The 57,671-nt window shown below is 40.2% G+C and carries 56 protein-coding genes and 1 tRNA gene (1 of these 57 running past the window's edge); 26 read left to right on the forward strand and 31 right to left on the reverse strand.

Annotated elements, in window-relative coordinates:
- Nucleotides 1–184: 184 nt before the first annotated feature.
- From HC965_RS25420 to HC965_RS25435, 4 genes are all read right to left on the reverse strand, one after another.
- Nucleotides 185–1,447: a site-specific integrase gene (locus HC965_RS25420; protein WP_191034085.1), complete on the reverse strand. Its 1,263-nt coding sequence runs from the start codon at nucleotides 1,445–1,447 to the stop codon at nucleotides 185–187.
- The gene (locus tag HC965_RS25425) at nucleotides 1,444–2,007 is read right to left on the reverse strand and encodes a helix-turn-helix domain-containing protein (protein ID WP_191034086.1); all 564 of its coding nucleotides are present in this window, start codon (nucleotides 2,005–2,007) and stop codon (nucleotides 1,444–1,446) included. Before HC965_RS25425 ends, HC965_RS25420 begins: the two co-directional genes overlap by 4 nt.
- 213 nt (nucleotides 2,008–2,220) lie before the next feature.
- On the reverse strand, nucleotides 2,221–4,137 hold the full coding sequence (gene dnaK, locus HC965_RS25430; RefSeq protein WP_191034087.1) for a molecular chaperone DnaK: 1,917 nt from the start codon (nucleotides 4,135–4,137) through the stop codon (nucleotides 2,221–2,223).
- A 326-nt stretch (nucleotides 4,138–4,463) separates the two neighbouring features.
- Nucleotides 4,464–5,252, reverse strand: a complete 789-nt coding sequence (locus HC965_RS25435) for an META domain-containing protein (RefSeq protein WP_191034088.1) — start codon at nucleotides 5,250–5,252, stop codon at nucleotides 4,464–4,466.
- A gap of 144 nt (nucleotides 5,253–5,396) precedes the next feature.
- Here HC965_RS25435 and HC965_RS25440 point away from each other — a divergent pair, with 144 nt between their 5' ends.
- The 4 genes from HC965_RS25440 to recA all read left to right on the forward strand — a co-directional run bounded on the left by HC965_RS25440 (nucleotide 5,397) and on the right by recA (nucleotide 9,506).
- Nucleotides 5,397–6,680: a hypothetical protein gene (locus tag HC965_RS25440; protein WP_191034089.1), complete on the forward strand. Its 1,284-nt coding sequence runs from the start codon at nucleotides 5,397–5,399 to the stop codon at nucleotides 6,678–6,680.
- A gap of 97 nt (nucleotides 6,681–6,777) precedes the next feature.
- Nucleotides 6,778–7,971 (forward strand): saccharopine dehydrogenase family protein, encoded by a 1,194-nt coding sequence (locus HC965_RS25445; protein WP_191034090.1) that lies wholly within the window; start codon nucleotides 6,778–6,780, stop codon nucleotides 7,969–7,971.
- 21 nt (nucleotides 7,972–7,992) lie between these two features.
- On the forward strand, nucleotides 7,993–8,448 hold the full coding sequence (bcp, locus tag HC965_RS25450) for a thioredoxin-dependent thiol peroxidase (RefSeq protein WP_073348043.1): 456 nt from the start codon (nucleotides 7,993–7,995) through the stop codon (nucleotides 8,446–8,448).
- Nucleotides 8,449–8,471: 23 nt separating this feature from the next.
- Nucleotides 8,472–9,506 (forward strand): recombinase RecA, encoded by a 1,035-nt coding sequence (recA, locus tag HC965_RS25455; protein ID WP_191034091.1) that lies wholly within the window; start codon nucleotides 8,472–8,474, stop codon nucleotides 9,504–9,506.
- A gap of 166 nt (nucleotides 9,507–9,672) precedes the next feature.
- Here recA and HC965_RS25460 read toward each other — a convergent pair whose 3' ends face one another.
- The 11 genes from HC965_RS25460 to HC965_RS25510 form a co-directional block, all read right to left on the reverse strand.
- A complete protein-coding gene (locus tag HC965_RS25460) occupies nucleotides 9,673–10,668 on the reverse strand; it encodes a YeiH family protein (protein WP_191034092.1) in 996 nt (331 codons plus the stop codon).
- A gap of 145 nt (nucleotides 10,669–10,813) precedes the next feature.
- Nucleotides 10,814–11,188: a YccF domain-containing protein gene (locus HC965_RS25465; protein WP_191034093.1), complete on the reverse strand. Its 375-nt coding sequence runs from the start codon at nucleotides 11,186–11,188 to the stop codon at nucleotides 10,814–10,816.
- Nucleotides 11,189–11,208: 20 nt separating this feature from the next.
- On the reverse strand, nucleotides 11,209–11,625 hold the full coding sequence (locus HC965_RS25470) for a DUF1810 domain-containing protein (protein WP_191034094.1): 417 nt from the start codon (nucleotides 11,623–11,625) through the stop codon (nucleotides 11,209–11,211).
- A 358-nt stretch (nucleotides 11,626–11,983) separates the two neighbouring features.
- A complete protein-coding gene (locus tag HC965_RS25475) occupies nucleotides 11,984–12,958 on the reverse strand; it encodes a DUF4407 domain-containing protein (RefSeq protein ID WP_191034095.1) in 975 nt (324 codons plus the stop codon).
- Complete coding sequence (locus HC965_RS25480; RefSeq protein WP_223855029.1) at nucleotides 12,955–13,581, reverse strand: hypothetical protein; 627 nt, start codon at nucleotides 13,579–13,581, stop codon at nucleotides 12,955–12,957. The genes HC965_RS25475 and HC965_RS25480 overlap by 4 nt, the downstream gene beginning before the upstream one ends.
- Nucleotides 13,556–13,849: an HNH endonuclease gene (locus tag HC965_RS25485; protein ID WP_223855030.1), complete on the reverse strand. Its 294-nt coding sequence runs from the start codon at nucleotides 13,847–13,849 to the stop codon at nucleotides 13,556–13,558. The genes HC965_RS25480 and HC965_RS25485 overlap by 26 nt, the downstream gene beginning before the upstream one ends.
- Entirely contained in the window at nucleotides 13,846–14,328 is a 483-nt protein-coding gene (locus HC965_RS25490; protein ID WP_191034096.1) for a hypothetical protein, read from the reverse strand. Before HC965_RS25490 ends, HC965_RS25485 begins: the two co-directional genes overlap by 4 nt.
- 5 nt (nucleotides 14,329–14,333) lie before the next feature.
- On the reverse strand, nucleotides 14,334–16,112 hold the full coding sequence (locus tag HC965_RS25495) for an AAA family ATPase (protein WP_191034097.1): 1,779 nt from the start codon (nucleotides 16,110–16,112) through the stop codon (nucleotides 14,334–14,336).
- A gap of 11 nt (nucleotides 16,113–16,123) precedes the next feature.
- Entirely contained in the window at nucleotides 16,124–18,634 is a 2,511-nt protein-coding gene (locus tag HC965_RS25500; RefSeq protein ID WP_191034098.1) for an Hsp70 family protein, read from the reverse strand.
- 10 nt (nucleotides 18,635–18,644) lie between these two features.
- On the reverse strand, nucleotides 18,645–19,535 hold the full coding sequence (locus HC965_RS25505; protein WP_191034099.1) for a hypothetical protein: 891 nt from the start codon (nucleotides 19,533–19,535) through the stop codon (nucleotides 18,645–18,647).
- Between the two features lie 3 nt (nucleotides 19,536–19,538).
- Nucleotides 19,539–21,140: a hypothetical protein gene (locus tag HC965_RS25510; protein WP_191034100.1), complete on the reverse strand. Its 1,602-nt coding sequence runs from the start codon at nucleotides 21,138–21,140 to the stop codon at nucleotides 19,539–19,541.
- A gap of 943 nt (nucleotides 21,141–22,083) precedes the next feature.
- Here HC965_RS25510 and HC965_RS25515 point away from each other — a divergent pair.
- Nucleotides 22,084–22,728 carry an HU family DNA-binding protein gene (locus tag HC965_RS25515; protein WP_191034101.1) on the forward strand — a complete coding sequence of 215 codons (645 nt, stop codon included), beginning with the start codon at nucleotides 22,084–22,086 and terminating at the stop codon, nucleotides 22,726–22,728.
- Nucleotides 22,729–22,941: 213 nt separating this feature from the next.
- Here HC965_RS25515 and HC965_RS25520 read toward each other — a convergent pair whose 3' ends face one another.
- Both HC965_RS25520 and HC965_RS25525 read right to left on the reverse strand, forming a co-directional pair.
- On the reverse strand, nucleotides 22,942–23,838 hold the full coding sequence (locus tag HC965_RS25520; protein ID WP_191034102.1) for a LysR family transcriptional regulator: 897 nt from the start codon (nucleotides 23,836–23,838) through the stop codon (nucleotides 22,942–22,944).
- A 70-nt stretch (nucleotides 23,839–23,908) separates the two neighbouring features.
- Nucleotides 23,909–24,496: a DUF6621 family protein gene (locus HC965_RS25525; protein WP_191034103.1), complete on the reverse strand. Its 588-nt coding sequence runs from the start codon at nucleotides 24,494–24,496 to the stop codon at nucleotides 23,909–23,911.
- Between the two features lie 286 nt (nucleotides 24,497–24,782).
- On the opposite strand from HC965_RS25525, the gene clpB reads away from it, so the two are divergent.
- On the forward strand, nucleotides 24,783–27,371 hold the full coding sequence (clpB, locus tag HC965_RS25530) for an ATP-dependent chaperone ClpB (RefSeq protein ID WP_191034104.1): 2,589 nt from the start codon (nucleotides 24,783–24,785) through the stop codon (nucleotides 27,369–27,371).
- A gap of 63 nt (nucleotides 27,372–27,434) precedes the next feature.
- Here clpB and HC965_RS25535 read toward each other — a convergent pair whose 3' ends face one another.
- From HC965_RS25535 to nusB, 6 genes are all read right to left on the reverse strand, one after another.
- Nucleotides 27,435–27,677 (reverse strand): hypothetical protein, encoded by a 243-nt coding sequence (locus HC965_RS25535; protein WP_191034105.1) that lies wholly within the window; start codon nucleotides 27,675–27,677, stop codon nucleotides 27,435–27,437.
- A gap of 255 nt (nucleotides 27,678–27,932) precedes the next feature.
- On the reverse strand, nucleotides 27,933–28,361 hold the full coding sequence (locus HC965_RS25540; RefSeq protein ID WP_191034106.1) for a DUF5606 domain-containing protein: 429 nt from the start codon (nucleotides 28,359–28,361) through the stop codon (nucleotides 27,933–27,935).
- Between the two features lie 24 nt (nucleotides 28,362–28,385).
- Nucleotides 28,386–29,000, reverse strand: a complete 615-nt coding sequence (gene coaE / locus HC965_RS25545) for a dephospho-CoA kinase (protein WP_191034107.1) — start codon at nucleotides 28,998–29,000, stop codon at nucleotides 28,386–28,388.
- A complete protein-coding gene (locus HC965_RS25550; protein ID WP_191034108.1) occupies nucleotides 28,990–30,003 on the reverse strand; it encodes a CdaR family protein in 1,014 nt (337 codons plus the stop codon). The genes coaE and HC965_RS25550 overlap by 11 nt, the downstream gene beginning before the upstream one ends.
- Before the next feature lie 20 nt (nucleotides 30,004–30,023).
- The gene (gene yajC, locus HC965_RS25555; protein WP_191034109.1) at nucleotides 30,024–30,344 is read right to left on the reverse strand and encodes a preprotein translocase subunit YajC; all 321 of its coding nucleotides are present in this window, start codon (nucleotides 30,342–30,344) and stop codon (nucleotides 30,024–30,026) included.
- 39 nt (nucleotides 30,345–30,383) lie between these two features.
- Nucleotides 30,384–31,310 carry a transcription antitermination factor NusB gene (gene nusB, locus HC965_RS25560; protein ID WP_167963488.1) on the reverse strand — a complete coding sequence of 309 codons (927 nt, stop codon included), beginning with the start codon at nucleotides 31,308–31,310 and terminating at the stop codon, nucleotides 30,384–30,386.
- 168 nt (nucleotides 31,311–31,478) lie between these two features.
- Between nusB and HC965_RS25565 the strand changes: the two genes are divergently transcribed.
- From HC965_RS25565 to HC965_RS25580, 4 genes are all read left to right on the forward strand, one after another.
- On the forward strand, nucleotides 31,479–31,880 hold the full coding sequence (locus HC965_RS25565) for a PUR family DNA/RNA-binding protein (RefSeq protein WP_191034110.1): 402 nt from the start codon (nucleotides 31,479–31,481) through the stop codon (nucleotides 31,878–31,880).
- A gap of 137 nt (nucleotides 31,881–32,017) precedes the next feature.
- Nucleotides 32,018–32,608 (forward strand): 50S ribosomal protein L25/general stress protein Ctc, encoded by a 591-nt coding sequence (locus tag HC965_RS25570; protein ID WP_191034111.1) that lies wholly within the window; start codon nucleotides 32,018–32,020, stop codon nucleotides 32,606–32,608.
- Nucleotides 32,609–32,746: 138 nt separating this feature from the next.
- A complete protein-coding gene (pth, locus tag HC965_RS25575; protein WP_191034156.1) occupies nucleotides 32,747–33,313 on the forward strand; it encodes an aminoacyl-tRNA hydrolase in 567 nt (188 codons plus the stop codon).
- Between the two features lie 124 nt (nucleotides 33,314–33,437).
- Nucleotides 33,438–33,854: an RNA-binding S4 domain-containing protein gene (locus tag HC965_RS25580; protein ID WP_191034112.1), complete on the forward strand. Its 417-nt coding sequence runs from the start codon at nucleotides 33,438–33,440 to the stop codon at nucleotides 33,852–33,854.
- A gap of 156 nt (nucleotides 33,855–34,010) precedes the next feature.
- On the opposite strand, the gene HC965_RS25585 is transcribed toward HC965_RS25580, so the two are convergent.
- The 6 genes from HC965_RS25585 to HC965_RS25610 form a co-directional block, all read right to left on the reverse strand.
- Nucleotides 34,011–34,436, reverse strand: a complete 426-nt coding sequence (locus HC965_RS25585) for an HIT family protein (protein ID WP_022137359.1) — start codon at nucleotides 34,434–34,436, stop codon at nucleotides 34,011–34,013.
- A 52-nt stretch (nucleotides 34,437–34,488) separates the two neighbouring features.
- Entirely contained in the window at nucleotides 34,489–36,762 is a 2,274-nt protein-coding gene (locus HC965_RS25590; RefSeq protein WP_191034113.1) for a cation:proton antiporter, read from the reverse strand.
- Between the two features lie 152 nt (nucleotides 36,763–36,914).
- Nucleotides 36,915–38,000 carry a glycine cleavage system aminomethyltransferase GcvT gene (gene gcvT / locus HC965_RS25595; RefSeq protein WP_191034114.1) on the reverse strand — a complete coding sequence of 362 codons (1,086 nt, stop codon included), beginning with the start codon at nucleotides 37,998–38,000 and terminating at the stop codon, nucleotides 36,915–36,917.
- A 76-nt stretch (nucleotides 38,001–38,076) separates the two neighbouring features.
- Nucleotides 38,077–39,300 carry a peptidase T gene (gene pepT, locus HC965_RS25600; protein ID WP_191034115.1) on the reverse strand — a complete coding sequence of 408 codons (1,224 nt, stop codon included), beginning with the start codon at nucleotides 39,298–39,300 and terminating at the stop codon, nucleotides 38,077–38,079.
- Nucleotides 39,301–39,419: 119 nt separating this feature from the next.
- Entirely contained in the window at nucleotides 39,420–40,829 is a 1,410-nt protein-coding gene (locus HC965_RS25605; RefSeq protein WP_191034116.1) for an amidophosphoribosyltransferase, read from the reverse strand.
- A 163-nt stretch (nucleotides 40,830–40,992) separates the two neighbouring features.
- Entirely contained in the window at nucleotides 40,993–43,152 is a 2,160-nt protein-coding gene (locus HC965_RS25610) for a glycoside hydrolase family 97 protein (protein WP_191034117.1), read from the reverse strand.
- A 271-nt stretch (nucleotides 43,153–43,423) separates the two neighbouring features.
- Here HC965_RS25610 and HC965_RS25615 point away from each other — a divergent pair, with 271 nt between their 5' ends.
- The 9 genes from HC965_RS25615 to HC965_RS25655 all read left to right on the forward strand — a co-directional run bounded on the left by HC965_RS25615 (nucleotide 43,424) and on the right by HC965_RS25655 (nucleotide 50,545).
- Nucleotides 43,424–44,257, forward strand: coding sequence for a M23 family peptidase (locus tag HC965_RS25615; RefSeq protein WP_191034118.1), 834 nt, complete (start codon nucleotides 43,424–43,426; stop codon nucleotides 44,255–44,257).
- Nucleotides 44,258–44,267: 10 nt separating this feature from the next.
- On the forward strand, nucleotides 44,268–45,044 hold the full coding sequence (locus HC965_RS25620) for a hypothetical protein (protein ID WP_191034119.1): 777 nt from the start codon (nucleotides 44,268–44,270) through the stop codon (nucleotides 45,042–45,044).
- Between the two features lie 19 nt (nucleotides 45,045–45,063).
- Nucleotides 45,064–45,441, forward strand: a complete 378-nt coding sequence (gene crcB / locus HC965_RS25625) for a fluoride efflux transporter CrcB (protein WP_191034120.1) — start codon at nucleotides 45,064–45,066, stop codon at nucleotides 45,439–45,441.
- A gap of 30 nt (nucleotides 45,442–45,471) precedes the next feature.
- Nucleotides 45,472–46,134: a pentapeptide repeat-containing protein gene (locus tag HC965_RS25630; RefSeq protein WP_191034121.1), complete on the forward strand. Its 663-nt coding sequence runs from the start codon at nucleotides 45,472–45,474 to the stop codon at nucleotides 46,132–46,134.
- 179 nt (nucleotides 46,135–46,313) lie between these two features.
- On the forward strand, nucleotides 46,314–47,594 hold the full coding sequence (gene eno, locus HC965_RS25635; protein ID WP_191034122.1) for a phosphopyruvate hydratase: 1,281 nt from the start codon (nucleotides 46,314–46,316) through the stop codon (nucleotides 47,592–47,594).
- A 350-nt stretch (nucleotides 47,595–47,944) separates the two neighbouring features.
- Nucleotides 47,945–48,406, forward strand: coding sequence for a hypothetical protein (locus HC965_RS25640; RefSeq protein WP_191034123.1), 462 nt, complete (start codon nucleotides 47,945–47,947; stop codon nucleotides 48,404–48,406).
- An 80-nt stretch (nucleotides 48,407–48,486) separates the two neighbouring features.
- Nucleotides 48,487–49,050: an RNA polymerase sigma factor gene (locus HC965_RS25645; protein ID WP_191034124.1), complete on the forward strand. Its 564-nt coding sequence runs from the start codon at nucleotides 48,487–48,489 to the stop codon at nucleotides 49,048–49,050.
- Complete coding sequence (locus HC965_RS25650; RefSeq protein ID WP_191034125.1) at nucleotides 49,047–49,454, forward strand: hypothetical protein; 408 nt, start codon at nucleotides 49,047–49,049, stop codon at nucleotides 49,452–49,454. Before HC965_RS25645 ends, HC965_RS25650 begins: the two co-directional genes overlap by 4 nt.
- An 8-nt stretch (nucleotides 49,455–49,462) precedes the next feature.
- On the forward strand, nucleotides 49,463–50,545 hold the full coding sequence (locus HC965_RS25655) for a hypothetical protein (protein WP_191034126.1): 1,083 nt from the start codon (nucleotides 49,463–49,465) through the stop codon (nucleotides 50,543–50,545).
- A gap of 154 nt (nucleotides 50,546–50,699) precedes the next feature.
- Here the strand turns inward: HC965_RS25655 and HC965_RS25660 are convergent.
- A tRNA-Thr gene (locus HC965_RS25660) sits at nucleotides 50,700–50,773 on the reverse strand.
- A gap of 314 nt (nucleotides 50,774–51,087) precedes the next feature.
- On the opposite strand from HC965_RS25660, the gene HC965_RS25665 reads away from it, so the two are divergent.
- From HC965_RS25665 to HC965_RS25690, 6 genes are read left to right on the forward strand one after another with little or no spacing between them, the layout of a single operon-like run.
- Nucleotides 51,088–51,639, forward strand: a complete 552-nt coding sequence (locus tag HC965_RS25665; RefSeq protein ID WP_191034127.1) for a DUF4199 domain-containing protein — start codon at nucleotides 51,088–51,090, stop codon at nucleotides 51,637–51,639.
- Between the two features lie 29 nt (nucleotides 51,640–51,668).
- The gene (locus HC965_RS25670; protein ID WP_191034128.1) at nucleotides 51,669–52,619 is read left to right on the forward strand and encodes a glycosyltransferase family 2 protein; all 951 of its coding nucleotides are present in this window, start codon (nucleotides 51,669–51,671) and stop codon (nucleotides 52,617–52,619) included.
- 20 nt (nucleotides 52,620–52,639) lie between these two features.
- Nucleotides 52,640–53,188: a DUF6452 family protein gene (locus HC965_RS25675; protein ID WP_191034129.1), complete on the forward strand. Its 549-nt coding sequence runs from the start codon at nucleotides 52,640–52,642 to the stop codon at nucleotides 53,186–53,188.
- Nucleotides 53,124–53,921, forward strand: coding sequence for a DUF6048 family protein (locus HC965_RS25680; protein ID WP_191034130.1), 798 nt, complete (start codon nucleotides 53,124–53,126; stop codon nucleotides 53,919–53,921). Before HC965_RS25675 ends, HC965_RS25680 begins: the two co-directional genes overlap by 65 nt.
- A 6-nt stretch (nucleotides 53,922–53,927) precedes the next feature.
- The gene (locus tag HC965_RS25685; RefSeq protein ID WP_191034131.1) at nucleotides 53,928–54,509 is read left to right on the forward strand and encodes a manganese efflux pump MntP family protein; all 582 of its coding nucleotides are present in this window, start codon (nucleotides 53,928–53,930) and stop codon (nucleotides 54,507–54,509) included.
- Between the two features lie 30 nt (nucleotides 54,510–54,539).
- Complete coding sequence (locus HC965_RS25690) at nucleotides 54,540–55,550, forward strand: FAD:protein FMN transferase (protein ID WP_191034132.1); 1,011 nt, start codon at nucleotides 54,540–54,542, stop codon at nucleotides 55,548–55,550.
- Between the two features lie 169 nt (nucleotides 55,551–55,719).
- Here the strand turns inward: HC965_RS25690 and HC965_RS25695 are convergent, their stop codons facing one another.
- Nucleotides 55,720–56,358 carry an HU family DNA-binding protein gene (locus HC965_RS25695; protein ID WP_191034133.1) on the reverse strand — a complete coding sequence of 213 codons (639 nt, stop codon included), beginning with the start codon at nucleotides 56,356–56,358 and terminating at the stop codon, nucleotides 55,720–55,722.
- Between the two features lie 307 nt (nucleotides 56,359–56,665).
- On the opposite strand from HC965_RS25695, the gene HC965_RS25700 reads away from it, so the two are divergent.
- Nucleotides 56,666–57,671 carry the 5' portion of a VapE domain-containing protein gene (locus HC965_RS25700; RefSeq protein ID WP_191034134.1) on the forward strand. Its footprint extends 314 nt past the window's final position, so the window shows 1,006 of its 1,320 coding nt (coding positions 1–1,006); the start codon lies at nucleotides 56,666–56,668; its stop codon lies beyond the right edge, outside the window.

Here is a 57,671-nt window from a genome sequence, read left to right on the forward strand (position 1 = left end):
AATCAAAGCTAAGTTAAAAGGAAAGAGTCCGGTGCAATACCGAACTCTTTATAAAATAACTTAGTTATTAACTGTCCAACTTTTGGGGTGCAGTTCAATGCTTCATGAGGGGTAAACGGTGGCAAGTATATGATTGGCATTACATAAGTCGTTGGTGCTCAATGGTGGATAAAACCACCACAACCTATAAATCCAAATTCTCTATATGTAGCGTATTGGCAGCTTTCTCTTTTTGTTCGTTTACGATGTGCGTATAAATCTGCGTGGTTTTGACGTTAGTATGTCCCATCAAAGACTTGATGGTGTATATGTCAACGCCATTTTCCAGCAACAGCGAAGCGTAGCTATGGCGGCCACAATGGAAGGTGATGTGCTTCTTGATACCGGATGCTTCTATCCAGACTTTCAACGGGCGAGAAATCCAAGAGGCATCAGTCAATCCTTCAAAAACAAGTGCTTCATCATCGTTTGGACGTATGCCGCATAGTTGAAGTGCCTGTTGAATGACTGGCTTGTAATCGGGCCTTTTTGTCTTTTGCTGAATTACGACTGCTTGCCATGTGCCCTTGCTTGTTTGCTGAATTTGTTTCCATTTCAAAGTTTGAATATCACTATGCCGCAATCCAGTGAGAATAGAGAACAAGAACGCACGTTTCAAAACATCATCCTTGCAAGGAGTATCAACCAACATCTGCACTTCATTCATAGTAAGCGCAACACGAGGTTTCTCAATGTTTGTTATTCCCTTTACTTTCGCGCTTATATCAATGGTCAGATATTCATCAATAAATGCCTGTTTCAGTCCGGCTTTGAGTATGGAGAAATAAGTTGATGCCGTATTTTGTGAGATAGTACCTTTCTTATTCCCTCCCATTGGAGCACGGAGAAGGAACATCTTTATATCTTCAAGCAGTTTAACTGAAATCGCCTTGAATGGAATTGGTTGCCCTTGCGAATACATTTTCAATAATTCACCTACACGCCTCCAATTGACTATAATCGAATCGGAACTGTTAGGATGACATGTGCTTATAATACTATTGAAATACTTGATAAAATCCTGTTCGCTCCGCTCATTCTGTGCAGCGATTTCGTTTTCCTTATCAGTGTAGAGGATGGCACTATCGTATTCATGCTGCCGTAACTTTCTCACATTGTCAGCATAGATACAAGCCTCTTGGTCTATCGTTGAACGGCATTGGATAATCCCATTCAAATCGCGCTTAGGCTTATAGTTGAATGTTCCATCCGGCAGGATGCGTGCAATGGACGATTTGTCCCAAACAGGCGTGGATATAGTTCGGTTAATGGATTCTACCACACGACTTGCACGGGTTGAACCTCGTTTGTACACTGGGTACGACTCTATAATCAGATACCACTCTTCTTTGTAGTTCGACCTTCTGAGCTTGACGGTCACTTTGGTATTAGGTAATGCTTTCTTCATTCTACTTCTGATTTATATAGATTATCAATTTCTTGCTTGGGTACATACACATAGTTTCCTATTTGTCTTGAGGGAATAGAGTATTTTCTAATGTGCGCCCATACTGAACTATCATTAATATGATACTTCTCACAAATCTCTGTAATGGTATAGCAGTCCTCCGGCTCTAAGCTGTATGTTTTAGGAACAGGCTTTTCTTTCTCTGCGATACTTTCCGGTCTGTTTAGAAAAAGCCGTTCCATTTCAGAACGTTTGATACGTGTAAGCCTTGTACCCATATTGATAGTTGGAATACGTCCCAATTTAATCAAGCGATACAGAGTGCTACGTTCCACCCCAAACATAGCGACAGCTTCCTTTACAGAAATATACTCTCTGATGTCTGATACTTGTTGGCCAATGGCTTCTAACTTCGCATTTCTATTCTTTGCATCTTTTTTGCGTTTCCAAGCCACTTTACCACATTTAGGGGAACAATAATGGCTGTCAAGTGTCTTTGCGACAAATACTTTGCCGCAGACCTTACATTTCCGTTTGATTTCAAATCCGATTGTTGGCATGTTATCTACTTTTAAGTGTGTATTAGTATGTATAAGTATGATTAAGTACCACATTATCTACTTTTTTGTCTTGTCGCAAACATGTCGCAAATAAGAGATAAAAAAGCCCATAGAAAACACATAGCAACCATGAACCCCATAAATGCAAAAAGCGTGCAACTCATTGAGCTGCACGCTTTTGCTTATTGTTTATTATCTGTATCCTTATCGGAATCATTTGACTTCCTCGAAGTCAGCATCCTGAACGTTATCCCCGTGCTTGCTATCGTCTTGCTGACCAGCACCACCATTCATATCAGGACCAGCCTGTGCACCACTTTGAGCACCACCGCCTTGAGCATACATTTCAGCGCTTGCAGCCTGGAAAGCAGTATTGATTTCTGCCATAGCAGTATCGATAGCAGCTAAATCCTGAGCTTTGTGAGCTTCTTTCAGTTTCTCCAAAGCAGCTTCAATCGGAGCCTTCTTGTCAGCAGGCAACTTATCACCTAATTCCTTCAACTGATTTTCAGTAGAGAAGATTACGCTATCAGCCTGGTTTAGCTTATCAATCTTTTCACGCTCTTTCTTGTCTGCTTCAGCATTAGCTTCAGCTTCGGCTTTCATCTTTTCGATTTCTTCCTTGCTCAAACCGCTGGATGCTTCGATACGGATAGCCTGTTCCTTACCGGTAGCCTTATCCTTGGCAGATACTTTTAAGATACCATTAGCGTCGATATCGAATGTAACCTCAATCTGAGGAACACCACGACGAGCCGGAGCAATACCTGACAAGTTGAACTGACCGATTGATTTATTCTGAGCAGCCATCGGACGTTCTCCCTGCAATACATGGATAGTAACCTCACTCTGATTATCGGCAGCAGTAGAGAATGTTTCACTCTTACGAGCCGGAATTGTAGTGTTAGCGTCGATCAACTTAGTCATTACACCACCCAGTGTTTCGATACCCATTGACAACGGAGTTACATCCAACAATACCACACCCTTGATTTCGTCTGTCAAAACAGCACCTTGTACAGCAGCACCAATAGCTACCACTTCATCCGGGTTCACACCTTTGGAAGGAGCTTTACCGAAGAAATCTTCTACCAACTTCTGTACAGCCGGAATACGTGAAGAACCACCTACAAGGATTACTTCGTCAATGTCAGCGTTGCTCAAACCAGCGTCTTTCATTGCCTTCTTACATGGTTCAAGACAAGCCTGAATCAATTCGTGAGCCAAAGATTCGAATTTAGCACGAGTCAAAGTCTTCACCAAGTGCTTAGGCACACCACCTACCGGCATGATATATGGCAAGTTGATTTCTGTACTTGCCGAAGAAGAAAGTTCAATCTTAGCTTTTTCAGCAGCTTCTTTCAAACGTTGCAAAGCCATCGGGTCCTGTGTCAAGTCAGCACCTTCGTCATTCTTGAATTCCTGTACCAGCCAGTTGATGATTACCTGGTCGAAGTCGTCACCACCAAGGTGAGTATCACCATTTGTAGAAAGTACTTCAAATACACCACCACCAAATTCGAGGATAGAGATATCGAATGTACCGCCACCAAGGTCGAATACAGCAATCTTCATATCTTTGTGAGCCTTGTCCAGACCATATGCAAGAGCAGCGGCTGTCGGTTCGTTTACAATACGTTTTACTTCCAGACCTGCAATCTGTCCAGCTTCTTTTGTAGCCTGGCGTTGAGAGTCAGAGAAATAGGCAGGAACTGTGATGACTGCTTCTGTTACTTCCTGTCCCAAATAATCTTCAGCAGTTTTCTTCATCTTCTGAAGAATCATTGCAGAGATTTCCTGTGGAGTGTACAGACGTCCGTCGATGTCAACACGCGGAGTGTTGTTTTCACCTTTCACTACTTTATAAGGTACGCGTGTAACTTCTTTCTGTACCTGATCCCAATTTTCACCCATGAAACGTTTGATAGAGAAAATCGTACGGGTCGGGTTAGTAATAGCCTGACGTTTAGCAGGATCACCTACTTTACGTTCACCACCATCTACGAAAGCGACTACTGAAGGAGTCGTACGCTTACCTTCGCTGTTTGTAATTACTACCGGTTCGTTACCTTCAAATACGGCAACACAAGAGTTTGTTGTTCCTAAGTCAATACCAATAATTTTTCCCATGATCGTTATTTTTTTATTTATTATTATTCAATGATTTCTTTTTGTCCGGTTGTTTCTCCGCTCCTTCTGCAGAGCTTCGTCCCGAACGGACGTTTATTAAAAAGCAAACCGTGTGCCAAAAGGAAATTATACGAATGCATGACATAATATCTGCCAAAAAGACAGTTTTAATAAATAAACACTGCTGACATAGTCATACCCGGACTCAATCAGCAACTGCTTCATAAAACAAATGCAAGCGACTTCGGTTCAATACAGGAAAAAAAATATGCCTGTGTCGTCATGTTCGACACAGGCATACCTTAATATATACTATTCTTGTTTTATTACTTTTCCAAAACAAGCACCAATGCATTGTTAGCATCATACAAACCGATACCACCACCAGACAGCACATCAAATGATTTCACTTCGTTCAATGCTTTCAGAATCTTGCCTTCTGTCTCCATATCCGGACAAGCCATCATTGTGCTTGCTACACCTGGGAAAGAGATTGATTTAACGTTACTTCTACTGGTTTCAAAGCCACCGTTTATCAAGTTACATCCGGCATTGCCATGAATAGACTTTTTCTTCACATCAAAAGCAATGAATGGTTTCTTTTCCATACCGGAAGGAATTGCCTCGCCATTCACTTCCTTCACTTGCCATTCTCCATTCAATACCGACAGTTTCACATCAGCCTCCTTTTTTTCCAATGCCATAACCGGGCGATTAGACGCATTGCAAAGATACAGTTTGTCTTTACCGGCTTTTTTATATCCTTTCACTTGTGCAAGGGCACTCAGTACATTTCTCTCTGTAGTCATGTCCGGACACATCATCTTAGTACCGGCCATAGCGCCGAGTTCAAGGCTTCCTGGTTTCGCGTTTACATCGAAACTACCCATCATACGGTTACATCCGCTACTACCGGATACACGACCCGTTGCGGTATCAAAAGTAATAAAAGGAAGGTTTCTGCTTTCGCCCGGAGTTATTTTCGAGCCATTGACTTCTATAATATTCCACTCACCGTTGATAGATGACAAAGGGATTGCCTTCTCAACCGAACGGCACGAAGACATTGCAAGTGCTGCACCAGCAATGCAAATTGAAACTAATACTTTTTTCATATTGTTATAACGTTTAAGTTAAATTGGGGGCAAAGATACCAAAAAGATTGGGAAATAATATCCAATGCCATATAAAATATATACATTTGCCATTGAATGTACAACAAATGAACGATTTACATAGTTCACAAAAAGTAAATAAATATGAGAATTATCGCTCTCTCTCTGATTTTATTCTGTTGTGGTACGTATCCTGTCGCGGCCCAAAATGATTACATTGTCACCACTCCTTCCACCCAGGAAATTCCCGTAAGTGAAGAAGAACAATTCATCAAAAGCAACTTCCCGTTGCAACCTTTGTGCAAATGGACGTCCGGAATGAAATTTATGTTCGCTCCTTCTGCACGGGATATGTTCCTGCCTACACTTTCTAACTATGACACCGACAAGGGAGTAGATAATAGTTTGCTGAAACATAAAATACTCACTTTCACCGGAACTGAAGAAAAAGCCCAAAACATATCAAACAGCACCAACTATTCCACCCGTTTCATTTTCGAATGTGAAGGAGAAAAGTATTACTATGACATAAAGAATATGCGACTGGATGAAATTTGCGAAAAAGCTCCCCGCGCATGCGTCAACGGATTAGTCTATTTAAAAGATGTAGATACGGCAAAGAACCTGTTGATAGGAAAAACAATCTATATACAATCCGAAAGTGTGCGTGTAGACGATGCTAATAATTATTCCGGTTATCGGGATGTAGCTATTCCTGTCAATACGGAAGCTACAATAACCGCTGTCGGAGTCGGCAATCAGACATACCCTGCGAAAATCATCTTTAAAGATGCGCAGGGGCATTCTTATTACCTCGAAGTCGCACTCTCACGAACTAATTCAGGCATGTACTTGAATGATTTTCAGGGTGAAAAGAGAATGAAATACTTTTCGAATGTAATCAGCTTTACGAATAAAAGTTCTGATAATATTGAGGGACTGAAAAACAAATACTTGGGACGAACCGTTTACCCTAAAAAGGTATTGCCTGCCAAAAGGGTTGTTTCTCTTGAAGGTAAGCAGACGGAATCACGTGTTCACTTGCCCCGATATACAGTTCTGAATATCAAAGACATTAATTTAGCTTCTTCAAGCAGTCTGGGTGTTCTGTCATTGGAAGACAAAGCCGGAGTCCTTTATGAACTGGAAGCCGACTTAAAATATGATGTTATTGTCAGAAATGAGAATTATATCGAAGACCTTTTCGGATTTGAAGATATACAGAAGAAATATCCGGGCATCACTGAAAAGCGTTGGCAGATCATCTCCCGTGGTGACCTGGAAGCAGGTATGAGTACTGACGAATGCCGTTTGTCCGTTGGTGATCCGGTAGAAATCGAGTTGAAAAAAGATAATCGTTTTGAAACGTGGTTCTACAATGGCAAAACGTTGGAATTTGAAAACGGTACCTTACGACGATACAAATAAAAAGGAGTATCGACGAATGATTATCTGAAAATAATCACGTATATTTGCTCCATAAACAATTCTAATATTCTTAATTTTTAATTCGCAATTTAAAGAAATGGGTAGAGTTCTTATTATTGGTGCAGGCGGTGTTGGCACTGTCGTTGCGCACAAAGTGGCACAAAATGCCGACGTATTTACAGATATTATGATTGCCAGCCGTACGAAAGAGAAATGCGACAAAATCGTCGAGGCAATAGGTAATCCCAATATAAAGACAGCTAAAGTCGACGCAGACAATGTGGAAGAACTGGTAGCCTTATTCAACGATTTCAAACCGGAAATGGTGATTAATGTTGCTCTTCCCTATCAGGACTTGACAATCATGGAAGCTTGCCTGAAAGCCGGAGTGAACTATCTGGACACTGCCAATTATGAGCCGAAGGACGAAGCTCATTTTGAATATAGCTGGCAGTGGGCTTATCATGACCGCTTCAAAGAAGCCGGCTTAACAGCTATCCTCGGTTGCGGGTTCGACCCGGGAGTCAGTGGTATCTATACCACTTATGCGGCTAAACATTATTTTGACGAAATTCAATACCTGGATATTGTAGACTGTAATGCCGGAAATCATCATAAGGCATTTGCCACTAACTTCAACCCGGAAATCAACATCCGCGAAATTACGCAGAACGGACGTTATTATGAGAACGGCAAGTGGGTAACTACCGGTCCGTTGGAAATTCATAAAGACCTGACTTATCCGAATATCGGTCCTCGTGACTCCTATCTTCTTTATCACGAAGAACTGGAATCATTGGTGAAACATTTCCCGACTATCAAACGTGCCCGCTTCTGGATGACTTTCGGACAGGAATACTTAACTCACTTACGTGTCATTCAGAATATCGGTATGGCTCGTATCGATGAAGTTGATTATAACGGAGTGAAAATTGTCCCTCTGCAATTCTTGAAAGCTGTATTGCCTAATCCGCAGGATTTGGGCGAGAACTACGAAGGCGAAACCTCCATCGGTTGCCGTATCCGTGGTCTGAAAGACGGAAAAGAACGCACCTACTATGTTTACAATAATTGCAGCCATCAGGAAGCATATAAAGAAACGGGTATGCAGGGAGTAAGCTACACCACCGGAGTTCCGGCCATGATCGGAGCTATGATGTTCTTCAAAGGAGAATGGAAACGTCCGGGTGTAAACAATGTAGAAGAATTCAATCCGGATCCGTTTATGGAGCAATTGAACAAACAGGGTTTGCCCTGGCATGAAGTAATCGACCAGGATTTGGAATTGTAAGACATTCACTAAAAGAAAGTTATGATTAACGTTGGAGATAAAGCACCGGAAGTATTAGGCATCAATGAAAAAGGTGAAGAAATACGGTTGAGTGCTTACAAAGGAAAAAAGATTGTGTTGTATTTCTATCCGAAAGACAGCACATCGGGTTGTACAGCGCAAGCGTGCAATCTGCGCGACAATTATTCCGACCTGCGTAAAGCCGGCTATGAAGTAATCGGTGTCAGTGTAGACAATGAAAAGTCGCATCAGAAATTTATCGAGAAGAACAATCTTCCTTTTACACTGATTGCCGATACAGACAAAAAGTTGGTAGAGGAGTTTGGCGTGTGGGGAGAAAAGAAACTGTATGGTCGTGCATATATGGGTACTTTCCGCACTACTTTCCTGATTAACGAAGAAGGAATCGTAGAACGGATCATCACTCCGAAAGAAGTGAAGACCAAAGAACATGCCTCACAAATTTTAAATCAATAAATCCATTAATTATAGAATAAGGTATGGCAAAGAAAGACGAACTTAATTTTGAAACAGATAATAAAATGGCATCAAGCGAAAAACTAAAGGCCTTACAGGCTGCCATGGAAAAGATAGAAAAGAGCTTCGGTAAAGGTTCTATCATGAAAATGGGTGACGATAGTGTTGAACAGATAGAAGTGATCCCGACAGGCTCTATTGCCTTGAATGTGGCACTTGGCGTAGGTGGTTACCCAAGAGGTAGAATAATCGAAATATATGGTCCGGAATCTTCCGGTAAAACAACATTGGCTATTCATGCCATTGCTGAAGCACAGAAGGCCGGCGGTATCGCTGCTTTCATTGATGCAGAACATGCTTTCGACCGTTTCTATGCTGCTAAGCTAGGCGTTGACGTAGACAATCTCTGGATTTCCCAACCGGATAATGGAGAACAGGCTTTGGAAATAGCCGAGCAATTGATCCGTTCTTCCGCTATTGACATTATTGTCATTGACTCGGTTGCCGCATTGACTCCCAAAGCGGAGATTGAAGGTGATATGGGCGATAATAAGGTAGGTTTGCAGGCACGTTTGATGTCGCAAGCATTACGTAAGTTGACCGGTACAGTCAGCAAAACACGTACAACTTGTATCTTCATCAACCAGTTGCGTGAAAAGATCGGTGTAATGTTCGGTAATCCTGAAACAACCACCGGTGGTAATGCTCTGAAGTTCTATGCTTCGGTACGTATAGACATTCGTGGTAGCCAGGCTATCAAAGATGGTGAAGAAATTCTTGGTAAACTGACAAAAGTGAAAGTAGTGAAGAATAAAGTAGCTCCTCCTTTCCGTAGAGCCGAATTTGACATCATGTTTGGTGAAGGTATCTCCCACTCCGGTGAAATCATCGACTTGGGTGCTGAACTGGGAATCATCAAAAAGAGTGGTTCATGGTATAGCTATAACGACACTAAGTTAGGGCAGGGACGCGATGCAGCAAAACAATGTATCATGGATAATCCAGAACTTGCGGAAGAACTGGAAGGACTGATCTTCGAAGAACTGAAAAAGAAATAATGAATCTTCGCTTTACGCTTTAGCAAGCGGAGACAAAACCAAAAGAAAGTGGGAGAATATCGTTTGATACGAACATTCTCCCACTTTTCTATTTATATATTACCATTATTATTCTCGTCTCATGTATTATTATTTTTTATCTCATGTATTATTCTTGTTTCATGGTTTATGAAAAGTAATAAATATATGCCAATGTGCTAAGACTGATAATTACCCATAATGCCACTCCCTGAATCAACGGTTTTACGCCAACGGCTTTCAAAACATCTATCGAGAGAGAAGCGCCAATAAAGAACATTGTAATAGTCAATGTTTTACGGGCAATTCCATTAATAGCAGCTCCCAGTTCCGGCACTCCATTCAGCAAATAGGTATTGACAACCATTGCCAGTACAAAGTAAAATATAAACCATGGAATACTTATCTTTTGCCCTTTGCTCTTAAAGATAAATGAAGTAGCGAAAGCCACTGGAATAATCCAAAGAGCGCGAGTTAATTTGATAGTAGTAGCTACCTTCAAAGCCTCTTCTCCATAAGCGGCACCTGCCCCGACTACGGAACTTGTATCATGGATCGCAATAGCCGCCCATGTACCAAACTCATGTTCACTCATGTTCAGGGCATGACCAATCATCGGGAATATGAAAAGTGCAATAGCATTCAGAATAAAGATAGTACCCAACGCTACAGACATTTCACTGTCCTTCGCCTTCAGTACCGGCCCAACAGCAGCAATCGCACTACCACCACAGATAGCTGTTCCCGAACTAATCAGATAGGAAGTATTTCTATCTATCTTAAAGACTTTACGTCCGATAAACCAACCAATCAACAGTGTACCTACGACAGAAATAATTGTAAACTCCATTCCTTCCTTACCGGAAGCCAAAGCCGATTGCAGATTCATACCGAACCCTAATCCGACAACAGAATATTGCAATAAATACTTGGAAGTCTTTTTATTGAATTTAGGATGAGCCTGCCCGCAAGTCAATGCGAAAATAAGCCCAAGAAACAGGGCTACGGGCGGAGTCACCCATGCAGACCAAGCCTGCAAACCCGGGATATAATCTAAAAACAGGAAGAAAGTCAGGGTAGAAAGCAGTGCAACATAAATTGTCTTGTTATTTGCCTGCAACGTTTTTGTAGCTGTTGAAATCATATTTATACCTTTATTTATTTTTTCAGGTGCAAAGGTACGGCAAACAATCAACACGTGCCAATAGTTTCTAATTATGCATTATAACTTTTGGTTATAGCATATTTGATTATAGTATATAAGCCTTTTTCTCTTCCTTATTATATATTTAGACTGACACAATGTCTTTTCCGAAAGGTGTCAATGCTACCGCAGCCAATTTGAAGTGTTGTAGACCAAAAGGAATACCAATGATAGTTATACACAAAATAGCTCCAAAAACCAAATGTGACAGGCAAATCCATATACCACCCAAGAATATCCATAAGACATTCATCAGTATATAAAGACACCCGCCTGAACGACTACCGCTTCTTACCTCTTTACCGAAAGGCCATAAAGCAAGTCCGGCCAATTTCAATGTCTGCATACCAAAAGGAATTCCAATAATAGTAAGCATCATCAATAAACTTGAAATAAGATACTCCACAGCAGTAAATATGCCACCAAGTAGCAACCACAACAGATTCATTAAACAGCCCATATAAAAGTAGTATCTAATTATTATTCTAATTTTCTTTTTGTCGTTTCATCCGGTTTTCCCTCATAATATCGGTCTATCACTTGCTGAAACAAATCATCCAAAGCAACTTCATTAAAGAGAGTCATACATGACAACACTTTCATTGCATCCAACGAACCGAAAACATTCTGTGCCGTTGTATCTTTCAAATGAAGAAAAGCTGATGTTATTTCACAAAGTCTTTTGCCTAAAACCGGATGAGAAAGGTATGTTTCAGCTTCTTCCCTACCACTAAGACCATAGTATTGGGAATTATAACTCACCCCTAAGCCTTTTAGTTGAGGAAATATATACCAAATCCAATGAGAATATTTACACCCGTTCCTCACTTCCGCAAGAGCTTGTTCGTAATCACCTTGTTGGGCATCTAAAAATCGTTGTAAATCATAATCAGTCATAAATATTTCTCTTTAATTTTCATTATCTTTTAATGTATTAGGTGTTTTCTCCATATAAAAGCACCATAAACTAACTCCTCATAATAGCTTAGAAGTTATTTTCATCTAAAATATCTGCATTGCCCCTATTCATACTGCACATAAACTTTAGCCATATGAAAACAAAGATACAGAAGAATATGAATATTTAATCTACTTTCGAGTAAATTTCTCATAAGTCTTCTGTATAATCTTCGCAAAAAGCCTAACAAAACTTTTTCTCTATCACAAATTAAAAGAGTTTTTTGTAGTCATACTTAGAAATTAAATGGATGAATCACCTATTACTCGTCACATTACAATGTCACACATACTTTTTTCATTTCTTCTGATTAATCTTCTTTACAAGTTCTTCCAATGTCGTTTTTTTAATCTCTAATTGATGCTCTACAATGAGATCATAGTCACATTTCTTATCACCTAATTTACTCGTCACGACAAATAACTCAAGAGAAATCAAAAAACAAAAAATTATAATATAGAAAACGAGCGCTTCTGGTCTAGTAATAACAATCTCGAGCATAGCTCGTAACTCATCTAAAAAACCAGTACTGGAAGACAATTCTTTGCGCAAATCATTTTCAACACTAATCTTTCTCAATGTATATTCATCTTGTTGTAATCTTAATCGTTTCAAAGTAGAATCATTTACAGTCACTTGTTGAGTACGAGGATTCGCTATTGGAATCCTAGATATAGTATTCTGTGGAACTTCTTTATAGGAACCATCAGGTTGCATTTCACGAGTATAAGTAGTAGTAGTGGCTACAGTAGTTATAGTTGGTTTCTGAGATATTTCTTCATTTAACTTCAAGTTCAATTTATCTAAAGAATCTACCATTACTTGCAGTTCCGCTAATTTAGTATCAATCACATTTAATCGTAAAGGCAATTGCTCTTGTACTTGCCTATCTGTAATCTCTACCATTTTTCTATCTATATCATCACCAAATATTATCTGGTCTAAAATAGCTGATCCTAACAGAGACATTATTATAGCTATAAATAGACGGAATGCAGTCGACCACCAATTACTCCCTACTGTCAATATAATCTGACGTTCTATCTGAATCACAATTATTACGAATATAAATGCCGACAATATACATCCCCATTGTGGTGCCCCCACATAACGTTGTGCAAAGCAATATCCCGTAAATCCCCAAAGGATAATAAGAATTAATAAAGCAGAAGTATACTTCTTTAAATGTTTAAAGCTTGCTTCACTGCACTGAGAAAGAATCCTACTATTCCAACCTGTAAGAAAACATCCGAATTTTAACCACCATTTCATAATCTATCATATTCATTTCCATTTCCCGTATTCCTTATTTGCCCCAAAGATAAAGCCGCAAGTCCTCGTAAAAAGCCCCTTTCATAAGAAAGAAGCATTCCCGTCATATAAGCCAAACCATCTTTAAAATCTTGCTCCATTTTATCCAACTCATTCATATGCTGTACAAATGTATATTTTTGAGTCTCTAATTGTTTAACAACATCCACCAAACCTGCATCAGAACGAGAACCTATATGAAACTCAACAGCACGCAAATCATCAGTATATTTGAGCCGCACCTGTCTGAACTTAATTTCCAAATTACTTCTTATAATCTGTTTATTCATTTCTTTATAAGATACATCAGGATTAGACATCGCATCTTCATATCCTTTCGTCTCATAATCCTCTTTTAGAAATCCGTAAATTAGATCTATAGGCATTCCCGTCCCATAACGAATTACCAATGAATTATCATCACCAGGAGGCGTTTCATCCACAAAGTCTTCTTTTTGTATTTCTGAAATCGTCTCTTGTTCACCCTGTTTTGCTTCAGCTATAGTAGGGTGTGTACTTTTAAATAAATTCCAAAATCCCATTTTTCTTATTATATTATTATATTTCAAATGTAGGTATTTCATACAACTGGTGCCCCTTATTATGGCACTTTTCACATAAAGTCACTAAATATTTATCATGATAATCCCATGGAACCAATTTCTCTCCCGTTCTTTTATTAACATGGTATTGCTTATGATGGACAATCAAATGTTTATCCGAACAACACATTACACACCGAAAATTATCCCGCTTTAAAATTCCAGCACGTTTTTCTAACCAGCGCTTATCAAAAAGCAATTCTTTATATGAGCCATGCGTATTTGAAGTCTGCATTATATCATTTTTCATTCCAAACTTAAATTGGAGATTTCTATTGTATCAAAATACGCTTCATACAATTGTATGTAATCAGCTTTAATATCCTGCGCCAAATAAGTTTCATCGACACCTTCAACCTCATCCAAGATAGTTTGATCATTCACTTTCAAATTTGAGCGAAGAATCTTAAAGAACCTTATTTCACTATATTCAATTTTATTATCCGCTTGAATTGTTTTTACTGCTACACGAAGAATGTCTAGTTCTTCGTGTTCGGAAAGAGTAATCATAGTTAACCGCTGTAAAAAAGTCTTCAAAAAAGCTTTTCCTTTATCATTTATATCAGCAACTAAATTCGTCAACTCTCTATCTATATCAATCGTCCCAAATAAAGATTTATCGATAGCCATGCTCTTTATCAACGCGACTTCTTGTGGAGCAATCTCACCATCGCAGGCCATACATGCAAATGCTGTACAAAGTAATAATTCATTAAAATTCATTTCCATAATAATCATTTTTTAAAGCCAATACGTGGTCTATCAGCCTGTTTTGAGAATCCTTCCAATTTATCTCTCAATTCTTCATAATAAGCCAACTGTCCTGATTTAACTGAAGGATTATTTTCTGAGACAACTGCTTCCAACAATAATTGTGTAATCTTTTCATCATTTTGTGCTGCTCGTATTGCAGCTTCGTTGACTATAAAAGCAATATCACTCGAAACATAATAGTCAGTTAAATTCGCTAAATACTCATAATCAATGCCCAAATCCACAGGACGTTCATTCAAGTGCAACTGAAACATAGCACTACGAGCCTCTTTATCAGGAACAGGCAAGTAAATTATTTTATCAATACGTCCCCTCCGAAGTACTGCGGGATCTATCAAGTCTGGTTTATTTGTAGAAGCTATCACAAATACCTTGTCCATCCCACAGTTATTTAATTGTGTAAGAAACTCATTAACTTCCCCAGATTGACTGCTATTGTTCATCATATCACGATTTGGGACTAATGAATCAAACTCATCAAAACAAAGAATAGTCGGTGCTTTCTTCCTTGCTTCATCAAATAGTTTTCCAATCTTTTCCTGTGATCCATGAACATAAATACTTGCCAAATCCGATGATTTTACATAAATATAATTATACCCTGTTTCCTCAGCAAACTTTTCTGCAAAAAAACTTTTCCCACATCCTGGCGGACCATATAGCAACATTCCATTTGGGATGGACAATTTATATTTCTTTGCCTTTTCAGTATTTCGCAAAATATTAATAACATTAGTATAAAGTAGCTTCTTCAGTTCTGACATACCTGCAACATCGCCAAAGCCGTTTCCTTTCCGTGTAATTTCTTCTTTTTCAGCAAATGTAATTTGGTTCTTATCAGACTTTTTAGGTTTTATCTCAATCTCTTCATTTAACGCTTTTCTAAATTCGTCAGCAGACTGAAAACGCTTAGTAATATCATTATCCAAAGCCTTCTCTATAATATTAATCAGATGATTGTCTAGTTCAAACAATTCAATATTAGGTAACTTTAAAGGTTTCTTCCGTTCTTTAAAAATACAATTAATCTGCTCTTCTTTCGTTAGATTAGATAAATCGATAAAATAAGGTAAAACTCCAAACAGTAAATAATATATAACAACACCAACTGAATATAAATCTGATTGAACACTAAAAAGTCCATTAAATCGCTCGGGTGCAAGATAAAATAAATTTAGATTTTCAATGTCAGAATATAAAGTTTTGTCAGCCACTAAACGCTGAGCATGTCCAAAATCTATTAATTTTAGTTCCGATAGATTCCCCGTTAAGTCCAATAATACATTCTGAATTGTTATTTCATTATGAATTATAGGAATCGTTTGCAAATGTAAATATTGTAATACGGATAATATACTTAATGCTATCTGTTTCGTCTCATATACACTGAAACCTTGTTCACGTGTAATGCGTTGTGCAATCGTTTCACCACTTACAAAATCAGTAACAAAATAAGCGTATTTCTGTCCTTTGCAAATCAATATTCCATCATCTATATATTTACAAAGATTGGGATGCTGATTCTGATATTTAATCAATTCTATTTCAACAACAGACCCTTCGGCATTCAGTTGAAAAGATTGTAATTTAGCCAAACATATTAACTTAAGAAAACAAAGTTTACCACTTGCTTTTCTCACACGATAAGTTTCCGCATAAGCACTTTGCTTTATTGGAAAAACAACCGTGTAATGGGCTATTTGTTGTTGTTTTTGAAATAAGAACACAGATTGTCCCATACATTACAATATTAAAATTTAGTCAACAAGCCATCCGGTAAATTTCCTTTATCATCATCAGGTAATAAATCTATTAATTCTACCGCTATTGGATGAAGTTTATCCACCGTTGGCTGATTGTTCATTTCTTGCAATCCTCTATTTATTAAATGTCTTGCACGTACAGAATCTTTCCAGCGAATAGAACTAAATCGTTCATTCAAATTACGCATCACCCCCATACACTGATAAACCATTGTTAGTTGCATAAATAAAGAATTTATTTGTTCCAACACTTCACGCCCCATTTCAACATTTTTACTACGGATCACACTATCGGTTTGTGTACGAAGTTGGTTCATTATTTGAGTTGTTTTATCATTTCCTAAATCTTTATTCGCTTTCTCCAAACGATCAAATTCTTGCCGCAACTCTTTTTCCAAACGATTCCATTCTGTTCTTTCATCCATAGTTTCAATCTTACGAAGTACTTCTTTTAGATGTTGTAAAACGGCCTTTTTCTCTGAGCTATTAGTATTTTCTCTTCTTACGTCTTCCAATTCTTGTTGCAAAGCTGAAATATCACAACCATCCTCAGCAAACTGCGCAAGACTCCTTTGAGCATTTTTAAGGTCTTCAACAATACGTTTCTCCGCATCCAAAATCGTCTGCTGCTTAGAAGTATCTAGTTCCTTGGATATAGTATAGTCATTTGCCGGAAAATAGACTTCCATCGTCATCATTTCCGATGCATTAACCTTTAATGTTATATCCACATTACTAGCTTCAGGTATCAATGATTCAATATCATCCCCTGTCACGATAACATCAGCTACATATTCATATAGAGAAGCGGATTTTCCTTCACTATTTTCGTCTGCTTGATAAACAGGAATTCTTAATATATCCGAGGAAACTCCCGGACGCAATTGAACTGTCGTTTTAAGTCCATTTTCAACTCCTACTGCAGGCAATAGTTTATTCTTTTCAAGTCCACGCAAAGCAGAAAACACACTTCTTTTCTTAAATTTATTCCATACAGCTATGCCAATATTATACGGTAGAGGTGCACTTGCAACCTTAGTTCCCTGAATTATTGTTATTTCATGAGGAAAACAAGGTAACAATGTTCCACTTTCATCATAAGTCAAAATTGAAAATACATTCGGCTTTCCTTCAAGCAAATTTACTTCAACTACATTTCCCATTTCATTTATCTCAATTCTACCACTAGACCATGATTTATCTTCACCACGAAGTAACTCAACCCATACCTTTTCTGGGCTAGGCTCTCCGGAAGCCTCCTTATTCAACTTTAAACTCACCCATTCTATTAATTCCACTGAATTAGCTTCATAGCCAACATCAAATCTGATTGTCCCTAGCTGAATATCCTTCTCTTCGACTATATTATCTAATATTGAAGCATACAACGCTGCTCCAATAGCAACAGCCGTCATCGGATCTATACTTGTATCTACATTTGGAGTTATCTGTTCTTTCAACATCTGCCGAATAAGTGGTGAATGAGTAGGACCACCAATCAAAATAAGTTTATCAAGTTGAGAACCATCCATACCATTACGCTTCAGTAATTCTTTGCAAATATCTACAGACTTCTGAAATAATGGTCGCATTACATCAAAAACATCCGCTTGACAGACTGTTAGATCTAACTCAATCTCTTCTCCATTTTCATCTTCACCTAAATCTCCTAAGTTGGATATAATATCTTCTTTATCTTTAAACGATAATTGATTTTTCACCTCCTCAGCATATGTTTTCATAGCCTCCTGCAGAATATTTCTCCGATCGTTATCTGCTAGAATCCCTACCATTGAATAATTACTTTTTAAATAAGGTATAATTATATTATCTACAATGGCTTCATCTAAATTCTTACCGCCTAAATAATTATCTCCCTCAGTATCGAACACTTGAATAATTCCATCTTCAACTTTTAATAAAGCAGCATCAAAAGTACCACCACCAAAATCAAACACCATCCAATAACCATTCTTTTGTTCAGAAGATAGTCCATATGCCATAGCAGCAGCAATTGGTTCTTGCAATAATTCGCAATATTCAAATCCAGCCAATTTAGCAGCCTTTATTGTTGCAGTTTTTTGGTTAACAGTAAATTTCGCTGGAACAGTTATTACAACAGAAGTGAAAAGTTCATCTGCTATAAATGACTTTAATGTCTTCAATATTTCAGATGAAAGTTCTTCTGAATTATATTCACGCCCCATGTTAGAACTGAAATTTGATTTATCCGTTCCCATCGTTCGTTTAAACTCTGCATAAGTATTTGATATTGCACGTTCGCTATTTTTAGTAGCCCGACGTTTATCCGATTTCATATCATTATATGCGCTATCTCCAACCTTTATACTCTTCTTTTTTGTTATGGAAACACAGGAAGGAAGAGTATCTTTTAGAGTATCAGTTTTTTTCACTACAGGTTCCCCTTTTTCCATCCGACAGATAGCCGAATTAGTTGTACCAAGATCTATTCCATAATCAATTTTCAAACGTACCATATATTAGATTTTAGATGTTTTGACTTACAGTAACTTGAGCTGTTTGAATCATTTGTCCTTTATAATTTATTTGTGGTTTAATAATACCAGTAATAATCTGTTCGCCGTCTTTCAGACTTTCATCTGATAGAAAATTTACAATTACTTTCATACCATCATTATAAGCTTTACCCAACATATCTACCATTTCATAATTATTTGCCAAGAAATTATCCTTGATCCTTTCAACCGCTTTATTCAACTGTTTATATCCTTTTACAGAAGGGTCCATGCGTGACAGGTTTATTTCGATACGAACTATTTCATCTGCAACCTTTAATGCTAGAGAATGATCTACTTGTGGATTTCCATTTTTTTCGCAGGAGACTGTATTGGATTGAATTTTCTGTATATCAAGCTGCCTATTAAGGAGTTCCATTAGTTTATTATCCAACTTCACTGACTCTTCTTGTACATTATTTTGGGCTTCCCGTACCTTGTCTATCATAGAGGTACTATAAGAAATGCGTTTGTGCAAAATCCAATACACACTAACTGCTATGATGAGTACGATAATAAACCCTACAATACCATATACTGTGCGAGATTGAATATTTTCTGAAAATATTTCAGTCTTCTCTTTTACAATCTTTTGTGTATCAATTATTTCTCCACCAAGCTTGCAAGAAACCCCATTTAATTCTTTCTGAATTTCAGAAAGTTTCTCTTGCAAACTATCACATACTAAATAAATTTCAGAGATCTGAAACCCTGTTTTATTATCGGCAACCTGCATCCGCTCAATGGATTGTACGATATCTATGATGCTCTTTTGAACTTTCTCTATTTTAATAGAGTCACTACTATTACCATACACAGAAATTGGTAATACAAATAATAATATAAATATAATCTGTTTCATAAATTATGAATTAACAAGAGATAAAATGAAAATAATTATTCCAACACCAATTGCTATTATGCATCCCCAACTAGTATCCTCGCTAGATGAGGAAGAAGTAGTAGACGAGGACGATATAGGAGGCATAGTAGGTAGCCTACTCATTGTGGCACTAACTGGACGCACCATCGGATCAGCAGATGTTGAAACCCCAACTTGTCTACACAAATCCCTGAGCGTATTTCGATTCACCACATATCTATTATTTTTAAACTCTTTCTCCATATCAAAAGTATCCATTAACTGAGTAGCTTTCCATGCTGAATATAGAGCTGATTTAATTTCTTGAAATTTAGACTCTTCAGATGACATAAATGGATAGCCTGCCGAACTATTATCAATCGTACTTTTTTGCGCGTTATTAACCTCTTCTATTACATAATATAATGCACTAGATACTATCTGAGTCGATATTTTTAAATAGTATCCATTTGAAGCACCTAACTTTTTCTTAACTGCTTGCAGCAGCGGATGAGTTTTCCGCAATAAATCCATTGCATAAGTTATTTTTGCAGGCAAACGGCAGAATTTTGCCAATTCATCTTTAATCTGCTTATCTTCTATATAAACGTCCTTTGGTGGTAAGTCATCAATGATTTTCTGTAATATTCCAACATTTTCTATACATCTATCCTTAGCCATTTTTCCTACCACTATGGAAAATGCATATTTTTGTATTTTAATCGCTTTCAAAGCAGCATCAAGTTCCTCCGAATTATTAAAATAATCAATACCACACTGTAAAATCTCAATTCCCAACTTATCAGCAATTATCTGATACTGCATATCAGTTGATAAACACAATGACTTTAGTTGCTCAAGCAAAGTCTTTGTCGCATTTACCAGTGCCACACCTGCATTATACCGTGCATGAGAATCTTTATGTGGCACCAATCGAACTTTCTCTATTTCTGCCTCGAGAGCAGATACTATCGGAAAAGTCAATTTTTCTTTAACATATTCTCGATAAACAGAGCCCGTTATATTTTGCAATATAAACAGACCGTAACTTTTCATCTCATAAATGAGACAGTCCAAATATAAATAGACTAAACTTTCTTCGGAAGCGCGATAAGTAGTATCAACGACTGTGCACATAAATTCTTTACGATAATCATCTGTTTGCAATAACTTCATCATCGAATTAATTGCCAAAGGCAGATTTTCTTGAATAAGCGCAGCAGTAGCCTTGTTTAATAGTGAAGAAAAACATTCTTTTTTATCCCATATTGCAATAGCGCTAGTGATTTCTCCTGCATTCAAATGATTAAAAGCTATATCATCCAATGGGGTCACTTTCACAAACCAATACAAGGCATACTTTATCTTCTCGTGGGGTAAAGTTAATTGAGATTCCGCATTTGTCACCATTTCTACATTTCTTCTTATAAAAGGAAGTATTTGGCTAAAATCGGAAGAAAACACAACATCCCTATTTACTTTCAAAAAAGCTTTTGTTCTTCCTATATTAGCCACAATTTCTTTAGTAGAAGCATTGGCATACACTCCTAATACCCGAAAAGGATTATTTTGTATTAGAGACAATAAACGAGATTCTGCACTCATAAATAGAGATATAGTAGTGCCCGTAGATTCCCGAACCGGACGGTTCATTAATTTAGATAGAAGAGATAACTATTATATAAAAAAAAGCGCGGGAATCTGTACCTGTTACTCGTCCCACACTTCGAGGCCTTCGCATTGCCCATCATTGTCTGAACGAGCAACGCAGAAGCCCACGCCGATATGTATAATAATCAGTTCACCTTTCTATTACAGAAAAGCGAACCAAAGGCATAAACACATCCCGCAGACATCCACTGTTGCTTTGCTTTTGACAATGACTCAAAATTTGCGAAGTTTCGAAGTGTCAAAGACAAAACGTCAAGTAAACGTCTTTCTTTATATAATACATTCCCCACACCACCCTAACCTCACGAATTGAGGTATCGGCGTGAGAAACTGTGCAAAGCTATAAAAATAAAATCAAATATCCTACATCGTGTCATTCATTTTAAAAAAAGAGACGAAATTATTAGAAAATCGTCATTACGCATTGTTACAACTTATCAAAAATTCGTTTCATTGTGCCGTAACCTAACATATCTAAATATTCTATCTTTGCATACATCTTTGTTTTCATATTACACTTTATCCAAAAATAAGTCCTCTTGTTGCTAAGTTTTAGTATATTCAATATAGCACAGATCACTACTTTTTCACTTCTATTACTTCTCCTCCAAACCATTAATAGAAAAATTCTTCTTTATTAAGGATAAACTTCTTTTTGTCAAATAGAAAACTTACCTTTGCATAAGAGCAAACTATAAATGAAAGCTTTGATTATAAAAATGAAAGCTTTATTTTTATAAATGCAAGCTTCAATTATAAAAACAAAAGTTGAATTTATAGTTTATAATTAATCAAAAGGAACTTTACTATTAAAAGAAAGGAAGTTTGCCTCTAATACAAAAGAACTTATCTATTAACACTTTAAACAATAGATGATATGGCAAGATATATCATAGAGGAGATGCCCGATCTTCAGAAAACAGGCAAAAGAATTACTTATCCTAAATTTGCGCGGATAGATAATGCAAGCATAAAAGAGCTAGCGCAACGGGTTGGCGATGTCAGCGGCTTCAGCGCAGGAGACATAGAAGGCGTACTACTGCAGACCGCCATTGAAATGGCACATCTGATGGCAGAAGGACGTTCGGTAAAAATAGACGGAATAGGAACGTTTACTCCCTCTCTTACCTTAGGCAGAGACAAAGAACGGGAAAATCCGGAAGAAGGTGGAACTCATCGCAACGCACAAAGCATCTTTATAGGAGGCGTAAATTTCCGGGTAGACCGAGAAATGGTGAGAAACATCAGCGAAAGATGCCGACTGGAAAGAGCACCTTGGAAAAAGCAACGCTCCTCTAAAAAATTCACACCGGAACAACGACTGGCATTAGCTCTAAAGTATTTGGACGAACATCCCTTCCTGACCGTTTGGGAATACCGCAAACTAACAGGATTGTTGCAAACAGCAGCAACCAACGAACTAAGACAGTGGGGACATCAACCGGATTCTGGAATAGAAATCACAGGAAGAGGAGCACACAGGGTATATATAAAGAAAAAAATAGCCGAACAAAGTGAATAACAGTATGAGAAATACCCCAAAAATAGATGAGAAATAATAGTTCTGAGGCCTATTTCACTAAGGAAACTATGAGAAATAGGCTTTTCCAAAACATTTCTCATTCAGTAATCAACTGCTTATAAGATTATTACAGCAAAACTATGAGAACATGAAAATAGGAATATTTTTGCTTGTTCTAGGCGTTCATCTTTAATGCGATAAAAAAACAAAATTCTACAGGCTCTTACTATGATGTCCAGCGAAACGCATAAATACCTGTGACAATCCTCCCTCCTGCCCTTGCAACTGAACGAAATTAAATTCACGCTGCATCGGCATTCCTTTTATTTCAACTACACGGAGATTACCAGCCACAAGCTCTTTATGCACTGAACGGATAGAAACAATTCCCATACAGTCCGTGTGTTCCAAAAAAAGTTTGATACTCTCCGTACTACCGAGATACATTAATACATTTAGAGAAGAAAGCTTGAGATTATGTTGCAACAAGGCACGTTCAAACACATCTAATGTCCCGGACCCCCTCTCCCTCAATACCAAAGGAATATTCAGCAAATCTTCCGGAGTAATCTCATCCGAGACCGCTAATTTACTCTGTGTATGCACCACGGCAACCAGTTCATCTTGCAAAAATGAAATATATTTCAGATTAGGCAGACGGAAGATTCCTTCGACCAGTCCCAAATCAATCCGATGCTCTTGCAAGGCAGCTTCCACTCCCCGGGAATTTCCATTAATCAAAGAAAGACTAATTTGCGGGAACTTGGCTATAAAATTCGCCAACAAAGGAGGAAGTACATATTGCGCAATCGTAGTACTGGCTCCCAGTTTCAATTCGCCGATATATTCATTATGCAACAGATGCATCTCATATTCCAGCTGTTTATAATCGTCCTGAATTTTCTCGCTATGTTTCAGCAACAACTCTCCGGCCTTAGTCAGTGAGATTCTGCTCCCTTGACGGTCAAACAAACGAGCTTGATAGTAAGTTTCCAGTTCTTGAATATGTTTAGTGATAGCAGGTTGGCTAACAAACAATTCTTGCGAAGCCTTCGTAAAGCTTAGATTCTTCGCTACGCTCTGAAATACTTTTAAACGAAAATCGGACACGGCAATTATGATTAACAGTTAAGAAATCAATGACGAATAATGAATTACAGAAAGAATAAAAACACAATAGTTATTGCAGTTCTTCTGCCTTTATTCCTAATGCCTGCATGACAGGGAAGGCTAACATATCCCATTTGTAAGCCAATGGAACTTCCGGTTCATTCATGCGGAATTGGATTATCTCTTTGCCTTTCACTTCGTGCAAAACATCTATTACCTTCTTTCCATATTCTTCATTGAAAGAAATAACAATCATCCTTTTCACGTCAGCCGAATCGGAAACGATAGAGAGCAAATCTAAAAATAAATCTTCCCTTGACACCATTCCTTCAGACGGAACACTGGCGAAAGAATATTCACCATAAGGACTTTGGAAAGCAACTCCATTCAATTCTTCCTGCAAGTCGGAAGGTTGGCAATGTTGCAAACGGCTAGATTCCTTATCATACACAAAAAGGAATTGTACTTCATTCTTTCCTTCAGTGATTCCTGCGTCCAAAGTCAGATAGGTAGTCAATATCGAAAGGTCTATCTCTTGTAAAGAACGACGCAAAGTCTCTTCAAAATATCCTTTTATATCCGTTATTACAAAATTCAAGAAAGCAGCATCAATCAAGACTACTGTTTCAGAAAGTTTTATTTGGGGCTTATCATTCATATTCCTTATATATTATAACAGTGGATAAAGATACTACAATACTTTTATTTATCCACTTTTCAATATTTATTTTCTTTCATTGTGGTTAAGATTAACCAGAACTATACATTCAGAGAGATAAATAACGGTATATTGCAAATTCGTCAGTTCGTACTGAAGAAAAAGGTCATTTTGTCTTTTAACTCCCTATAAGTCATGCTATTTTGTCATATTTTTCTACTTGGCAAATCTTTTGAGCCCTTTTAGGTGTTATTAAAAACGTGAAATAAGAAAGGAGAACAACTATATGAACTTTAACAATTTTACTATCAAATCCCAAGAAGCGGTTCAGGAAGCCGTGAACCTGGTAAAAAGCCGGGAGCAGCAGGCTATTGAGCCTGCCCACATCATGCAGGGAGTGATGAAAGTAGGTGAGAATGTCACCAACTTTATCTTCCAAAAGCTTGGCATGAACGGGCAGCAAGTAGCTCTTGTTGTCGATAAACAGATTGATTCACTGCCGAAAGTATCCGGTGGAGAGCCATATTTGAGCCGTGAATCGAATGAAGTATTGCAGAAAGCAACACAGTATTCCAAAGAAATGGGGGATGAATTCGTTTCATTGGAACATATTATACTGGCATTGTTGACTGTAAAAAGTACCGTGTCCACCATCTTGAAGGATGCTGGTATGACGGAAAAAGAACTGCGCAATGCTATCAGCGAATTGAGAAAAGGAGAAAAGGTTACGTCGCAATCTAGCGAGGATACCTACCAATCACTGGAAAAGTATGCTACCAACCTGAACGAGGCTGCCCGTAGTGGCAAACTGGATCCAGTGATTGGTCGTGACGAAGAAATCCGTCGGGTGCTTCAAATATTGAGTCGCCGTACTAAAAATAATCCGATTCTGATTGGTGAGCCGGGTACGGGTAAGACTGCCATCGTAGAAGGTTTGGCGCATCGTATCCTTCGTGGGGACGTACCTGAAAACCTAAAGAATAAACAAGTTTATTCATTGGATATGGGTGCACTTGTCGCAGGCGCAAAGTATAAAGGTGAATTTGAGGAACGACTGAAATCGGTTGTTAATGAAGTGAAGAAATCAGAAGGTGATATTATTCTGTTTATTGATGAAATTCACACTTTGGTAGGGGCTGGAAAAGGTGAAGGTGCCATGGATGCAGCCAACATTCTGAAACCTGCCTTGGCCCGTGGAGAGTTACGTTCTATCGGTGCGACGACTCTCGACGAGTATCAAAAGTATTTCGAGAAGGATAAAGCGCTGGAACGTCGTTTCCAAATCGTACAGGTGGATGAGCCAGATAATTTAAGCACTATCTCTATCCTTCGTGGATTGAAAGAACGCTACGAGAATCACCACCATGTACGTATCAAAGATGATGCGATTATTGCTGCCGTGGAATTGAGTAGCCGTTATATTACCGATCGTTTCCTACCGGATAAAGCCATCGACCTGATGGACGAAGCTGCCGCCAAATTGCGTATGGAAGTAGACTCCGTTCCGGAAGAACTGGATGAAATTTTCCGTAAAATCAAGCAATTGGAAATTGAGCGCGAAGCCATCAAACGTGAGAATGACAAGCCTAAACTGGAAATCATCGGCAAGGAGCTTGCCGAGCTTAAAGAACAGGAAAAGTCCTTCAAGGCTAAGTGGCAGAGCGAAAAGACGTTGATGGATAAGATTCAGCAGAATAAGGTAGATATAGAAAATCTGAAATTTGAGGCTGAAAAGGCTGAACGTGAAGGTGACTACGGAAAGGTAGCTGAAATCCGTTATGGCAAACTTCAGGCTTTGGATAAAGAGATAGAAGAAACGCAACAGAAACTTCGTGGAATGCAAGGCGATAAAGCCATGATTAAAGAGGAAGTAGATGCTGAAGATATTGCGGATGTCGTATCTCGTTGGACGGGTATTCCTGTCAGCAAAATGTTGCAAAGTGAGAAAGATAAGTTATTGCATTTGGAAGAAGAACTTCACCAACGGGTGATCGGTCAGGATGAAGCAATTGAAGCGGTTGCAGATGCTGTGCGTCGTAGTCGTGCCGGATTGCAAGATCCAAAACGCCCGATAGGTTCATTTATCTTCCTCGGAACAACCGGTGTGGGTAAGACCGAGCTGGCAAAGGCTTTGGCTGAATTCCTGTTTGATGACGAAACAATGATGACTCGTATCGATATGAGTGAATACCAGGAGAAACACAGTGTTTCTCGCTTGGTCGGAGCACCTCCGGGATATGTAGGATACGATGAAGGCGGTCAGTTGACGGAAGCTATCCGACGGAAACCTTACTCAGTTGTACTGTTTGATGAGATAGAGAAAGCTCACCCGGATGTCTTCAATATCCTGTTACAGGTATTGGATGACGGACGATTGACAGATAATAAAGGAAGGGTGGTTAACTTCAAGAATACAATCATCATTATGACTTCGAATATGGGTAGTTCTTATATACAAAGTCAGATGGAAAAACTGAATGGCGCTAATAAGGAAGAAGTAATCGAAGAAACGAAAAAGGAAGTGATGAATATGCTGAAAAAGACCATTCGTCCCGAATTCCTGAATCGTATTGATGAAACGATCATGTTCTTGCCGTTAACGGAAAAAGAAATCAAGCAAATTGTACTTTTGCAGATTAAGGGTGTACAGAAAATGCTTGCTGAAAACGGAGTAGAACTACAAATGACGGAAGCCGCTTTGGACTTCTTATCCCAGGTAGGATATGATCCCGAATTCGGAGCACGTCCGGTCAAGAGAGCTATTCAACGTTACTTGTTGAATGACTTGTCCAAGAAGCTACTTTCCCAAGAAGTGGATCGAAGCAAAGCGATCATCGTTGACGCAAGCGGCGACGGACTGGTATTCAGAAATTAAGGAACACCATGCATAAATAAAAAGTCGGCAGGTATACAAAGAAACCTACCGACTTTTTTATATTCATGCATATATAACTCTTCTAACTTCAGGCTGACAGTTCGGATGACTCATCACTAAAACATAAGTACCATGCTTTGGTACTGTTATGGTAAGTGAAGGAATGGCAAACTGGTGCTTCCCCTTTAGCTCACCTTGAGAATCATATAAGAATACCATTGTACCCGCCAGCAAACCAGTCAGGCATAATGTTCCTGCTTCTTTGTCCAAATGGACATTCACTCCTTTATTTGTTATCGTCTCCATCCCCTTATACAATTCTATTTTTCTCAACTATTAATTTATCCACACCCAAAATTTCGGGATATTATGAATCGTGGCAAAGATACATAAAAAAGCATCATTATTTACAATATAAGTAGAAGATATTTATTTAAAGAAAAGATAACCCAATATATACTAATTTTTTCTTTAACAAACAAGCGTCTATATAAAAGAAAAACATGACAATCATATAAATGATTATCATGTTCCTTAGTCTTGTAAAATAAGCTATACCGATTATTCCGCAGCCGCCTCTTCTTCTTTAGCTTCTTCTGATTTGAATTCTGTAATTCCATTAGAAACCAGGAGGTTATACCAGGTAACCAGTTTCTTAATGTCTGCTACATACACACGTTCGCGATCGAAGTTCGGCAGTACTTCAGCCAAATACTCACGCAATTGTTCGGGAGTAGCTTTCTTTGGATCGATAGAAGCTGCAGCTGATTGTTCTTTTTCCTTGATTGCTTCCAGCACATCGTACAAAGGAACTTCTGCATCATCCGTGTACATTGCTATATCTGCCAGTGAGATAATTTTTTCATTACCATAAGCGGGGAAACGTTTCTTTTCAGCATTGATCGATTCAACAATCAACATATTTTTTCCTTGCGAAATAAGTTTGTACAATCCCGGTTTACCGGAGATAGACAAGATAGTCTTCAACATAGTATATATCTTTTTGTTTATTAATTATTTTTTTGCGGGGCAAAGGTAATGATTATTTTTAGATAGCAAAGAAATAAGCTCCAAAACCTGCGGAATTAACGGTGTTTCATCATCATTCACAATCACATAATCAGCATGATTTCTCTTAGCCTCATCGCTCATTTGCGACTCGATGCGTTTCATCACCAATTCTCTTGATGAACAGTCGCGCTTTACAGCACGCTCTACCCTTACTTCCAACGGCGCATAGACCATAATCAGGAAATCGACTTCATCCCTAAAACCGGCTTCAATGAGAATGGCGGACTCCATGCCTACTAATGGTTCACTCCCTCGCCGGATTGCCCACTGACGAAAATCCTCTTTCACCTGAGGGTGAATGATGCTGTTCACTTCTTTCACATGATCGGGATGTCCGAACATATAGGAAGCAAGCAAAGGACGGTTCAATTCTCCACCTTGAAAAACGTCCCTACCCACCAAGCCACAAAGTCCCTGACGAATCACTTCATCCGTATGTGTAATACGTTTCGCTTCTATATCCGATATATAAACAGGGATTCCCATTATTTCCAGCAGTCTGGAAACCACACTCTTTCCGCTGCCTATACCACCAGTTATACCAATCTTAATCGCCATCTGAAGTTACTTGTTCTATCAAAAAATCAACTTGTTCGGGAATAATGCGGATTTGATTGATTCCATTCGGGAATGATTTCAGTTTAACCGTATATTTATCCGAACCTAGTTTCAGCAATTCTTCATAAGAAACATTAATCACAAAATCGCTTGCTTTTATACTACGGAATCGCTTCAGTCCTACCTGAAAAGTAATCTGAACCTTTGAAGGAAAAGCACGCAATACTTTATCCGCCGGAAAATTGATTCCATACAGGGGTACTTCCACTGTTTTCTCTGTATAAATATCCACCGGGAATGTCACCTCAACTGAGCCCGGAACAAACTTCACTCCTCTTTCCGAAGCCAAAGAAATCCGTTGACGGGTAGTATCCGATATATTCTCCAGGTTTATCTTTTGAGTATAAGCAATGGTTATCGTATCCAAAATCCCTTCCGGGGCATAGACCAATACTGAGTCGGGACTGCAAATCGTATCCGATACATAATATTGAAGTCCGGCTGTCACTTTTCCTTGAAGGCGAACAGGCACTAACTTGGATTTCCCTTCAGAATAGATATAATCTAATGTATCGGGTTTAATGGAAAGAATCTTGGAAGAAACATTCAACTGACTCAATATCTTTTTCTCAAAATCGGATGCGTAAATCTTCACATGATTATTTTTTCCTTTATAATCGGGAAAACTCAGGTTCACCGGAAAGAAACTCTTTCCCAGCATATAATTAAGGAGAACAGTACCTTTATCTTTCACTCTGACGCGAAGTTCGGAAGGAGGCTCCGAAGTCAGTACTACGTTATTGGGAAGGTCTTTAATCCGCACCGGGATAGAGAATTCCGCTTCATAATCACTGTTCAATGTCTGAAGCAGCCAAAATCCACCGGCTATCAGGAAGAAAAATAAAAAAATTAAGAATTCTCTACTCTTATCACTGAGCAGAAAATCCTTAATTCTCTTAGATAGTTTTAAATACGTATATCTTATTTTCCTACGATCAAACATAGGCACTTCTTTACAAACTATTACTTAGATTGTTGATTGCTAGCCGCTGAAGCATCAGCGAAAATAGAATTCTTATCTATCTTAATCTTCACGTTAGAAGCAATCTCAAGTACGATATAGTCGTCGGTAATTTCCTTGATTATACCGTGGATACCACCAGCAGTAATCACATTCTGATTTACCTGCAGAGATTTACGGAAATTAGCTATTTCTTTTTGCTTCTTATTTTGAGGACGGATCATAAAGAAATACATGATAACAAACATTGCTATCAGCATGATCCACATCATACTTCCACCGCCAGCAGCAGGAGCTTGCAATAATACAGTCAATACGTTCATAAATAATCAGTTTTAGTTTCTATTATATATACAAAGGTATTAGTTTTTAGTCAACTTACCTTCTTTTTTCAATTGATTAACTATTCCATCTAATGTTCCGTTGATAAAGCTACCGCTCTTAGCTGTGCTGTATAACTTCGCAATTTCTACATATTCATTTAACGAAACACTGACCGGAATGTTCGGGAAACTTAAAATTTCTGCCAATGCCGTTTGCATAATGATAACATCCATAAATGCAATACGATCCAACTCCCAGTTTTTTGTATTCTCACTTACTAAGTGACGGTAGTAGTCTGAATTCAAAATAGTACGACGGAACAGACGACGCGCAAATTCCTGATCTTCATCATCCTTGAATTCAGGAAGCAGTTCCTGGTTCGCACCTTTTTTCTCATCAAAGCGCTTGATTGTTTTCAATACGAATGTATCTACTATTTCTTTATCATCATTCCAGTACAAGCTCTGGTCTTCCAGTACCTGATCGAGAGAATCGTTATTAAAGATATATGTCTTATAGATCTTTCTCCATAATTCACGATCCGCTTCATACGATTTGTCATCAGAAGCCATATACTCTTTATAGATGTCGGTTTCTACAATTTTCTCGTAGAGTTCTTTCACGAAATCCTGGTCGTTCACCCAAGTTCTCTTCTGATTGGCGATAAATTCCACCAATTGCTTATTGACCTCCAATTGGGCAATAAACTTATTGTCCACAAACTTAGTGTTGGGATATAACTCTTCTTTCGTAGGTGCCAATTTGGCTTTTGCCGCATCAATTCGCTTTTGTGCATACTCTGTCAATGCTATCATCAGCATTAGCAAATAGTTGTAAAGGTCATACGCCTTTGAAAGACTAAAGAATAACTCTTTCTCCGCTGAGTCTAGATTTTTGCTGCCATTCTGATAATAGGCATATACTATCTGTATAATCTTAAGACGAATAAGAACTCTGTTGATCATAATTCAATTTAATACTGTTGTTATCGAACTGCAAAAGTAGATATTTTTAATGAGTTTCCACAAATAAATCACATTTTTTAATGCAGTATTTGATTCTCTGCGCTTTTTCTTTTGACAGTTTAAAAAAAATATCCAATTTTGAAGCCGATTATAAACAGATCGTAAGATATGGAAGATTTAAAAAAGAAAATGAGCGCAGACATGAATGACAAAGAGATTGTATTCTCCAAGTCTATCAAAGCAGGTAAACGCATCTACTATCTCGACGTAAAAAAGAATCGTAAAGATGAGATGTTCCTGGCTATTACAGAGAGTAAGAAAGTGATAACGGGAGAAGGTGATGATTCTCAAGTTAGTTTCGAGAAACACAAAATCTTCTTATATCGGGAAGACTTTCAGAAGTTCATGGCAGGACTGACAGAAGCTATTGACTTCATTGACTGCAATGACATGAACGACTATATCAGTCGCCTGACCCAGAAAGCAGATGAAGAAGATGAACTAAAAGCTGCCGAAGAAGCACAAGAGGACAAATTGGAAAGCGAAATTAAGATTGATATCGACTTTTAAGAAAGTAAATCTTTGATAATTCAAAAAAAAGACGTACTTTTGCACCGCTTTTTTGCAACATCGTGTGATAATCCACATCGTGTGATGGTGAATTAAGCAAAATAACTTAATTTAGAGTAACACAATTTTTAAAAGAAATGAAATCAATTGAAGTAAAAGGAACTGCAAGAGCAATTGCAGAACGCTCTTCAGAACAAGCAAGAGCTTTGAAAGAAATCCGTAAGAACGGTGGTGTACCTTGTGTACTATATGGTGGTAATGAAGTAGTTCACTTCACAGTGCCTACTGAAGGTCTTCGTAATCTTGTTTACACTCCGCACATCTACATCGTAGACCTGGACATCGATGGCAAAAAAGTAAACGCTATCCTGAAAGACATTCAGTTCCACCCTGTAAAAGATACCATCCTGCACGTTGACTTCTATCAAATCGATGAAGCTAAACCTATCGTAATGGAAGTTCCTGTACAGTTGGAAGGTCTTGCAGAAGGTGTTAAAGCCGGTGGTAAGTTGGCATTGCAGATGCGTAAGATCAAAGTGAAAGCTTTGTACAACGTTATCCCTGAAAAACTGACTGTAAACGTTGCTCATCTTGGATTGGGTAAGACTGTTAAGGTTGGCGAATTGAGCTTTGAAGGTCTTGAACTGATCAGTGCTAAAGAAGCCGTTGTATGCGTTGTTAAGTTGACTCGTGCAGCAAGAGGTGCAGCAGCAACCGCTGGCAAGTAATCTGAGATTATCCCTGTAAAAAGAGATATACTACAAACGCAGATTAATGCAGATTAAAGCAGATGTTCAGTCTGCATTAATTTGTATTAATCTGCGTTTCTCTTTCCAATTAATGAACTGTTTTACCGAAAAGCAATGATAAAATATTTAATTGTCGGACTGGGAAATATTGGTCCCGAGTATCACGAAACCCGGCATAATATCGGATTCATGACGGTAGAAGCATTGGCAAAAACCAACAATGCGCCGCCTTTCATCGACGGACGCTACGGCTTCACTACCAGCTTCTCCATCAAAGGGCGACAGTTGACACTACTCAAACCGTCGACTTTTATGAACCTAAGCGGGCTGGCTGTCCGCTACTGGATGCAGAAGGAAAATATTCCATTGGAGAATGTACTGATCGTAGTGGACGATCTGGCTCTCCCTTTCGGTACGTTACGTCTGAAAGGCAAAGGAAGTGATGCCGGACATAACGGGCTGAAGAATATTGCCGCCACCCTAGATACTCAAAATTATGCCCGACTGCGTTTTGGCATCGGAAGTGATTTTCCACGTGGCGGACAGATTGATTATGTGCTCGGACATTTCACCGATGAAGACCGGAAGACGATGGATGAAAGACTGGAAATGGCGGGAGACATTATCAAGAGTTTCTGCCTGGCCGGAATCGACATCACGATGAACCAATTCAACAAGAAATGAAGATAGTGGTTAGTGATTAACGATTAGTTTGCTAATCACATACCACTAATCACCAACTATTAATCACTAACTATCAACCACCAACTATTAATCACTAATCGCTAACCTGTTAATCACTAAAAATATGGCTGAAGCAAGAATAGATAAATGGATGTGGGCTGTCCGCATCTTCAAGACACGCACAATTGCGGCAGAAGCCTGTAAAAAAGGACGTGTCACCATCAATGGCTCCCTAGTCAAGGCTGCCCGCATGGTGAAACCGGGAGATGTCATCCAAGTAAAAAAGCCGCCTATCACCTATTCCTTCAAAGTACTGCAAGCTATCGAAAAGCGTATAGGCGCAAAGCTCGTACCGGAAATGATGGAGAACGTGACTACCCCTGACCAATACGAACTATTGGAGATGAGCAAAATCAGCGGATTCATAGACCGTGCACGCGGCACCGGACGTCCTACCAAAAAAGACCGCCGGGAACTGGAAGATTTCACAGAACCGGAGTTTATGGATGATTTTGACTTTGATTTCGACTTTGAAGAATAGTAAATGGAATTTAGGGGCGTAGCGCCTTGGCAAGGTTTCCATGCGGGATGTTGGTATTTTAGGCGCGGATTACACGGATTACGCTGTTGCTTTATGCAATCATATTTCTAAAAACCGTGAAATCCGCGTAATCCGTGCCTAAATTAAAATTATTATTTATAAGTTTGCTTTTACAGCATCAATCAATTCCTGATATTCTTCATCTGTCAGGTAAACCTTTCCCGGATTCATTTGGAATACACCACCATAATCAGGCCCATCCACATATTTAGGTGCAAGATGGAAGTGCAAATGGGACAACTTGTCTGAGTAAGCACCATAATTTATCTTTTCCGGCTGGAAAGCCTTTTGCATGGCACGAGTAACGCGTGCTACGTCAGCCATAAAAGCATTACGGTCTTCATCACTCAACTCATTCAAATCATTCGCATGATCTTTGTACGCTACAAGGCAACGTCCACGATACGTTTGTTCCTTAAACAGGAATACACGTGACACACTCAACTGCGCAATCTCAATCATCAGATTATGCAGCGTCTCATTATTCTGACAATACAGACATTCTTTCGGATCGCTCTTCATGATATTATTATAATTTTAAGTTTTTATCGTCACAAAAATAAGGATTCCATTCTTATCCGGCTTGTACTTTTTCGTTTTTTTGATTGACTAATTGGTACACATCCTCTTTTTCGCCTACTAACCATACCACATCACCCTCTTTGAGCAGTGCATTTACATCGGGAACCATCAATGTCCCATCCTCACTTTCTATCCCTGCTATCATACAATGATATTTATCCCGGATACCCGATTCACGTATCGTTTTGCCCAAGAAAACAGAATCATCATCAATGATAAACTGTTTCAAGGTCATTTCACTCTTTTCATATACCTCCCAATCTATCTTCGCCCCATTCTGCATCGCTTCATTGAATACGTTCAATTGCTCATCCGTCCCTATCACCTGCATCTTATCCATCGGGAACAGGCGAACAGAACCACCCGGAATATTAATCCGTCTCTTCCCCCGAAGAATGGAAGCCACATGAACGCCAAACTTCTTTCCTAAATTCAACTCCATCAACGTCTTACCCGCCCAATTAGATTCTCCCGGAATTTCCATATCCGCCAGATGCAGGTCATGTGACAATAAACGTCCGGCATATTCCGGTTTTTTCTCTCCCAAATACTCCGCACGCACATCCCTGGAACGAAGATTCTGAAAGAAACGACGTTCAATCGAAATGGATTGCTTTTTCAAACGACGCGACCATACCATCAACAATACGGCAAGCACTGCAACACCGATAACCAATCCGATAGATGCCTTGAACAAACCGGAAATTACAAAGATGACAAAAAGTGCCGCTATCATAATACGGATAACGATTGTCGATACTAAAGGAGCACGATTCGTACGACTGTCATGCCACAAAGTCATAAATTCCACCGAATGGTTTTTCTTCACCATTATAGCCCGTAAGAAAGGAGCAATACAAAGAATGATAAACACCGCCCCCAACAGTGACGCCCAAAAATGCGGCAAATTCTCTTTAAAGAAAGGGACGACGAAACGGAAAGAAAGCGCAATAATCGATATACTGACAATAGAATAAACCACCGTAATACGCACCATTGCCAGTATCAGCTTCTTCCACAAATTCTCATGGTTGAGCGCAGTCTGTGACCCGGAAGAGTAACGCATCAGAATCTTCCTCCACGAAACGGGAAGATGAGCGTCAACGAAAGAAGAAGCTGGTTCGGCAAAGCGAATCATATAAGGAGTAAGAAAGGTGGTAATAACGGAAACTGCTACCACTATCGGATACAAAAAATCGCTCGTCACATGCAACGAGACACCCAGAGACGCTATAATAAATGCGAATTCGCCAATCTGCGTCAAACTGAATCCGCACTGCATAGCTGTCTTTAAAGGTTTTCCAGAGAGTATCACTCCGAAAGTCCCGAAGATAGACTGCCCCAAAATAACAGCGATAGTAATCACAATAATAGGCACAGCATATTCCACAATCATCGCAGGATCTACCATCATACCCACCGATACGAAAAAAATAGCTCCAAAAAGGTCTTTCACTGGTTTCACTAGCCTGTCTATGGATTCCGCCTCAATCGTTTCCGCCAGGATAGAGCCCATGATAAACGCGCCGAATGCAGCAGAGAATCCCGTATTGGCAGCCATCACCACCATACCGAAACATAATGCCAACGACACGATAAGCAGAGTCTCCTCTCCCATCAACTTACGGCAACGCTTCAGAAATTCCGGAATCAGGTAGATGCCGACTACAAACCACAAAATAAGGAAGAATAATAATTTACCAATACTCTCCAACATCTCCGTGCCTTCAAAATTGTGGCTCACCGCCATAGTAGAAAGCATCACCATCAACACAATAGCCAAAATATCCTCCAAAATCAAGATACTCAATACCAATCCGGTAAATTGCTTTTTTCTTAATCCGAGATCATCGAAAGCCTTATAAATAATGGTAGTGGAAGACATCGCAATCATACCACCCAGAAACAAACTATCCATCCTGTGCCAACCAAAACCCATGCCGACACCTATTCCCAACAAAATCATACAGAAGATAATAGTACACGCAGCAATAATAGCAGAGCCGCCCACTTTCACAATCTTCTTAAAACTAAATTCCAGTCCGAGGGCAAACAGCAAGAAGATGACACCTATATCCGCCCATGTTTTGATATTCGCAGTATCCATCACGGAAGGCGTATAAGGCATATGCGGACTTGCCAGGAAGCCGGCAACAACATACCCCAAGACCAGAGGTTGCTTCAACTTCTTAAATAATAAAGTCATAATACCCGCACATATCAATATCAGTGCGAGGTCGGCTATAAGTGTAGGTAATTGAGACATTATTTCATCGTATTTGATGACAAAATTATAATAAATCTATGGTATAAACAACAGATTAAGGGATATGTTTCAAGATAGTCGCCATAAAAACAATTAGCCCCGGACAGCGTCGAAACTTATCCGGGGCTAAACTATAAAAATGAGTTTTATTCTTATTTTCTAAAAGGTGGCTTTACTACTACTGCTTTCAATTTACGTCCACGCATATCAATGTAGATTTCCGTACCAACCTTGCTATATTCGGGCTTCACATACCCCATACCGATACCAATCTTGCGAGTAGGTGACATAGTACCCGAAGTCACTACACCAATCTTCTCACCTTCCGGATTCACCAATTCGTATCCGTGACGAGGAATCCCCCGGTCAATCATTTCAAAACCGACCAACTTACGGGTAACACCTTCCGCTTTCTGCTTTTCCAGCATAGGACGATTGATGAAATCCTTGCCGTCCACAAACTTGGTAATCCATCCCAATCCGGCTTCTATCGGAGAAGTCGTATCATCCAGGTCATTTCCATACAGACAGAATCCCATCTCCAATCGAAGCGTATCACGAGCTCCCAAACCGATAGGCTTGATACCATACTCTTCACCAGCTTCGAAAACAGCCTTCCAAATAGCTTCGGCAGCATCCGGATAGAAATACAATTCAAAACCTCCCGCACCTGTATAACCTGTATTGGAGATTATCACATTCTCTTTGCCCGCAAACTTTCCTACCTTAAACGTATAATACGGAATAGCAGACAAATCAATATCCGTCAACTTCTGCAAAGCAAGAATCGCTTTCGGACCTTGTACAGCAAGCTGTCCGATATTATCCGAAGAATTTTCCAGTTCCGCACCCTCCGTATTATGGGAAACGCACCAATTCCAGTCTTTCTCCATATTGGCAGCGTTAACTACCAACATATACTTTTCCGGTTCAAAATGATAAACCAACAAGTCATCTACGATACCACCTTCTTCATTAGGAAAACAAGTATATTGTATCTTGCCCGGAGTCAGTGCCGCCACATTATTGGAAGTCACTTTTTGAAGAAAAGCCAACGCATTCGGCCCTTTCACCCAAAATTCTCCCATATGGGACACATCGAACACACCGACATTCTGACAAACAGTGAGATGTTCGTCAATGATACCGGAGTATTCAATAGGCATATTATAACCTGCAAATTCATGCATCTTAGCACCGAGTGCTATATGTTTCTCTGTAAACGGAGTGGTTTTCATTATTTTAAAGTATTAAGTTTCAAGTATTAAGAATCAAGTATTATGTGCTATCAGAAAGTAGTCCAAGCAAGGCTTTTTACTTGGAAGCGACCAGTTCGGCAATCTTCACGATGACTTTCATCGCCTTTTCCATGTTCTGAACAGGAACAAACTCGTAGCGTCCGTGGAAATTCAGTCCACCGGCAAAAATGTTCGGACAAGGCAACCCTTTGAAAGAAAGTTGCGCGCCATCCGTACCACCACGAATCGGTTTCACATTCGGCTTCACGCCAACGGCTTCCATTGCGGCAAAAGCAGTGTCGATGATATGCATTACCGGCTCTATCTTCTCACGCATATTATAATATTGGTCGCGCAACTCAAGAGTTACCGTACCTGCGCCATATTCTTCGTTCATTTGAGCTACCAGGCGTTGCATCTCCTTCTTGCGGTCTTCAAATTTAGCACGGTCATGGTCGCGGATGATATAAGAAACAGTACTTTGTTCCACTTCACCCTGAATACCTATCAGATGATAGAAACCTTCATATCCCGTAGTATGTTCCGGTCTTTCCTGTGCAGGAAGCAAGGTTATAAACTGGTTGGCAAGGAAGATAGAATTAATCATCTTATTCTTGGCATAGCCCGGATGCACATTGCGTCCTTTAAAGATAACCTTTGCGGCAGCAGCATTGAAGTTCTCAAACTCCAGCTCTCCGACTTCACCGCCATCCATTGTATATCCCCACTCACAACCGAATTTATCTACATCGAATTTATGAGCACCCTCACCGATTTCTTCATCGGGATTGAATCCGATACGAATCTTTCCATGCTTGATTTCGGGGTGTTCTTTCAGATAAACCATTGCCGAAACGATTTCCGCAATACCCGCCTTATCGTCAGCACCGAGCAAAGTCTTTCCATTGGTCACAATCAGGTCTTCGCCCTTATGATCCAGCAATTCAGGAAATTGCGCAGGAGAAAGGATTACATTCTCTTCCGCACAAAGCACAATATCCGAACCATCGTACTTTTCAACAATGCGCGGAGTCACATCCTTGCCGCTCATATCAGGACTTGTATCCATATGGGCAATGAATCCGATAGTCGGCACTTCTTTATCTATATTGGCAGGAAGCGTAGCAAAAAGATAGCCATGTCCGTCCAAAGTAATATCTTCCAATCCCAAAGATTCCAGTTCCGCTTTCAGGTATTCTGCGAATATCATCTGTTTCGGAGTACTGGGAGTAAGCCCTGTCGATTCATCAGATTGCGTATCGAAGCTCACGTACTTTAAAAATCTGTCTACTAAAGTCATTTTATTTACGATTTAACGATTTACTACTTACTATTTGATAGTTTACAATGCCGTAAAGGTAAAAAAAGAGCCGTGAATTACAAAGCAATTCACGGCTCTTTTTTATTGTATAATCTTTTTTAAAAGTGGCTACTGCCATCAAAGCAGTGTGTACACACTTTACATTTAGGCAATCCGATAGCTTCAATCAGTGTTTCCAGCGTATTGAACTTCAAGGAAGACAGGCCGAAACGTTCAGCAATGATGCCGACCATCTTTTCATACTCGGGAGAACCGGTAGTAGCATATTTTTCCAAATTCTTATTTTCGTCACCCTCCAGTTCCTGAATAATACGGCGGGTTATCAATTCCAGCGCATTCTTAGAAGCAGAGAATCCCACAAACGGGCAAGCATAAATCAGCGGCGGACAGGCGATACGCATATGCACCTCTTTTGCTCCATAATCATATAGAATCTTCACATTGTCACGTAGCTGCGTACCGCGGACTATTGAATCGTCACAGAACAGCAGACGTTTTCCCTGAAGCATTGCACGGTTCGGAATCAACTTCATCTTGGCAACCAACGAACGCATTTCCTGATTGCTGGGGGTAAAGCTGCGAGGCCATGTCGGCGTATATTTTGAGATGGCGCGATGATAGGGAACTCCCTTTCCTTCTGCATATCCCAAAGCCATACCTACTCCCGAATCAGGGATACCACAGGCACAATCCACTTCCGATTCATCCGTCTGCCCCATCTTCAATCCGCTTGTGAAACGGACTTCTTCCACATTCTTGCCTTCATAGCAGGAAGTCGGGAAACCGTAATACACCCACAGGAAAGAACAAATCTGCATATCCTCATTCGGTTTGCGAAGCTGCTCAATGTGGTCGTCATACAGACGTACAATTTCACCCGGTCCCAAATATTTCTCAATCTCATAATCCAGATTCGGGAAACTGGATGATTCGCTTGTCGCAGCATAAGCACCGTCTTTCTTGCCGATTACAACAGGAGTACGTCCCCATTGGTCGCGGGCGGCGATGATACTTCCATCTTCCGTCAGGATAAGCATGGAACAAGAACCTTTGATATGCTTGAACACATTTTCGACACCTTCGACAAAGTTTCTACCTTGTATAATAAGCAGTGCGATAAGTTCCGTTTGATTAGTATTGCTCGAACTAAGTTCGGCGAAGTGCATATTTTGGCTGAGAAGTTCGTCTTCCAGTTGTTGGATATTGGCTATTTTTGCGACGGTAACAATGGCGAAGCGGCCGAGGTGAGAGTTGATAATGATAGGTTGTGCGTCTGTGTCACTGATAATGCCGATTCCGGCGTTTCCTTTAAACTTGTCCAGTTCTCCTTCGAACTTGGTTCGGAAATAGGTACTTTCCAAATTATGAATGGAACGGATAAACCCTTTTTCCTTACTATATGTCGCGAGTCCTCCCCGCTTTGTACCCAGATGTGAGTTATAATCTGTGCCGTAGAATAAATCAGTCACGCAACTAGTTTTCGAGACTGTTCCGAAAAAACCTCCCATGTCGTTCTCTTTATTGATGATGTTTAAAAAAAGATGCGCAAAAATACAAAAAAGAATCCGGCTGAAAAAAAAAGAGCCCCGCAAAGTTTAATATTTCTTTGCAGGGCAACAACTAATATTTATTAAAGGCGGGGAATCCGAAAACAATTTCTCTACCTGAATCTTATTTCCATTTCTTAATAATCTTCCTGTCCGCCGGGGTTGCTTCAATCAGACTCAACGCAAATCCTCCGCTCCGGGCAAGTTTCGCTGAAATACGGGTTTTATTGGTAACAATGCCTTTCTTTATTTGATAAGAAGTAGGATTCTTTTCAAAATCTGCGTCTTTGCCATCTTCATACAGCGTAGCTACATATTGTTTTCCCGGTTCAAGGAAATCGAGTGCGAACGTAGAAGTGCGGGGATTTTCGTCGGTGATGCCGCCCACAAACCAGTTATCAGTACCTTTCGCCTTACGGGCTACGGTGATATAATCTCCCGGTTCTGCTTCCAGGTATTTACTGTCGTCCCAATCGAGCGCTACGTCTTTAATAAATTGGAAAGCATCCAGGTGACGCTCATAATTCTCAGGAAAATCGGCTGCCATCTGCAACGGGCTATACATCGTAACATAAAGAGCCAGTTGTTTTGCCAGCGTAGTACGCACAAAACTATGGTCGCCTTGCAGGAAAGAGAGTTTTGTATCAAAGATACCCGGAGTATAATCCATCGGGCCGCCAATCAGACGGGTGAAAGGGAGCAGTGTCGTATGGAACGGCTTATTGCCTGCAAAGGCTTCATATTCCGTACCGCGTGCCGATTCATTGCCAATCAGATTGGGATAAGTGCGGCATAATCCGGTCGGGCGAACCGCTTCGTGCGCATTTACACAAATCTTGTAATCTGCCGCTCTCTTCACTGCATACAGATAATGATCGTTCATCCATTGTCCGTAGTGATGTTCTCCGCGAGGAATGATATTACCTACATAACCACTTTTGACAGCATCATATCCGTTATCTACCATAAATTGATAAGCAGTATCCAAATGACGTTCATAGTTGCGCGCGGAAGCAGAGGTTTCGTGGTGCATCATCAGCTTCACTCCTTTTGCCTTCGCATAGGCATTGAGCATTTTCAAATCGAAGTCGGGATAGGGAGTCACAAAGTCAAAAACATAATCTTTCGAATGACCGAACCAATCCTCCCAGCCCTCATTCCAGCCTTCCACTAATACCTGGTCGAATCCATGCAGGGACGCAAAGTCAATATAACGTTTCACATTGTCATTATTCGCAGCATGCCGTCCATTCGGCTTTGTTTTTGAATAATCCGTTTCACCGAGTTTCACAGAATAAACATCGTCTGTATATGCCCATGAGCTTTTTCCGCTAATCATTTCCCACCACACACCAATATACTTCACCGGCTTAATCCAGGAAACATCTTCGTAAGCACAAGGCTCGTTCAGATTCAACGTCAATTTGGAAGCCAGAATATCGCGGGCATCATCACTAACGATCACTGTGCGCCAGGGCGACCGGCAAGGAGCTTGCATATATCCTTTATCTCCCTGCGAATCCGGCGTCAGCCATGATTCAAAAATCAAATTCTTATCATCGAGATTCAAATGCATACAAGAGTAGTCTACCAAAGCAGCTTCGTGCAAGTTGATGTACAGACCATCGGCTGTTTTCATTTGCAGAGAAGTCTGTACGCCTGTTGGCGAGAAAGAGGTTTGAGAAGCATTTCCGGTAATCGCTCCCTGCAATAACCCACGGATTTCCGAAAGCTTGGATTCGGTATAGTCATATTCCTGCGTATCATAGTCACCGGGAATCCAAAAGGCTGTATGATCCCCTGCCATGGCAAACTGCGAATGTTCTTCCTTAATAACAAAGTAATTCAGATTCTTTTGTAGCGGGAATTCATAGCGAAAGCCCAAACCATCATTATAAAGACGAAAGCAGAGAATAATACTGCGATCCTGCGCCTTTTGATTCAAGGTAACAGCCATTTCATTATAATGATTGCGGATTGATTTCACCTCTCCCCACACCGGTTCCCAAGTTTCATCAAAAGTAGAAGTTTTGGCATCGGTCAAAGTAAATCCATTCATTAACCCCGGATCATTCTTCAGTTCCAATCCCAGTTTGGAAGGTTTAATCACATCCTTTCCTTTATAAGAAAGTTCATACACGGGCTCTCCTTGTGCGTTGACGGAGAAATTAAGCTTCAATTGCCCATCGGGAGAAGTGATACTTTCAGCTTTTGCTGATGTGCCGACTAAAAAAGTAAGCAGCAGGCAAAGCCACATTGCGGTTCTTGTTTTCATGTTCTTCATGATATAAATACGTTAGTTAATAATCGTATGGCAAAGATAGACAGGAAACATGGCGGCTGTTTTTCTTTATAATCAGAATATAGAGAAGAAGAGTATCTCACATTACATAAAACATTAATTATAAGCAAAATACAAAACAGACTAAGAAGAAAAAATATAGTGGCTTTGCCGAATAAAATAGAATGATAACATTCATATATCGCAGTTTCTTTCTATATTTGCAAGCAATTATTTATTTCTCTAAAGGTTATACAATCTATTTATTAAAGTTATGACGCAACACCTTAAATTTATTATCTTATTCGTATTCTCACTATCTGCCTGCCATATCTCCGCCCAGTCTTTGCGAAAGTTAATGGAACGTCCGTTCGGAGTCGTTGAATCAAAATGGGAAACAGACACACAGGGTAATCAGGAACTGAATTACTACAATGAGGATCATTGCGACTATTATCTATATCGCATGAGTGACCGCTCTTACAATCTGACTCCCGGGAAAAATACCATATTTAAAATAGAAAAGAACGCATCGTTCGATAACCCGTTCAAGAGTGCATCGAGTTACAAATACTATCGCGGTAAGTTTCCTGTAAACTTTCAAATCAATACCCCATACGCCTTACCCGTGAAAGACGGGCAAAAGACAGGTTGGCAAACCGACCCGCGAGAATCTGTAAAGACGCTCAACTTCCGCATAAAAGAAGGTGACTTAGTTTATGCCACCCGCAGCGGAATAGCCTGTAAAACTACTAATCCACGGCAACTGCTTGTCTATCACGCCGACCAGACTTTCGCGGCTTACCTGGTGATGAGTGAGAATTTCATTCAGCCGGGCGAAGAAGTGAAAGTAGGACAACCCGTAGGAAAAGCAGGGCCTTCGAGAGTTTCCATCTCCTTCTTCTTTTTGGATGAGAATAAATTCAAAGGCGGAGAATCTTCGGGATATCCTTATTCACACTTCATACCCGTGTTTCGTACAACAGAAGGAGACATTAAGCTCAAAGAGAAAACAATCTACCAGGCTGTTGTCGATGATGAGCTTATCATGCAGGATATGAGCAAACGTGACAAAAAGAAATACATGAAACAGAAAAATCTGAAATAGTAATATTATCATGCGTATATTCTATCTTCTTTTTTCACTTTTTATCTTTTGCGGTCTGCTCAATGCGCAAACCGTCAAAATAGAGTATAGCGGTGACCCGCTCCCTGATAAAGACCGTCGGGATATCGAGCAATTTATCAGTCACGAAGTCAACTTCTATATGCAATTCGGATTACCCGATACGCTTACCCTTCAGCTGCATGTATTCGAGGATAGAAAAGAAGCCTTAAAATATCTTGAAAGTATAAACATATCCTTGCCATTCAAAGCAAACGGCGTATATTCTCCCAAACTGCAAAAAGCATTCATACTGGGACGAGAGAAAGGACGGGAACGAAGCCTTGCTATCATTTATCACGAACTCAGCCATCATTTCGTTCGGGAAATTCTAGGGAAATTCCCGCCTAGCTGGCTCAACGAAGGCTTATCTGAATATTTCGAGCATTGCAAAGTGACGAAGAAAGGACTCCGCCACACCTTTACCGAATACGAGCAAGGCAGAATCCGCACAATGTATATGCTGGGAGAGGTCGATCTCCCTACATTCCTTAATAGCGGACACGGCAAATTTATGAAGCGACAGGCAACTGACGAGCAATATTCATATATTCTTGCGCACGCGCTCGTCACATTCTGGATAGAAACAGTCCCCAGGGATATACTAAAAAGCCTCATCGCTTCCCTGCAAAACAAAAATGACTCGTCAACCGTTTCTGAACGGATAGACCGCGTCTATCTCGGTGGCTTCCCTCAATTCGAGAAGGATTTTGAAGCCGCATATAAATAATACAAATATCCAAAATCAAATGAGCAAAGAAATTATCTATATCTTTATCGGGGGCGGCACCGGCAGTGCGTTACGTTATTGCGTTCAGCTATTCATGCACGAACGGATTATTCCTTACCATTTTCCGTGGGCTACGTTCACCGTCAATCTGCTTGGCAGTTTCCTTATCGGCCTGTTTTATGCCCTTTCAGAACGGTTCCATCTTCCTTTCGAAGTCCGCCTGCTCTTGACAACGGGATTATGCGGTGGTTTCACCACCTTCTCCACTTTCTCCAGTGACGGCATAGGTCTGCTGAAAGGAGAATTCTACGGAACATTCATCCTCTATACCTTATTAAGTATAGGAATAGGACTGGCTGCCGCACTGGGTGGTGGATATGTGGGAAAGCAAATCTAAATATCCTAATATAAAAGCTATCTTTACGGCATGATAAAAAGAAATTCAGCAAAACCCGTCCGCGTAGTTCCACCCATGGCGGAAGAACAGGAAATCAGTACAAACACCTTACAGGAATGGCTCGACAGAGAAGAAACCGTCTCCCATCTTCTATTCTGTAAAGGAAGAGAAGAAGGTATCGACAAATCCTACAAGAGCTTCAAGAACTGTACTTTCCGGCATCAGACCTTTAGCGAATGTAAGTTCCGTTCTTCCCAGTTGACCGATGTCCGGTTTGAGAATTGCGATTTATCAAACATCTCTTTTGCCGAAAGTTCCTTTTACCGGGTAGAATTTATCTCCTGCAAACTCTTAGGAACCAATCTGTCCGAGACAACCATGAATCATGTCCTGTTGCACGATTGCAATGCGGGGTACGTCAACCTGGCGATGAGTAAGATGAACCAGGTGCGCTTTGCACACAGCCAGCTTCGAAACGGGAGTTTGAACGACTGCCGTTTTTCATCCGCCGCTTTCGATAGTTGCGACCTGGTAGAAGCCGACTTCTCGCACGCCCCACTTCGCGGAATAGACTTGCGTACTTCCCGTATCAGCGGAATCACGCTTAATATCAGTGACCTGAAAGGAGCTATCATCACCTCTCTGCAAGCAATGGATTTACTTCCACTGCTAGGTGTTGTCATCGAGGATTAAAATCCTGCAAATTTCAACCCGTTACGCTCAAACAAAAAGCATCGTCCCGTTGTTATATTATAAGATCGGACTAACGACATATAGTGAATAGGAACGAACAGAATACCTATTTATAGTGATTTCTCACTCCCCGTCAAGTCCGTACTTTTGCAAAATCTTATTCAAAAACAATAGAAACGATGAAAATTGAAAAAATTGTAGCTCGAGAAATTCTCGATTCAAGAGGTAACCCCACAGTAGAAGTTGACGTAGTATTGGAATCAGGCATTATGGGACGTGCATCAGTGCCGTCAGGTGCTTCCACAGGTGAACACGAAGCATTGGAGCTTCGCGATGGTGACAAACAGCGCTATGGTGGAAAAGGTGTACAAAAAGCGGTTGACAATGTAAATAAAATCATTGCTCCGAAACTGGTCGGAATGTCTTCACTCAATCAGAGAGGAATCGACTACGCTATGTTGGCATTGGATGGCACCAAGACTAAATCAAACTTAGGTGCTAACGCTATTCTCGGTGTATCTCTTGCCGTAGCCAAAGCTGCTGCCAATTATTTAGATCTTCCTTTATACCGCTATATCGGTGGAACAAATACTTATGTAATGCCTGTACCGATGATGAATATCATCAATGGCGGTTCACATAGTGATGCTCCTATCGCATTCCAGGAATTTATGATTCGCCCGGTAGGTGCTCCTTCTTTCAAAGAAGGTTTGCGTATGGGTGCTGAAGTATTCCATGCATTGAAGAAAGTATTGAAAGACCGTGGTCTTAGCACTGCCGTAGGTGACGAAGGTGGTTTCGCTCCTAACCTGGAAGGTACGGAAGATGCCTTAAACTCTATTCTCGCCGCTATCAAAGCAGCAGGATACGAACCGGGCAAAGACGTAATGATCGGTATGGACTGTGCTGCTTCAGAATTCTACCATGACGGTATTTACGACTACGCTAAGTTTGAAGGCGAAAAAGGTAAGAAACGCACTTCCGATGAACAAGTTGACTACCTGGAAGAACTAATCAACAAATTCCCTATCGACTCTATCGAGGACGGTATGAACGAAAACGACTGGGAAGGTTGGAAGAAACTGACCGAACGTATCGGCGACCGTTGCCAATTGGTAGGTGACGACCTGTTCGTGACAAACGTAGATTTCCTTGCAATGGGTATCGAAAAAGGCTGTGCCAACTCTATCCTGATTAAAGTAAACCAAATCGGTTCACTGACAGAAACTCTGAACGCTATCGAAATGGCTCACCGCCACGGATATACTACGGTTACTTCTCACCGTTCGGGTGAAACTGAAGATGCTACTATCGCCGACATCGCAGTAGCTACCAACAGCGGACAAATCAAGACTGGTTCTTTGAGCCGTTCTGACCGTATGGCTAAATATAATCAACTGCTTCGTATTGAAGAAGAATTGGGAGATTTGGCTGTGTATGGATATAAGAGAATTAAGTAAATAGATTCTTATAATAAAGATAAGAGAGGGTGGATTCATTGTAATCCATCCTCTCTTTTTTCAAAATTATTTCTCCACTTACTTGATAGAGTTGAAAAAATAATAACTACATTTGCAACGTCAAACATATTAATGTCGGCGGGGAAACCTGCCTATTTTTGCGATGAGTTTTTACTTGTTCGCTAATCTTCATATGGGCGGTTTCGTACCCCCATAGGGAGTGTTAATGCACCTCTAAACCTGCCGGCGTGTATGTTTGACAATGGGACAGGCGAAACCGCTTTCTTTTTTTTAGCTCTTCCACCCCTCCCATCAAACCTTATTTATTTACTTTTTAAACTTTAAAGATTATGGAAAACAGTCAGACAGCAGACACTAAGGAAGCACTTAACGCCATGCAACAGTACATTCAAGCTACATTCAAATCTGAAAATGAAATGAAAGAGTATTATCTACAAATGTCGAATGTAATATGTCCGGCATACAATCATTTTCCTCTTGAGTCAGAATACAATAGACTAAAAAGGTTGAATGCCAAACTAAAACAATACTGTACTTTTATTCAAACCCTTGGCGACCATGAATGGGAAAGAGGAGTAGCGGACATTCAGAAAGCAATGGGTATTTACCTAATGCAAAGTGACATAGACCGCAAAGTACGTCAACAAACGAATCAAGAAATCGCTTCACAACTACAATTCATCGTTTTTCTTTCCGGCAACATCAATATAGTAAAGCAACTTCAAGGAATATTTACCCACCATTCATCCAATGTGACGTATTTATTAAAATCAATATCAGTAGATTCATAATAATGTAGAGTATATATTTGATAATTCGTAAACGACCGGAAGTATTTTATTACGTATCATATTATAAACAAGGATAAATAATGATGAATCAGGAAGAAATACAGAAGTTGGTAGACCGGAGTCGACAGGACGATAAAGAAGCATTTGGTCGTTTGGTTTCCGAGTTCCAGTCATTGGTATTCCGGCTGTCCTTCCGGTTACTTTGCGATGAGGATGAAGCCAGAGACATCACGCAGGAAACGTTTGTCAAAGTCTGGCTATCACTGAAATCATATGATAGAGAAAAGCGCTTTTCTACCTGGCTTTATAAAATTACCTGCAATGCCTGTTACGATCGTTTACGTTCATTGAGCCATTCACCTTTGGACAAAGAATCTTCATTTTCTGATTCAGCAAATATTCCTTCAAATGACAATGTTGAAATATCACTCGCCAACAAACAGTTGAAAGAATTGATATTGCGTTATACCGACGAACTGCCCGCACAACAGAAAGTAGTCTTTATGCTTCGGGATGTCGAAGAGCTGGAAGTGGCGGAAGTTCAGAGTATCACAGGATTATCCCCGGAACAGATAAAAAGTACCTTGTATCTGGCACGGAAGAATATACGTAATAAAATGAATCAAATAGACCCCGACTTATGAAACAGGAAGATAAACAGTATGAAGAATGGCTGTCCGAACTCAAAAACAAACAGCCTATATTGAAGAACCCGGAAGAGTTGACAACAGCTATTCTGAATAGTATCCCTTCATCCCCGTCCCGTTCAAAACCCGGAAGGAGAAAGTTTCTGATTGGCGCCTGGCTGTCAGGATTTGCTGCCGCAGTGTTACTCCTACTATTTATAAACGATACTTTTCTTTCTCCCATACCTCAACAAAATGAATATGGAGACTGGCAAAACAGCACTTCATTCTCATTGCCGGAGAATTGGAAAGAGATGGGACTTCAGGAGAAAAACAATTACCTGTCTTCTCAATTCACGCGACATCGGCAACTCCGGCAGACGCGTATTATCCAGTTAATCAAAGAAAACCGTTCTAAATAAATTAAGATATGAAAACTAATCATTTATTCATAACAGCATTGTTGCTACTCGGCACAACTTCTTGTGGCAGCAATTACCGAATGACTTCGCAGATAGGAAGTGACGGAAGCATATACAGGGAAGTCTATGCGCGAGGTGATTCCGCTTTCATCGCAGGAGACAAGACTCACAATCCATATATGTTTCAGATAGATGCAGACTGGCAAATAGTGAAGCTGGACTCTACTATCAAATTCGACTTTTGGGGAGAGAAAGAAAACCTGAACGTAAAAGTTTGCAGAAAACTACCGGTTGTAGATGGAGAATACTTTTCTGTCACAAAAGGAAAAGAATATATGTATCCCTTAGCCATACCCACAGAGCGAGTGAAGAAAAGCTTCAGATGGTTCTATACCTATTATACATACACTGCCACCTACAAAGAACTTACGGATAAAGGTCCTGTCCCCCTCAGCAATTACATGAATAAAGAAGAGCAAATCATTTGGTTTTGCGGAGACAACAGCGCTTACAACGGACTAAGTGGAATGGAATTGAAAGATAAACTGGACGAAATCGAAAGCAAATTCGGAGAATGGTATAGCCGCAGCCAATACGAAATCAACTGGGAAGTAATTCGTGATTTCATTTTGGCGCAGGGCGATACAAGCAATATATGCCGTTTGGACGAATCAAAAGAAGCAGTTTATAAAAACCACTTCTCCACCCAAGACACTTGGGGAGATGCCCAAATAGATGTTCTCTGTACCATTTTTGATAAAATCTACCAAACAAAATACTATTCAGAACTCTATCTAAAGAATAAAGAAGCCATGAATAATATGGGAGAGGAAAAAATCAAAATTGCCGAAGTGCTCTATAACTCCATACAATTTGAGTTGACAATGCCCGGCATACTACTTTCTTCCAACGCAAGAACACTAAATAACAATTCAGCCATTTGGAAAATAGACGGTTTCCGGCTCCTGGCAGATAATTATACCCTTAACGCAGAATCACGGGTTATCAATTATTGGACATTCGGAGTTACATTATTAATCATTCTGATAATTTTAGGAGCCTTTGTAAAATTATACAGACGCACCCGATAGGTAAAAATTCACATAAAGCACACGCTATTAATAACTTATACATTTTCGAAACATACAGTTCCGAAACAGCCATTTCGGAACTGTGCATTTCGATACTATGCAAATATAAAAAAAGAAAAGCATCCAGGAAATTCCTGAATGCTTTTCTTTTTTGAGCCTCTTGTCGGATTCGAACCAACGACCCCGAGATTACAAATCACGTGCTCTGGCCAACTGAGCTAAAGAGGCGGGTGGGTAAGCTAACTATATCGCGCCGCTACAACCAACTACCTTTGCTGCGATCAAGCCCTGGAGGATTCGAAGGGAGCTGGCCGTATAGGACTTACCCGTTTTGCGGTTGCAAAGGTAGGCATTTTTATGAATCCTGCAATAGCTATGGATAACTTTTTTCACACAAAAGTACTAACAGACTACATTTCAAGCAATTAAAAGTACAAAAAAAATCTCGGTCAGCAACTTTTATTGCTTTATTAACTTTAACAACCATATTCCCCCTACCAACCGATATTATTCGTACCTTTGTGCGCAATTTATAAAAGAAAATGACAGAAAACAGAAGCTATTTACAGAAATATGCCATGCACTTTGGCACGTATATGGGAGCCTATTGGATATTGAAATTCATACTATTCCCACTAGGGTTTCATATCCCTTTCTTTTCATTCTTATTTATAATCCTGACATTGGCCGTACCGTTCATCGGTTATCATTATACAAAGATGTATCGGGATAAAATATGCGGAGGAAGCATCCAGTTTTCGCATGCTGTCCTCTTTACCATATTTATGTATATGTTTGCATCCTTGCTGGTAGCTGTAGCCCATTACATCTATTTCCAGTTTATCGACCACGGTTTTATCATCAATTCTTATACCCAGCTATGGGACGAATTGATGACCAACACTCCCGCCCTGGTAGAAAGCAAAGAGATTATAAAAGAAACGATAGATAGTGTCCGTTCACTCAATTCCATCAACATTACCATGCAACTATTGTCATGGGATGTATTTTGGGGCAGTCTCCTGGCCATCCCTACTGCATTAATGGTGATGAAAAGAGCTAAACCCGGAAACGACGAGCCTGCTCAATCGTAATTTGTAATTCGTAATTTAGTAATAAAAAGATGGATATATCAGTTGTAGTCCCATTATTCAATGAAGAAGAGTCACTACCCGAACTCTACGCTTGGATAGAACGGGTAATGCAAGCCAACGGATTCTCATTTGAAGTGATTTTCGTTAACGACGGAAGCACTGACCACTCATGGGAAGTGATAGAAAAGCTCAAGACGCAATCAGAACACGTAAAAGGTATCAAATTCCGCCGCAACTACGGCAAATCTCCCGCACTCTATTGCGGATTCGCCGAAGCGCAGGGTGACGTAGTCATCACGATGGATGCGGATTTACAAGATAGCCCGGACGAAATACCGGAACTCTACCGGATGATAACCGAAGATGGCTACGACCTCGTATCCGGCTGGAAGCAAAAAAGATATGATCCATTATCGAAAACACTGCCAACCAAGTTATTCAATGCCACCGCACGCAAAGTTTCAGGTGTTAAAAACCTGCACGACTTTAATTGCGGACTGAAAGCATATCGCAAAGATGTAGTAAAACACATCGAAGTGTACGGTGAGATGCACCGTTATATCCCATACCTGGCAAAGAACGCCGGATTCAAGAAAATCGGCGAAAAGATAGTTCATCACCAGGCACGCAAGTACGGTACTACCAAATTCGGTCTCAACCGTTTTGTCAACGGATACCTGGATCTGCTCTCCCTTTGGTTCCTTTCCAAATTCGGAATTAAGCCGATGCACTTCTTCGGACTGCTGGGTTCATTGATGTTTCTTGTCGGAATGATTTCTGTCATCATTGTAGGTGCCAGTAAATTATATGCTATGTACAACGGTCTGCCCTACCGATTGGTGACCGACTCTCCCTATTTTTATTTGTCACTCACGGCTATGATTATAGGTACGCAATTATTCCTTGCCGGATTCCTTGGCGAATTGATCTCGCGCAACGCACCTGAACGGAATAACTATCAGATAGAAAAGAAAATTTGATTCACATTCAATAATTGACTATGAAGAATTTAGTTCGTATCTTTCTCCTATTGATAATCGTTGGTACTGCCGTCAGCATCCACAGTTCATGCTCGGACGAAAACGATTGTTCGTTGGCAGGACGTCCGATGATGTATTGCACATTCAAGACAATCAACCCTGACGATAAGACCAGGGCATTAAATGATACGCTTGACTCGTTGACAATTAAAGCATTGGGGACAGACTCAATCATTCTCAATAACGAGAAAAAAGTGCATAAGATAATGCTGCCATTACGCTACACAAGCGATTCTACCGTATTTATTTTCCAATATGACCCGGTACGTAAACCCAATGATGTAGATACCCTGTATATCATACAGCAGAACACTCCTTATTTCCAGTCAATGGAATGTGGATATATGATGAAACAAAATATCATCAGCACCAAGTTCGGAAACAGAGCCAATAGTTCGGAGAAAATAGACTCTATCTATTTTAGAAATAAAGAAGCCAATACTAATGAAATTGAGAATCTACAGATATTCTTTAAATATCGCGAACGTAACCTGGTTACGACTGACTAGCCTGCTTCTGCTCTTTTGCATTGGACTCCCGTTGTTGGCTCAACAGCAACGCCCGACCCATACACCCAAAAGAGATCAGAAAAAGAATAAGGTTGTCGAAGTAGATACCATTCCTTTTTACAATGGTACATACATCGGTGTGGACTTATACGGCCCGGGAAGCAAACTTCTAGGTAGTGACTTCATGAGTTCTGAAGTCAGCATAGCGGTCAACCTCAAAAACAAATTCATCCCTACCATAGAATTCGGTATGGGTGGAACAGACACCTGGAGCGAAACGGGTATCCATTATAAAAGCAAAGCTGCCCCATTCTTCCGAATCGGTGTGGACTACAACACCATGGCAAAGAAGAAAGAGAAGAACAGTTACTTATATGCAGGTCTTCGTTACGCATTCAGCTCCTTCAAATATGATGTATCTACCATGCCGGCGGGTGACCCTATTTGGGGAGACGTAATAGGCAACCCCAGTTTGGAAGATGATTACTGGGGCGGAAGTGTACCTTTCAGCCATTTGGGCATGAAAGGCTCAGTACAATGGTTGGAAATCGTCGTAGGCGTCAAAGTACGTATTTACAAGAATTTCAATATGGGGTGGTCAGTACGCATGAAATACAAGACAAGTGCCTCTACCGGAGAATATGGCGACCCATGGTATGTGCCCGGCTACGGAAAATTTAAATCGAACAATATGGGAATCACCTATTCCCTCATTTATAAATTGCCGCTTTAGAATATAATGACAGGACTAGAGATTTGGTTGCTTGCAATAGGTTTGGCGATGGATTGTTTCGCTGTTTCGATTGCAAGTGGCATTATTTTGAAACGTACCCAATGGAAGCCCATGCTGGTCATGGCTTTTGCCTTCGGACTCTTTCAGGCCATCATGCCTTTTATCGGATGGATGTGCGCAAAAACATTCAGCCATCTCATAGAAAGCGTAGACCATTGGATTGCCTTTGCGATTCTTGCTTTCCTCGGCGGTCGAATGATTTGGGAGTCTTTCAAGGAAGAAGAATGTTGTCAGTTATTCAACCCGGCAAGCCTGAAAGTGGTATTCACGATGGCAGTAGCAACAAGTATCGACGCATTGGCTGTTGGCATCTCGTTTGCCTTTTTAGGAGTTCAGAACTATAGTGAAATCCTCTCCCCCATCCTTATCATAGGCCTTGTTTCATTTGTCATGTCAATGATCGGGCTTATCTTCGGTATTCAGTGTGGCTGCGGACTTGCCCGGAAATTGAAAGCGGAGCTATGGGGAGGCATTATCCTGGTCATTATCGGAACAAAAATATTAATCGAACATCTGTTTTTCCAATAAAACAAGTTTTCTCATCAAACAAAAGAGCGTATGAAAACAAAGAAGAGTTTCCTTTGGCTGGCTTTCCTGATTTTAGCAAGTATTTGGATAATAGCCAGACACAAACCGCAAGCAAACTATTACAATATCAAGGGACTTGTATTTGGTACTGTATACAGCATTACCTATCAATATAACGGCGACTTAAAACCCGAAATTGAAGCGGAGTTGCAACGCTTCGACTTGTCACTATCCCCTTTCAACGACAGTTCCGTTATCAGCCGGGTAAACCGCAACGAGGAAATAGTGACGGATACTTTTTTCCAAAAGTGCTTCAATCGCTCCATGACAATTTCCCGCGAAACGAAAGGAGCCTTTGATATCACGGTAGCTCCTCTTGCCAACGCCTGGGGATTCGGTTTTAAAAAGGGAGCTTTTCCTGATTCCCTGATGATAGACAGCTTACTGCAAATCACAGGATACAGCAAAGTGAAACTGGAGAATGGGAAAATCATCAAGCAAGACCCACGCATCATGTTGAGTTGCAGTGCTGTAGCCAAAGGATATTCGGTAGACGTAGTAGCACAACTGCTCGACCGTAAAGGAGTGGAAAACTATATGGTAGATATAGGCGGAGAAGTGGTAGTGAAAGGCATCAATCGGAAAAACGACCGGTGGCGCATCGGAATCAACAAGCCGATTGACGACTCACTCTCCGTGAAACAGGATATACAAACGGTACTTGAAGTTACCGATCTTGGCATGGCTACTTCCGGAAACTATCGTAACTTTTACTATAAAGACGGAAAGAAATATGCGCATACCATTGACCCGAGAACCGGTTACCCGGTACAGCACAATATCTTATCCGCCACAGTGATAGCTGAAGATTGCATGACTGCGGACGCTTTGGCTACCGCATTCATGGTGATGGGACTGGAAGAAGCAGAAACCTTCTGCAAAGCGAATCCAAAGATTGACGCCTACTTTATCTATAGCGGAGAAGATGGAGAATTCAAGACTTACTACACGGAAGGTATGAAGAAATACATAACACAATAAAGTTGATTTCCTGCTCATCACGTCCTTCACAGGATGATAAGTATCTGTTTAGCAGTTATTTTCGGTGAACAAAAAAGGATATTTTATCTTCTTCACGTCCTTCACGTCTTCACACGACTAGATCTTTCGTACGGCTCGCTCTTTCACACAATCCACTCCTTCACTGAATCTACCGTGAAGGATGTGGCGCATCTCTTGATATCCCGTAATAGCCGGGTGCCGGCACATACATAGGTTGATTGCGCAAACCGATATTCACCAGTTTACCTTCTTCACGCAAACGCGCCAATTGAGTTTTAGCCGTGGTACGCGCCAAACCGCACACTTCCTGAAAATCACGGCGATTCATCATCTGATGTTCGGCAAAATACTCTTTCAGCCGGATATCAATCTCCACATCTGAAATCTTCTCCGAATGACGGACATACTTGGACTGACTGGCGCGAACACCTACTAAATGTCCTTTCAGATTAGCGTCAGGACGGAAGCGAACAGTTTTGAAAGCCACTTTATTGGTTTTATGCGGAGTGCTGTGGGTCACTTTCCCTGTAGCTGTCAGAGTGGGATAAAAATAACCTACCCCCTCAATATGCACTTCTTTTCCCTCACGCAACGACTCGCCGAGAATCTTCGACAAGTTATCAAGCACATTCTTTACATCGCCCACTGTCAACGAACTGTAATCATGAATCCTGTAACAAAGAGTTTCCGTATCCACCTTACCGTTCATAAAGATACGCGGATGCAACGTAGCTTCTTCTTCCGAAGACGCGTTCGGATTTTCATACCAATCAAATACAATAGCCATTACTTTTTATCAGTTTAAATATATAAATTTATTATAGGACAACTCTAGTCGGCCGCATAGACAACATAAGTTGTCTGTTTAGTCAACAGTAGTCGACCAATAAGACAACTCTAGTTGTCCTTTGCTAAGCAAGAGTTAAAGATACGACAAAGTAACGACTTATCAGCGTAAAAAAGCTTGTTTTTCATTCCAGGGGAAAATAAACATTTTCTTCGTTAAATACTTGCAAACCCCATATTCCATGTTATACCTTAGCAGCATCAACCGGTCGAAAAACAACATTTATTCATTTAAAAAGAAGAAAAATATGAAGACATTAGAATACAGTTCAAAACGTTTGGCAAAAAGGATACGAGTATTGATGAAAGAATCGTCAAATACCATCGTCTCACCAAAAGTCTCACTGAACACCCCTAAGAACGAACCTAAGAGCGAGCCGCAAATACAAGAAGCACAAATGCAAGAAGCACATCAACAGCCCGTTCTCCTGACGCAACAAGTGATCGACTTTTTGAAAGCACGATACGACTTCCGCTACAACCTACTGACCGAAGAAACCGAATTCCGTCCATCCGGTCAACGGAATATCTCTTTCTGCCGCATAGACAAGCGGGAACTGAATACTTTCTGTCTGGAAGCCCATAAAGAGGGCATCAACTGTTGGGACAAAGACCTTCAGAGGTACATCTATTCCACCCAAATAGAAAGTTACCACCCTTTCCGGCTCTATATGAACGAACTTCCCGACTGGGATGGCACGGAGCGATTGAACAGCCTTGCAAGGCGAGTATCGGATAATCCGCTATGGATTAAAAGTTTCCATACCTGGATGCTCGGACTTACCGCTCAATGGATAGGAGTCAATCAGGGGCAAGCCAATAGCGTAGCCCCGATACTTATTAGCGAAGAACAGGGACGGCACAAATCTACTTTCTGCCGCACGCTTATGCCACCACAGCTGGTTCGCTACTATTCGGACAACTTAAAATTAACTTCCCAAAGTAATCCCGAACGTCTTTTAGCCGAAATGGGATTATTAAATATGGATGAGTTTGACAAATTCGGAGCACAAAAGATGCCGTTACTAAAGAATCTGATGCAAATGCCCAGCCTTAATATTTGCAAAGCTTATCAAAGAAACTTCCGGTCGCTCCCCCGCATAGCATCGTTCATCGGCACAAGTAATCGTACCGACCTACTTTGCGACCCGACAGGCAGCCGCAGATTCTTTTGCATTGAAGCGGAACACGACATCGACTGCACCAACATAGAACATTCACAGATCTATGCTCAACTGAAAGCGGAACTTCTAT

The sequence above is a fragment of the Bacteroides sp. GM023 genome (assembly GCF_014750685.1).
GTDB lineage: Bacteria > Bacteroidota > Bacteroidia > Bacteroidales > Bacteroidaceae > Bacteroides.

Excerpts from the sequence above, each read along its gene's own strand:
- HC965_RS25420 (WP_191034085.1), bottom strand. The coding sequence starts at position 1,447 with ATGAAGAAAGCATTACCTAATACCAAAGTGACCGTCAAGCTCAGAAGG.
- HC965_RS25425 (WP_191034086.1), bottom strand. The coding sequence starts at position 2,007 with ATGCCAACAATCGGATTTGAAATCAAACGGAAATGTAAGGTCTGCGGC.
- dnaK (WP_191034087.1), bottom strand. The coding sequence starts at position 4,137 with ATGGGAAAAATTATTGGTATTGACTTAGGAACAACAAACTCTTGTGTT.
- HC965_RS25435 (WP_191034088.1), bottom strand. The coding sequence starts at position 5,252 with ATGAAAAAAGTATTAGTTTCAATTTGCATTGCTGGTGCAGCACTTGCA.
- HC965_RS25440 (WP_191034089.1), top strand. The coding sequence starts at position 5,397 with ATGAGAATTATCGCTCTCTCTCTGATTTTATTCTGTTGTGGTACGTAT.
- HC965_RS25445 (WP_191034090.1), top strand. The coding sequence starts at position 6,778 with ATGGGTAGAGTTCTTATTATTGGTGCAGGCGGTGTTGGCACTGTCGTT.
- bcp (WP_073348043.1), top strand. The coding sequence starts at position 7,993 with ATGATTAACGTTGGAGATAAAGCACCGGAAGTATTAGGCATCAATGAA.
- recA (WP_191034091.1), top strand. The coding sequence starts at position 8,472 with ATGGCAAAGAAAGACGAACTTAATTTTGAAACAGATAATAAAATGGCA.
- HC965_RS25460 (WP_191034092.1), bottom strand. The coding sequence starts at position 10,668 with ATGATTTCAACAGCTACAAAAACGTTGCAGGCAAATAACAAGACAATT.
- HC965_RS25465 (WP_191034093.1), bottom strand. The coding sequence starts at position 11,188 with ATGGGCTGTTTAATGAATCTGTTGTGGTTGCTACTTGGTGGCATATTT.
- HC965_RS25470 (WP_191034094.1), bottom strand. The coding sequence starts at position 11,625 with ATGACTGATTATGATTTACAACGATTTTTAGATGCCCAACAAGGTGAT.
- HC965_RS25475 (WP_191034095.1), bottom strand. The coding sequence starts at position 12,958 with ATGAAATGGTGGTTAAAATTCGGATGTTTTCTTACAGGTTGGAATAGT.
- HC965_RS25480 (WP_223855029.1), bottom strand. The coding sequence starts at position 13,581 with ATGAAATACCTACATTTGAAATATAATAATATAATAAGAAAAATGGGA.
- HC965_RS25485 (WP_223855030.1), bottom strand. The coding sequence starts at position 13,849 with ATGAAAAATGATATAATGCAGACTTCAAATACGCATGGCTCATATAAA.
- HC965_RS25490 (WP_191034096.1), bottom strand. The coding sequence starts at position 14,328 with ATGGAAATGAATTTTAATGAATTATTACTTTGTACAGCATTTGCATGT.
- HC965_RS25495 (WP_191034097.1), bottom strand. The coding sequence starts at position 16,112 with ATGGGACAATCTGTGTTCTTATTTCAAAAACAACAACAAATAGCCCAT.
- HC965_RS25500 (WP_191034098.1), bottom strand. The coding sequence starts at position 18,634 with ATGGTACGTTTGAAAATTGATTATGGAATAGATCTTGGTACAACTAAT.
- HC965_RS25505 (WP_191034099.1), bottom strand. The coding sequence starts at position 19,535 with ATGAAACAGATTATATTTATATTATTATTTGTATTACCAATTTCTGTG.
- HC965_RS25510 (WP_191034100.1), bottom strand. The coding sequence starts at position 21,140 with ATGAGTGCAGAATCTCGTTTATTGTCTCTAATACAAAATAATCCTTTT.
- HC965_RS25515 (WP_191034101.1), top strand. The coding sequence starts at position 22,084 with ATGGCAAGATATATCATAGAGGAGATGCCCGATCTTCAGAAAACAGGC.
- HC965_RS25525 (WP_191034103.1), bottom strand. The coding sequence starts at position 24,496 with ATGAATGATAAGCCCCAAATAAAACTTTCTGAAACAGTAGTCTTGATT.
- clpB (WP_191034104.1), top strand. The coding sequence starts at position 24,783 with ATGAACTTTAACAATTTTACTATCAAATCCCAAGAAGCGGTTCAGGAA.
- HC965_RS25535 (WP_191034105.1), bottom strand. The coding sequence starts at position 27,677 with ATGGAGACGATAACAAATAAAGGAGTGAATGTCCATTTGGACAAAGAA.
- HC965_RS25540 (WP_191034106.1), bottom strand. The coding sequence starts at position 28,361 with ATGTTGAAGACTATCTTGTCTATCTCCGGTAAACCGGGATTGTACAAA.
- coaE (WP_191034107.1), bottom strand. The coding sequence starts at position 29,000 with ATGGCGATTAAGATTGGTATAACTGGTGGTATAGGCAGCGGAAAGAGT.
- HC965_RS25550 (WP_191034108.1), bottom strand. The coding sequence starts at position 30,003 with ATGTTTGATCGTAGGAAAATAAGATATACGTATTTAAAACTATCTAAG.
- yajC (WP_191034109.1), bottom strand. The coding sequence starts at position 30,344 with ATGAACGTATTGACTGTATTATTGCAAGCTCCTGCTGCTGGCGGTGGA.
- nusB (WP_167963488.1), bottom strand. The coding sequence starts at position 31,310 with ATGATCAACAGAGTTCTTATTCGTCTTAAGATTATACAGATAGTATAT.
- HC965_RS25565 (WP_191034110.1), top strand. The coding sequence starts at position 31,479 with ATGGAAGATTTAAAAAAGAAAATGAGCGCAGACATGAATGACAAAGAG.
- HC965_RS25570 (WP_191034111.1), top strand. The coding sequence starts at position 32,018 with ATGAAATCAATTGAAGTAAAAGGAACTGCAAGAGCAATTGCAGAACGC.
- HC965_RS25580 (WP_191034112.1), top strand. The coding sequence starts at position 33,438 with ATGGCTGAAGCAAGAATAGATAAATGGATGTGGGCTGTCCGCATCTTC.
- HC965_RS25585 (WP_022137359.1), bottom strand. The coding sequence starts at position 34,436 with ATGAAGAGCGATCCGAAAGAATGTCTGTATTGTCAGAATAATGAGACG.
- HC965_RS25590 (WP_191034113.1), bottom strand. The coding sequence starts at position 36,762 with ATGTCTCAATTACCTACACTTATAGCCGACCTCGCACTGATATTGATA.
- gcvT (WP_191034114.1), bottom strand. The coding sequence starts at position 38,000 with ATGAAAACCACTCCGTTTACAGAGAAACATATAGCACTCGGTGCTAAG.
- pepT (WP_191034115.1), bottom strand. The coding sequence starts at position 39,300 with ATGACTTTAGTAGACAGATTTTTAAAGTACGTGAGCTTCGATACGCAA.
- HC965_RS25605 (WP_191034116.1), bottom strand. The coding sequence starts at position 40,829 with ATGGGAGGTTTTTTCGGAACAGTCTCGAAAACTAGTTGCGTGACTGAT.
- HC965_RS25610 (WP_191034117.1), bottom strand. The coding sequence starts at position 43,152 with ATGAAGAACATGAAAACAAGAACCGCAATGTGGCTTTGCCTGCTGCTT.
- HC965_RS25615 (WP_191034118.1), top strand. The coding sequence starts at position 43,424 with ATGACGCAACACCTTAAATTTATTATCTTATTCGTATTCTCACTATCT.
- HC965_RS25620 (WP_191034119.1), top strand. The coding sequence starts at position 44,268 with ATGCGTATATTCTATCTTCTTTTTTCACTTTTTATCTTTTGCGGTCTG.
- crcB (WP_191034120.1), top strand. The coding sequence starts at position 45,064 with ATGAGCAAAGAAATTATCTATATCTTTATCGGGGGCGGCACCGGCAGT.
- HC965_RS25630 (WP_191034121.1), top strand. The coding sequence starts at position 45,472 with ATGATAAAAAGAAATTCAGCAAAACCCGTCCGCGTAGTTCCACCCATG.
- eno (WP_191034122.1), top strand. The coding sequence starts at position 46,314 with ATGAAAATTGAAAAAATTGTAGCTCGAGAAATTCTCGATTCAAGAGGT.
- HC965_RS25640 (WP_191034123.1), top strand. The coding sequence starts at position 47,945 with ATGGAAAACAGTCAGACAGCAGACACTAAGGAAGCACTTAACGCCATG.
- HC965_RS25645 (WP_191034124.1), top strand. The coding sequence starts at position 48,487 with ATGATGAATCAGGAAGAAATACAGAAGTTGGTAGACCGGAGTCGACAG.
- HC965_RS25650 (WP_191034125.1), top strand. The coding sequence starts at position 49,047 with ATGAAACAGGAAGATAAACAGTATGAAGAATGGCTGTCCGAACTCAAA.
- HC965_RS25655 (WP_191034126.1), top strand. The coding sequence starts at position 49,463 with ATGAAAACTAATCATTTATTCATAACAGCATTGTTGCTACTCGGCACA.
- HC965_RS25665 (WP_191034127.1), top strand. The coding sequence starts at position 51,088 with ATGACAGAAAACAGAAGCTATTTACAGAAATATGCCATGCACTTTGGC.
- HC965_RS25670 (WP_191034128.1), top strand. The coding sequence starts at position 51,669 with ATGGATATATCAGTTGTAGTCCCATTATTCAATGAAGAAGAGTCACTA.
- HC965_RS25675 (WP_191034129.1), top strand. The coding sequence starts at position 52,640 with ATGAAGAATTTAGTTCGTATCTTTCTCCTATTGATAATCGTTGGTACT.
- HC965_RS25680 (WP_191034130.1), top strand. The coding sequence starts at position 53,124 with ATGAAATTGAGAATCTACAGATATTCTTTAAATATCGCGAACGTAACC.
- HC965_RS25685 (WP_191034131.1), top strand. The coding sequence starts at position 53,928 with ATGACAGGACTAGAGATTTGGTTGCTTGCAATAGGTTTGGCGATGGAT.
- HC965_RS25690 (WP_191034132.1), top strand. The coding sequence starts at position 54,540 with ATGAAAACAAAGAAGAGTTTCCTTTGGCTGGCTTTCCTGATTTTAGCA.
- HC965_RS25695 (WP_191034133.1), bottom strand. The coding sequence starts at position 56,358 with ATGGCTATTGTATTTGATTGGTATGAAAATCCGAACGCGTCTTCGGAA.